Source organism: Labrys miyagiensis, from assembly GCF_030160835.1.
Taxonomy (GTDB): domain Bacteria; phylum Pseudomonadota; class Alphaproteobacteria; order Rhizobiales; family Labraceae; genus Labrys; species Labrys miyagiensis.
Genome location: NZ_BSPC01000096.1, coordinates 1 through 56340, shown reverse-complemented (window position 1 = coordinate 56340; position 56340 = coordinate 1). Strand labels below are relative to the sequence as shown.

Sequence of the window (56340 nt, the reverse complement as noted above, 5' to 3'; positions counted from 1 at the left end):
TCGGCGCCCATGGCGTTTCCCGAGGCAGCATCGGTGGAAGCGATCGCGTCGTGGTGGTCGGCGCCGGGCCGATCGGCATTGCGGGCGCTATCTTCGCCAAGGCGGTCGGCGCGCATGTCAGCGTGGTCGACCTCAACGCCCGCCGCCTCGCCTTCTGCCGGGACGAGCTCGGCGCCGATGCCGTGTTCGAAGCTTCTCCTGACATCCTCGAAAGGCTCGGCCGGGCCACCGATGGCGACTATTTCGATTGCGTGATCGATGCCACCGGCAGCCCCGCCGCCATGCAGACGGGCTTCAACCTGGTCGGTCATGGCGGGCGCTATGTGCTGCTCTCGCTGGTGCGGGCTGATATCACCTTCAACGATCCTGAATTCCACAAGCGCGAGACCACGCTCCTTGCCAGCCGCAATGCTGTGCGGGCGGATTTCGAGACGGTGCTGTCAGCCATGCGCGGCGGCAAGGTGCCGATGTAGGCGCTCGCAAGCCACAGCGGCAGCCTCGACGAAGCGCCGGCCCTGATCCCGCCCTGGTCGAAGCCGCAGGCGGGAGTCATCAAGGCGATATTGTCCGTATAGGAAGACGACACGATCGGGAGCTACGTCGCCGCGATGCGCCTCTGCATGAGATGACCGGCCAGCTTCGCCACCTGCTGGCGGATATCGGGAACGGCGACGATTTCCCAGAACACCCCGGATGTGATCGGCCCGACCGCGTAGATGCGTTGCGAGGCCGCGCCGTCTCGGTGGATGACGCCACAATCCTCGCCGACATCGAGACCGAGGCCCAGGCGATCGGGCCGCACGACGCCATCGGCCAGGAGCTGCCGCAGCGCGGGATTGTCGGTCGCCGTCACATCGGCCGCCCTGCCTCGGCATTCGAACACCGCATCGGCATGGATCTGCTGTTCCGCCGTGCCCGTGCGGGCGATATAGCGTACCAGCACGCCCTGGTCCTGCGGTTCGAAACCGGCCACGCGGCCGGCGACGATGGAGAGCTGGCCGGCTTCCCGGGCCGCCTCGAGCCGCGCCGCCGCGGCGGGCGCCATGCGGTGGCGGTGTATGTCCCACCAGGCCCGGGCATGGCGCAGGAAGCGGCGGCGGGCTTCATGCGGAAGATTGCGCCACAAGGGCTGTGTGTACGGCCGCAGACCATCGACGATGCTGCGCCAGTCCCCACCGGCGGCCTGGTGCTGGCGCGCGAGCTGCTTGAGCCAGCGGGTGAGATAGGTGATGCCGGTGCCATAGGGGATATCGGCCGCATCAAGGCGATAGGCTAGCACCGGCCGATGGCCATGCGGGCGCAGACCCCGGCGGGAGATCGCGGTGATCCGCCCCCGATGCCCGGCATGCAGCAGCGAGAGCACCCTGTCGGCCATGGTGAGGCCGGTTCCGACGATGACAACCTCGGCATCTGGCGAAAAGGAGGCCGGGCCGGCGTCGAACCAGCCGTCGAAGCGCCAGGACGCCGGCTGGAGCTTCGGCCCCTCATTGCCGGTTGCGAGAATGGCGGTGTCGGCCTGCAACGGCTCCCGTCCGGCAAAGCGGACGAGGAGTCCTTCCGGCCGTTCCTCCACGCCCGTCACCTCGTCATTGACGATGGCTAGGCGCCGGCTGCCCGCCCGCTGCACGAGATGGGGCGACAGGAGGTCGGCGAGATAATCGCGATAGAGCCTGCGCGGCGCGAAGGACTGGGCATCCGGGCAGTCGACGCTGCTGTGCTCGCCCACCCAGCGCCAGAAATGATCGGGATCGTCCGGATAGGCGCTCATATTGGCGGCGCGGACATTGAGCAGGTGGTTGGGATGGCTGGTGCCATAGGCAATGCCCGCACCAAGCTCTCTGCTTTTCTCGATGAGAGTCACTCTCAGCGAGGGGTCGTGATGGCGCAGAAGATGCGCCGTCATCAGAACGCCACTCGCCCCGCCGCCGATGACCACGATGTGCCGGGTGGATGGAAGGGGATCAGGTGAAAGCATGTCCAAGCCGGTCTAATAATCTAGTATTTTGATAGATCAAAGGCACGCAAGCAGCAACGGCTTCCGGGCGCACAAAGGCATCTGATCCGGAAACGGGCGGCGCTCAGATGTGATACATGTAAGTAAGGTCGTCGAGGTCGGCCAAGGCGCGCATCTCGGCGAGGCTGCGGTTGTCCAGCACGGTCGAGATTGCCTGGCGGACTTCCAGCATCATCAGGCGAACCGAACATTGGCTCTCGTCGGTGCAATCGTCGCAGCGCTGATAGGCCGTGCGGCTGGCGCAGGGGATCGGCGCCAGCGGGCCGTCGAGCACGCGCACGATATGGCCGACCCTGATTTCGCTGGCGGGCCGCCCCAGCACATAGCCACCGCCCTTGCCCTTCTTCGAATGCAGGAAGCCGGCATTCTTGAGCTCGCCCAGGATCGTATCAAGGAACTTCTTGGGAATGCCATTCTGCTCGGCGATATCGGAGACCAGGCAGGGCCTGCCGGGCTCCTGCCCCGCCAGATGCACCATCGCCTTGAGGCCGTATTTGCCCTTCTTCGTCAGCATGCGGCCCCCAGGAACGTGTCAGCAAAATTTCCTTTCGATATCTGGTAATAGCAAAATTGGTGATTTGCCAATCAGACGGCTTCAATAGCCTGCCAAACCTGCCGGTAATTTGCACCAGTATGGTCCGGTGGCAATCGCGCCGAACCACCGAAGAGCTTTTCGCGCAGCGTCCCCTTCCGATAGGCGGTCTTGTAGCGCCCGCGCCGCTGCAGTTCCGGCACCAGGAAATCGACGACATCGCGGAAAGTTTCGGGGCGCACCGCGAAGGCCAGGTTGAAGCCGTCGATGCCGGTTTCGTCGACCCAGGCTTCGAGTTCGTCGGCAACCGTGGCGGGAGAGCCGACGATGACGGGGCCGATGCCGCCGATCGAGACATGCTCGGCGACCTCGCGCACCGTCCAGGTCCGGTCGGGATCGGCGCGGGTGATGTTCTCGAGCGCGGACCGGCCGGCCTCGTTCTCGACATGCTGCACGATGGCATCGGGATCCAGCTTCGAGAAGTCGATGCCGGTCCAGCCCGACATCAAGGTCAGCGCGCCCTCGGGATCGGCATAGCGGCGATACTCGGCGAGCTTGGCCTGAGCCTCCGCGTCGGTCGGCGCCACGATCACCGTGAGAAGGGTGAACATCAGGATCCCTGATGGATCGCGCCCGAGCCTGGCCGCCGCCTCGCGGATGGCGGCAACGCGCGGGGCGATCACCTTGCGGCTGGGGCCGGACATGAAGATGCATTCGGCGTGGCGGGCGGCGAAATCGCGCCCGGCCGGCGAGGTCCCCGCCTGGTAGAGCACCGGCGTGCGCTGCGGCGAGGGTTCGCTCAGATGCAGGGCATCGATGCGAAAATGGGGCCCGTCATGCCGGATCCTGCGCACGCGGGAGGGATCCGTGAACACGCCGGCGCGAGCATCCGCCACCACCGCATCGTCGGCCCAGCTCTCCTCCCAGAGCTTGTATACGGCCGTCATATAATCTTCGGCGATGGCATAGCGATCATCATGCGCCGTCTGCTTCGGCTTCCCCGCGCCCTGGGCGGCGCTGTCGAGATAGCCGGTGACGATGTTCCAGCCGATGCGTCCCCCGGTCAGATGGTCCAGCGTCGACATGCGCCGGGCGAAGGCATAGGGCGGCTCATAGGAAAGATTGACGGTGACGCCGAAGCCGAGATGGCTTGTGGCCGTGGCCATGGCGGGCACCAGCAGCAGCGGATCGTTCACCGGGGTTTGCGTGCCATGGCGCAAGGCTGCCTCGGCATTGCCGCCGAAGACGTCGTAGACGCCCAAGACATCAGCCAGGAACAGTCCATCGAACAGGCCGCGCTCCAAAGTTTTTGATAGATCGATCCAATAATCGAGCTTCTTGTAATCGCGCGAACGGTCCCGCGGATGGCGCCACAATCCGGGGGACTGATGCGCCACGCAGTTCATCTCGAAGGCATTGAGGCGGATGGGCTTGGGCATGATCTCGTTCGATTGTCATCCCGGGCGCGACGCGGCACGAAGTGTCGCTTCGCAGACCCGGGACCGCAAGAGGAGATTGGCTTGAGAACGGTCCCCGGACCAAACTCTTGTTTGGTCTGACTGCACCGCGTCGTTGCATGACGCCGTGCGTGCGGGATGACGATTTCCCTACCCGGCCGCTGCCTTCCTGTGCGAGGGCGCCACGACATTGGCGATGATCTCGCCGAAGGGTCCGGCATTGCGGGCCGGGCCGAGATCGTTGCCCGTGGTCTTCTTCAAGGGCAGCCGGGGGAAGACCAGCTCGGCGAAGCGGTAACACTCCTCCAGATGCGGGTAGCCGGAGAGAATGAAGCGATCGATGCCGAGCGCCATATATTCCTTCATGCGCTCGGCCACCTCGTCGGGATTGCCGACCAGCGCCGTGCCGGCGCCGCCGCGTACCAGGCCGACACCCGCCCACAGGTTCGGGCTGACCTCGAGCTTGTCGCGCGAGCCGCCATGCAGCGCCCGCATGCGGCTCTGGCCGACGGAATCCATGCGCGCGAAGGCCTTCTGGGCGGTGGCGATGGTTTCGTCGTCGAGCCTGGAGATCAGGTTCTCCGCTGCGGCCCAGGCCTCGGCGGAGGTCTCGCGCACGATGACATGCAGGCGGATGCCGAAAGACAGCGTGCGACCATATTTGGCCGCCACGGCTTTGGCATGGGCGATCTTCTCCGCCACCTGCTGCGGCGGCTCGCCCCAGGTGAGGTAGACGTCGACATGCTTGCCCGCCACCTCGTTGCCGATGGCCGAGGAGCCGCCGAAATAGAGCGGCGGATAAGGCTTGTTTACGGGCGGATACAGGAGCGTGCCATCCTCGATGCGCAGATGCTTGCCCAGGAAATTGACCTTGCCGCCCTGAAGCAGCTCACGCCAGATGGTGAGATATTCGTCGGTAACCTCGTAGCGCTCGGTGTGATCCTGGAAGACGCCATCGCCCTTGAGTTCGACGGGATCGCCGCCGGTGACCACATTGATGAGCAGGCGGCCATCGGAGAGCCGATCGAGGGTGGCCGTCTGACGGGCCGCGAAGGCGGGCGTCGTGAGGCCGGGCCTCACAGCCACCAGGAAGCGCAGGCGCTTGGTGATCGGCACCATGGCCGAAGCGATCACCCAGCTGTCCTCGCAGGAACGGCCGGTGGGCAGCAGCACGCCGAAATAGCCGAGTTCGTCAGCCGCCCGGGCGATCTGCGAGAGATAGCCGAGCGAGACATGCCGGGCCCCCTCCTCGCTGCCGAGATAGCGGCCGTCGCCATGGGTCGGCAGGAACCAGAGGACGTCGGTCTCCTTGGCGGGCTGCGGCAGGTCGAGATCGTAGGGCATGATGCGGGTCTCTCAGTCGAATGTGGGAGGCTCGAGGCGGAGCCGCCGTCATTGCGAGCGCAGCGAAGCAATGACGGTTAGCGGATCGCCTCAATGAAAATGATCCATCTCAGATCGCGCCGTGGCGCGGCGGGTTGATGCCGTTGAGCCAGTAGTCGCCGATGGCTCGGTATTTCCAGCGCACGGGGTCGTGCACGGTGTGGGTGCGGGCATTGCGCCAGAAACGGTCGAGCCCGTACTGGGCCTGGGTGGCGCGCGAGCCGGCGAGTTCGATCAGCTTGCTGCCGGCATGCAGCGAGGCCTCGGTCGAGGCGACCTTCGCCTCGGCCACGGCGATGGAGGCGGCGGCCACCGTTTCGACGGTGGGATCGGCCACCGCGACGTCGGTAATGCGCCCTGCCCGCTCCAGCAGCACGTCGGAGGCGGAGACGCGGATCTTCACCTCGCCGATCTGGGCGATGGTATAGGGATCCTCATAACCGTGATCGAGGCCGCTGTCCTTCCAGGGCCGCGCGTGGTTGCGGACGTAATGCACCGTCTCCTTCAACGCAGCGCGAGCGATGCCGGCCTCGACCGCGGCATGCATGATCTGGGCGACCGGACCCATCGAGGTCGGCCGGTCGAATACCGCGCGTAGCGAGATCACGGCGAAGGGATGGACCTCGACATTGTCGAGCGTAGTGGTGCCGGACGCCGTGACGCGCTGGCCGAAGCCGGACCAGTCGTCGATCACCGTGAGGCCGGGCGTCTCGCGGGGCACGAAGGAGATGGTCGAACGGCCGTCGTCGTCATTGGCGACCACGGCCACCCAATGGGCGAACAGCGCGCCGGTGCAGTAGAATTTGCGTCCGTTGAGGCGCAGGACTGGGCCGTCCTTGGAAAGGCGCGTGTTGTGGTCTTGCGCCGTCTTGGTGCCGATCTCCGAGAGGGCATTGCCGATGCGCTCGCCCGACAGGATGCGGCCGTAGAAGAAACGCTTCTGCTCCTCGCTGCCTTCGAGGCGCAGGGCGTGCAGGATGAAGAAGTGGTTCTGCGGGATCTGGCCGATCGAGCCATCCGCTTCCGAGAGGATCGCGATCACCTCGGCCAGGGTGCCTGAGGAAACCTCGGCGCCGCCATAGGCTTTCGGCACGGTGATGGCGAGCAGGCCGGCATCGGAGAGCCAGTCGAGCTCCTCGAAAGGCAGGCGCCGCTCGCGATCGCGCTCGATAGCTGATACGGCGATCCTGTCGGCAAGCCGACGGGCGACGACAAGCGCCTCGGCATCGTCCTTGATGACATGGGCGTGCCTGGCGCGGAGCGGCGGCGCCCTGAAGGCGACGATGCGCTCGGGCGGGGTATCGATGGTGAGAGCGGCGGTGGACATGGGCTATTCCTGGGATCGCAGGCATCCCTGCCTGCTCTTGAACGTTGCGCTTGAAGGATAGGAAGAGGCAGGCTGGAAGCCTGCGATCCCAGGGAGGCTCAGCTCCACGCGTGCCGTGGCGGCTTGACCCCGTTCAGTGCATGGTTGCCGACATGGAAGAACTTCCAGCGCACCGGATCATGCAGCGTATGGGTGCGCGCATTGCGCCAGTGCCGGTCGAGATTGTACTGGCCGAGGGTGGAGCGCGTGCCGCCGAGCTCATGCAGCTTGTTGGTGGCAAGGATGGCGATCTCGGTGGTCAGCACCTTGGCCTCGGCGACAGCGACGGCGGCTGCCGTGGCGCCCTCCTCCGTGGTGTCGTCGAAGGCGGCATCGATCGCCCGGCCGGCGCGCTCCAGCAGCGCCTCGGCCGCATGCAGCTTGATCTTGAGATCGCCGATCTGGGCGATGGTGAAGACGTCGTCATAGCCATGCTCCTGGCCACTATCGATCCAGGGGCGGACATGGTTGCGCACGAAATGGATGGTCTCGTCGATGGCGCCGCGGGCGATGCCGGCATCCACGGCTGCCTGGATGATCTGCGAGACGGAGCCGTTGGTGGTCGGCTTCTCGCCACCGAGATAGGCCGGGATCACGCCCTCGGCCTCGACACGGACATTGTCGATCCTGACATTGCCGCTGGCCGTGGTGCGCTGGCCGAAGCTCGACCAATTGTCGATGATGGCAAGCCCGGCCGCCCAGCGCGGCACGATGGCCAGATGCACCTTGCCCTCGGGATTGACGGCGCCGACGTGGATGTAGTGGGCAAACAGCGCGCCGGTGGCATAGAACTTCTCGCCATTGATGCGATAGCCATCGCCCTCCGGCGTGAGAGTGGTCTCGAAGGCACCGACATGCTTCGATCGAGCCTCCGAGAAGGCGTTGCCGAGCCGATACCCCTGCAAGACGCGGGCGAACCACAGCCTCTTCTGCTCCTCCGACGCGGTGACGCGGATGGCGTCGAGCGCAGCCAAGTGGTTTTGCGGGATCTGGCCGATGGAGGGATCGGCGGCCGAGATCAGCTTGATGACTTCCGTCAGCGTGACCCAGGATACCCCTGCCCCGCCATAGGTCCCGGGGATGGTGATGCCCCACAGCCCGCTCTTGGAAAAACGGTCGAGTTCGGCGGCGGGCAGGCGGCGGTCGCGGTCACGCTGTGCGGCTTCGACGGCGAATTCGGCAGCCAGGGCCTTCGCCACCTCGATGGCCTCGGCATCGGAGCGGATGACATGGGCCTGCGGTTCGAGATCGAAGGCCGGCGGCTCGGTGGTGATCGGCGGAGCGACGGAGATGGTCATGACAGCAACCTGAATGGATTCCAGGAAATGCTGCACTATCGAGTCTTTAATGTCTATATATTTTATCAACTAAATAGAAAGGAGACAGACTTCGGTTGGGCGAGATGAGACGTCTTAAAACAAGGCAGGGCGATTGCACCCCCTCGCCCCGTCCTTACGGGGAGAGGATAGAGGTGAGGGGGCAGCGCGACAATAGCAGAACTATATTCCCAACTGAGATCAACGGGATGGACATCCCAGATGGGCACCCATCCCGATGCTGTGCTCTTCGAACGCCAATCCCACAGGTCTACGCAGCCCCTCACCTCTATCCTCTCCCCGCAAGAACGGGGCGAGGGGACTTCGACGGCGCGCTCCATTTTCAACGCCCCCATCTCGCCCAACCGCCGCCTTAGGCCGGATGGAATCCGCCGTAACTGCCCTGGGCATAAACTAGGGGCTTGCCGGGATTGGTGCGGATGCCGCGCACGGCGCCGATGACGATCGAATGGCTGTGCCGGTCGATGAACTCCTCGACCTCGCAATCGATGGAGGCCAGCGCGCCTTCCAGAGCCAGGGCGCCGGTAAAGAGACCGCGCCAGGAGGCGTTCTCATAGCGTGCCACGCCCTTGATGCCGCCCTTGCCGGCGAAGCGGTCGGCGACATGCTGCTGGTCATGCGCGAGGATGTTCACGCAATAATGGCCGTAGCGCCGGATGATCGGCCAGGCCGAAGCCTCGCGATTGACGCAGATGATCATCGTGGGTGGATCGACCGCCAGCGACACCGCCGAGGTCACGGTCAGGCCGGTGCGCTCGTCCCCCTCGCCCGCGGTGATGACGCTCACACCGCCAGCCACCAACCGCATCGCATCGCGCAGGGAGGGTGATCCGATCGAGGGAATCTTCACAGAGATATTCATGGTCGTATCCGTCATTCAGATCAGGCGCGGAAGCCCCGCTCCCCTTCACGGCACCAGCGGCGCAACTGCAAAGAATGGTGCAACAATAAGAAGTTAATGTCTATAGATTTTATATTCTTTTCTTTCTTCGTCCAACGGATGGAGAGCCCCGACCACTGCCGTGAAACACTGGTACCACAATGCCTTGGACGGTTGTTTCAATACGTCGTGTTGCGCCGAGATCGCGCCTTCAGGGCGATCGGAGATTCGCCCAGAAGAGTTGGTTGTGCGGCTTTCGCGTTTCAAGGGCTCCCTGCTGGAAGGCCTTGTCGTTGAGGACATCGACCCGCGGAGTACGCGCCACTTGGGTGTGCCGGTCTTCAGACCGGCACGGAAGCGGCGCCCTCGCCGGTCAGGCTGAGGTTCCATGCCGGTCTGAAGACCGGCACACCGAACCCCCGCCTTCCTGGTGTGCCGGTCTTCAGACCGGCACGGAAACGACGCCCTCGCCGGTCGAGTTGAGGTCCCATGCCGACCTGGAGGTCGGCACACCAAAGCCTCACCAAGCCGGCTGGATCGCGCCCTTGAAATTGGCGTTGATGAAGTCGGCCACATCCTGATTCTGGTAGGCGGCCACCAGCTTCTTGAACACCGGCTTGTCCTTGTCCGCCTCGCGCACCGCGATGAAATTGCCATAGGGATTGCCGGTGCGGCTCTCCTGCACCAGCGCATCCGTGCGCGGCGAGAGCCCGGCGCCGAGGGCGTAGTTGGTGTTGATCACTGCGCCATCGAGATCAGGCAGCAGATTGGGGATCTGTGCGGCGTCGATCTCCTTGAATTGCACATTCTTGGGATTGTCGGTGACATCGAGCACCGTCGGCAGCAGCCCCTTGTCCGCCTTCACCTTGATCAGGCCATTGGCCTCCAGCAACTTCAGGCCACGGCCGCCATTGGAGGGATCGTTTGGAATACCGATGGTGGCCCCTTGCGGCAGATCGGCGAAGGCTTTGACCTTCTTGGAATAGAAGGCGATGGGCGCCACCAGCGTGTAGCCGATCGCCACAATCTTGTAGCCGCGCGCCGCAATCTGGCTGTCGAGGTAGGGCTTGTGCTGGAAGGCATTGGCGTCGAGATCGCCTTTCTCAAGCGCCTCGTTGGGGATGGCATAGTCGGAGAAGGAGATGAGCTCGATATCGAGGCCGCCCTTGGCGGCGACCTTCTTGGCCACCTCCCAGATGCGCTCCTCGTCGCCACCGATGACGCCGAGCTTGATGGTCTCGGCGGCGAGCGCCCCGCCCACCGGGCCGAGGAGGAAGGCGAGCGCCAGGGCTGCGCCGGCGAAACGGCGGCGCGTCAGTTTGTAAGTCGACATGCGTAGAGTTCCTGTTGCTAGGTTGAAGGTCAGTCGTGTCGAAGGCGTTTATTGAGCCTTCTGGCGATGCGGTCTCCCGCGGACTGGACCCCCTGGACGAGAAGGATGAGGATGGCGACCACCGTGGCCATCACGTCGGGCATGAAGCGCTGGTAGCCGTAGCGCACGCCGACATCGCCAAGCCCGCCGCCGCCCACCACCCCGACCATGGCCGAGTAGCCGATCAGGCTGACGGTCGAGAGGGTAAGGCCGAGCACGATGGCCGGCAGAGCCTCGGCGAGCAGCACCTTGCGAATGATCTGGAAGGGTGTGGCGCCGAAGGCCCGCGCCGCCTCGATCAGGCCGGGATCGACCTCGCGGATGGCGCTCTCGACGATGCGCGCGATGAAGGGCGCCACCGCCAGCGTCAAAGGCACGATCGCCGCCGCCGTGCCGATGGAGGTGCCGACCAACAGTCGCGTCAGCGGGATGATCGCCACCACCAGGATGATGAAGGGCGTCGAACGCGCCGCATTGACGATGGCGCCGAGCACGCCGTTGGCGGCGGGGAGCGCCAGCAACTCGCCGCGCTTGCTCATGGCGAGGAAGATACCGACCGGTAGGCCGATCAGCGCACCGAAGAGAATGGCGATGGCGACCATCACCACGGTGTCGCGGGTGGCCTGCGCGATCACCCAGAGGATGTCAGGCGACATAGCCGATCACCTCGCCCTTGAGCTGCAGCGCCGCCAGCGCCGAGATGGTGGCGAGGCGCGTCACCTCCTCGCCGGGCACCGAGACCAGCAGCGCCCCGAACGGCTCGCCGCCGATGGAATCGATGCGCCCCGCCAGGATGTTGACGTCGATGCCGAGAATGCTGGTCAGGCGGCTGATCACCGGCGCGGTCGCATGCGAGCCGGTGAAGGTGATGCGCAGCACCGCCTGGTGACCGGGCGCGGGCTCCGGCCGCAGCCGCCGGGCGAGATCGGCCGGCAGTTCCACGCCGGTAACGTTGCGCACGAAATTCGAGGTGGTGGGATGGCGAGGCTTCGTCAGCACGTCGAAGGCACGGCCGGTCTCGATCAGCTTGCCGGCTTCTAACACCGCGACCCGGTGGCAGATCTCCTTGATCACCGGAATCTCGTGGGTGATCAGGATGATCGTGACATCCAAGTGCCGGTTGATATCGGCGAGCAAGGCCAGGATCTGGCCGGTGGTCTCGGGATCGAGGGCCGAGGTCACCTCGTCGCCGAGCAGGATCTTCGGATTGGTCGCGAGAGCACGGGCGATGCCGACGCGCTGCTTCTGACCGCCGGAGAGCTCGGAGGGATAGCGATTGCGCTTGTCTGCAAGGCCGACGAGATCGAGCAGCGGCTCGACCCGCGCCTTGATCTCCGCGGCCCGCACGCCCGCGACCTCCAGCGGCAGCGCGACATTGTCGAACACGGTGCGGGAGGAGAGCAGGTTGAAGTGCTGGAAGATCATGCCGATGGAGCGGCGCACCGGGCGCAGCTCGCGTTCGCTGAGGGCATCGATCTCGACGCCATCGACGATGATGCGGCCATTGCTGGGTCGCTCCAGCCCGTTGATCAGGCGGATCAGCGTCGACTTGCCGGCGCCGCTGCGCCCGATCACGCCGAAGATCTCGCCGCGCGGAATCTCCAGGCTGAGATCGTCGAGGGCATAGACGGCAGCATTGCCCCTACGGGCGGCGAAGGAGCGCGAGACACGCTCGAAACGCACGATCGGCTCGGCCGTCACAGGCCCTCCCAGCTGGCCCAGGCTTTCCAGTCTCACTGGCGCGTTCACGCGACCAACTCCTCGAGGAGGGCATGCAGCCGCCGCGCCACTTGACCGGAGATGAAACGCTCGGCGTCGCGCGGGCCGGAGAACGTCATGCCGTTGTAGCGGTTGAAGCGTCGGCTGGCGGCGTGGAAGGCGAAGCGCCGCGCCTCAGCCTGGCGTACGACAATGCCGACGGCCGCGCCGGAGATTTCGATGATGTAGGATTCGGAACGGAATTGGGATTCGGATTGGGACGAAAGAGACATGAGTTCAGCCGCCACAAACGTGGCGCTCCACAAGACGAAGAGGAAACGGGTTCAGGAGAGATCAGCAGCAACAGCCGCTACACATCTCGCCTTGCATTCTCTCTGGAGATCTCTTTGCCTTGGTCACACCGATCGCGATCATGGGTCATATCCTGTCTGGGAGCCCACGACATCAGCCGTGGCGCTTTAGCGTTTGATGACGCGGCGCAAGCTGCTCGCTCAAATGCCCGCGACCGACTCGCTAGCGAGCCGATGGATTGAAAATATATAGTCTATAAAATTAGTCAACTGTTTGAATCGAGGAATCTGAAAGGCTTGGCTCAAAATCGCGAAAGAGCCGACGGTCGGGCGAGAGAAGTCGGGTTGAGAAAAGGACGAGGGCACTTCGACGGCGCGTTCTATCCTTAACCGTCTTATCTCGCTCAGCCGAATAACTTGCGTCTATTCTTCTCAGGCCGAGATGTATGAATTCGACAGCCGCAAAGCGGAGAAGGCGCGGTCGCCCCTCACACATAAGCCAAAATGCGACTCGCAATCTTCGACGCCGCCCTCTCGTCGCCCTCCCGCCGAGGGCGCGGCAGGTCGATGGGCAGGTCCAGCGCTACCGCCCCGTCGCGCAGCACGATCACGCGATCAGCGAGCGCCACGGCCTCGGCGACATCGTGCGTGATCAGGATCGCGGTGAAGCCGTGCTCGCGCCAGATGCGGGAGAGGAGGCCATGCATCTCAAGGCGCGTCATGGCATCGAGGGCGCCGAAGGGTTCGTCCAGCAGCAGGATCTCCGGCCGGCTCACCAAAGCGCGTGCCAGGGCAACACGCTGCTTCTGGCCGCCCGAGAGCACGCTCGGCCAATCCCCGGCCCGGTCGCCGAGGCCGACCTCGTCGAGCGCCGCTTGGGCCAGGCTGCGCCAGTTCGGCCCGCGGGCGATGCCGACATTGCCGATCACGCGCTGCCAGGGCAACAGGCGGGCGTCCTGGAACATCAGCCGCGCCTTGGCATGGGCGTCGCGGCCCACTTTGCCCCCGATGGCGACCTCGCCGGCGGTCGGCTGTTCGAGCCCGGCCACCAGTCGCAGCAGGGTCGACTTGCCGCCACCCGAACGCCCGACCACGGCGATGAATTCGCCCGGCGCGATAGAGAGGCTGAGCCGGTCCAGCACGAGGCGATGGTCGAACGCCTTCGAAGCGGCGTCGAGATCGATAGCAAGGCCGCGGGGCCGCGTCGGCTCCCTTTCCTCCCGCAGTGGCAGGGCATGGCGTGCCAGCTCCGGCTCGAAATAGGCGTCTTCGACGATATGCATGGCGTTGCTCATGCCAGAACCTCCCGGCGCGGCTGCACATAGGAGGGATGCCATTGCAGCGCGGCCTGCTCGAAGAATTTCACCACGATGTCCGAGAGCTTGCCGAGCACGGCATAGATGATCACGCCGAGCAGGATCACATCCGTCTGCAGGAATTCGCGGGCATTCATCGTCATGTAGCCGATGCCGGAGGAAGCCGAGATGGTCTCGGCCACGATCAGGGTCAGCCACATGATGCCGAGGCCGTAGCGCAGTCCCACGAAGATGGAGGGCAGCGCCCCCGGCAGGATCACGCGCCAGAAGCGCGCCAGCGGGCCGAGGCCATAGACCCGCGCCATTTCGAGAAGCTGGGGGTCGATGGTACGGATGCCGTGATAGGTGTTGATGTAGACGGGAAAAAGCACGCCCAGCGCCACCAGGAAGATCTTGGCGCTTTCGCCAATGCCGAACCACAGGATCACCAGCGGGATGATGGCCAGATGCGGCACGTTGCGCAGCATCTGCAGGGTGGAGTCGAGCGCCAGCTCGGCCGGGCGCCAGACGCCATTGATCACGCCGAGGGCGAAGCCGAGAAGGCCGCCGATGGCGAGACCTTGCAGGGCTCGCCCGCTGCTGACGGCGACATTGTGGAGGAGCGTGCCGTCCTGCAGAGTCTGCCAGAAGGCGAGCGCCACCGCGCTCGGCGCCGAGAGCACGCGCGCCTGCAGCCAGCCAACATCCGCCGCGATCTCCCAGCCCGCCAGGATCAGCACCGGCAGCGCCCAGGGAATCAGGCGTTGCGAGATGCGGCCGAGACCGTGCTGCGCCATCACCCCCTCCCCCTACAGCGCCGCGCCGGGGCGCAGTGCATCGGCAATCTTGATGGGCTTGGGGATCAGGCCGAGCTTGTGGAAGGTGTCGGCAATCTGCTGTTGGGCGGCGACGGTCTCGGCCGTGATCGGCTGCACGTTCCAGGCCTGGCGACCTAGCGCCAGCTTCAGCACAGGCGCGGGAATGCCGACGGCGGGCGCGAGCTCATTGGCGGCTTGCTCGACATTGTCCTTGGCCCAGACGTCGATCTCGTTGATGGCAGCGAGGATGGCATCCACGGCAGCCGGATTGGCTTCGGTGAAACCCTTCTCGCCGAGATAGAACTGGCGGTTGGAGACGATGCCCTCGCCATTGGTGAGCTGGCGCGCCTCGATCGCCACCTCGGCTGCCGCCTGGAACGGATCCCAGATCGCCCAGGCGTCGATATCGCCATGCTCGAAGGCGGCACGGGCATCGGACGGCGGCAGGAAGACGGGCTCGACATCGGCATAGGCGAGGCCCGCCTTCTCCAGCGCCTTCACCAGCAAATAGTGGACGTTGGAGCCCTTGTTGAGGCCGACCTTCTTGCCCTTCAGCTCGCCGACGGATTTGAGCGGGCTGTCCTTGGGAACCAGGATCGCCTCGCTCAGCGGCGCGGCCGGCTCATTGCCAACATAGACGAGGGGAGCGCCGGCGGCTTGGGCGAAGATCGGCGGCGCCTCGCCGGTGATGCCGAAATCGAGCGCGCCGACATTGAGGGCTTCGAGGAGCTGCGGACCTCCGGGGAACTCGGTCCAGGTCACGCTAAAGCCGAGCGGCTCCAGCTTCTTCTCCAGATTGCCGCGCGCCTTGAGCAGAAGGAAGGTGCCGTATTTTTGATAGCCCACCCGCACCACCTTGGTGTCGGCGCGAGCCGGGCCGAGCGTGACGGCCATCGGCAAGGCGGAGGCGGCGGCGAGGAAGAAACGTCGGGTCCAAAGCGAGGTCATAGGCTGATCCTTGAGGGCAATTTGCCTCATGATCCTATTAGTTGATAGATTTAGTCAACATTTAATGCGCCATTCCAGGATTTGCTCCTGACATGCGGTGCGAAGGGCTTCTCCGATCGAATCCGAATTCGCTCCTATCTCGTTGCCCTGGCGCGCATTTTTTCAAAGCCCGAAGGTTAAATCCATATAGTCTATAAAATCAGTTGACTTATAAGAGTCGCCATGCTCGATTTTGAGGCCTCGCTTCAGCCGGACGATGGAATGCCATGACGACCCAAGCCACAACCCGCCAAGCCGCGACGCTCCCTCCGGAGACCCTGCCGATTCTCGACTTCCGTCGCTTCGACCAGGGTGATGCTGCGCGCATCACCTTCCTGAAGGATCTGCGCGAGGCGGCACGCGGGCCGGGCTTCTTCTACCTCACCGGCCACGGCATCCCGCAGACGCTGATCGACGAAGTGCTGCGCCTGTCCCGCCGCTTCTTCGATCTGCCGGAGGAAGACAAGCTTGCCATCGAGATGGTGAAGTCGCCCCATTTCCGCGGCTACAACCGCGCCGGCTTCGAGCACACTCGCGGCAAGCCGGACTGGCGCGAGCAGGTCGATATCGGCGCGGAGAAGCGCGCCCGCCCCGTCGATCCCTCGGCGCCGGCCTGGACACGCCTGCAGGGTCCGAACCAGTGGCCGGCGGCGCTGCCGGAGCTGCAGCTCACCATCCTGCGCTATCAGCAGGAGATCACCCAGCTCGGCATCCGCGTCCTCCAGGCTTTCGCTCAGGCCCTCGGGCAGAAGGCCGAGATCTTCGAGCCGATCTACACCCCGGAGCCGAACCAGCTCCTCAAGATCGTGCGCTATCCCGGCCGCGAAAAGAGCGAGGGCGATCAGGGCGTCGGCGCACACAAGGATTCGGGCTTCCTCACCTTGTTGCTGCAGGATGTGCAGGGCGGCCTGCAGGTCGAGGGCGAGCGCGGCTGGATCGACGCCCCGCCCATTCCCGGCACCTTCGTGGTCAATATCGGCGAAATCCTCGAACTCGCGTCCAATGGCTATCTGCGCGCCAATGTCCACCGCGTCGTCTCACCGCCGGTGGGCACCGACCGGCTCTCGGTGCCCTTCTTCCTCGGCGCCCATCTTGCCGCCGAGGTGCCGCTGCTCAAGCTCTCGCCCGACCTTGCCGCTGGCGCGCGCGGCCTGACGCAGGATCCGCTCAATCCGCTCTTCCGCGAGGTCGGCCGCAACTACCTCAAGAGCCGCCTGCGCTCCCACCCCGACGTGGCGCGCCGCCACCATCCCGATCTCGTCGACGTGTCCAAGCCGGCCTCGCCCGCTTCCGCCTACTGATCCTTCTTGCCTGGAGCTCTCCCATGACCACCGATTCACGGCATTTCGAGACCCTCGCCCTCCACGGCGGCACCTACCGCGCCGACCCTGCCACCGGCGCCGTGGCGGTGCCGATCTACCAGACCACCTCCTACCAGTTCCAGGATACCGGCCACGCTGCGCGCCTCTTCGCGCTCGAAGAGCTCGGCAACATCTATACCCGCGTGCAGAACCCAACCACGGACGCGCTGGAGCAGCGCATCGCCGCCATCGAGGGCGGCGTCGCGGCCCTCGCGGTCGCGTCTGGCCAGACGGCTTCGGCCTATTCGATCCTCAACCTCACCCAGCCCGGCGACAACATCGTCTCTTCCACCGATCTCTATGGCGGCACCTGGACGCTCTTCGCCAACACGCTCAAGCAGTTCGGCGTCGAGGTCCGTTTCGTCGACCCGGCCGATCCCGAGAATTTCCGCCGCGCCAGCGACGACAAGACCCGCGCCTATTACGCCGAGACCCTGCCGAACCCCAAGCTGCATGTGCTGCCGATCCGTGAGATCGCCGACATCGGGCGCTCACTCGGCATTCCCCTCATCGTCGACAACACGGCGGCGCCACTGATCGCTCGCCCGCTGGAACATGGCGCCGCCGTGGTGGTCTATTCCGCCACCAAATATATCGGCGGCCACGGCACCTCGATCGGTGGCCTCATCGTCGATGGCGGCAACTTCCCCTGGGAGGAGCATGCCGAACGCTTCCCCCTGCTGACGCAGCCGGACGAGGCCTATCACGGCGCCATCTGGACCGAGGCGGCCAAGCCGCTCGGACCGATTGCCTATATCCTTCGGGTGCGCGTGAAGCTGCTGCGCGATGTCGGCGCGGCGCTGTCGCCCTTCAATGCCTTCCAGCTCCTGCAGGGCCTCGAAACCCTGCCGCTGCGCCTGCGCCAGCACAACGAGAATGCCATCAAGGTGGCGGAGGTGCTTTCCAAGCACCCCTCCGTCAGCCATGTCATCTTCCCCGGCCTGCAGTCGGACGAGAACCGCCGCCGGGCAGAGACCTATCTCAAGGGTGGCTATGGCGGCCTGGTCGGCTTCGAGCTCAAGGGCGGCATCGAGGCCGGCAAGCGCTTCATCGACGCGCTGAAGCTGCTCTACCATGTCGCCAATATCGGCGATGCCCGCTCCCTCGCCATCCATCCGGCCTCGACGACGCATCAGCAGCTCAGTGCTGAGGAGCAGCTCGCGACCGGCGTCACGCCCGGCTATGTGCGCCTCTCGATCGGCATCGAGCATCCCGACGACATCATCGCGGATATCACGCAGGCGCTGGCGGCGGCGGAGGACGAGTTGAGGGAGGCCGCATAGGGCGCGACGAGCCTCCCCCACGAAGCTGGGGGAGGTGGCCCGACGAAGTCGGGTCGGAGGGGGTGTGGGCGGAGTAAGGCTCGACGGCATTGCAGGGCCTCAACTCATGCGGCACCCCACTCCGCCCACACCCCACCCCCGGCGCGCACAATTTGTGTGCGCGACCTCCACAGCTTCGTGGGGAGGGCCCGCGTCTTACTCCACCCTGTATGTGTTTGTCGCCAAAGCCGTTTTCCTCCCGGAACCCACGCCATGTCCCAGCCATCATCTCCCAATCGCCGCAAGATCCTCCAGCTCGCCGGCGCCACCGGCGCCCTCGCCTCGCTCGGTGCCGTGAGCGGCCGTATCTTCTCCCCCGCCCTCGCCGCTCCCGCCCCCAAGATCCGGCTGGCCTGGACGGAAGTCGCCGCCTGCCACTCTCCCCTCGGCTTCGGCGTCGCCAAGGGCATCTATGCCAAGCACAATCTCGACGTGGAGCTGTTTTACCAGGGCGCCAGCGGCCAGACCCTGATCCAGGCGCTGGCCACCAACAAGGCGGATGCCGGCGCCGGCCTGATCGGCGACTGGCTGAAGCCCTTGGAACAAGGCTTCGACGTCAAGCTCTTCGTTGGCTCGCATGGCGGCTGCCAGCGCCTGCTCGCCTCCAAGGCCTCGGGCATCACCGATCTTGCCGGCGTGAAGGGCAAGACCATCGCGACCTATGGCATCGGCGCCCCGCCGCAGGTGGCGTTCCAGGTGACGCTCGCCAAATCCGGCATCGACCCGGAAGCCGACGTGACCTGGAAGGCGGTGCCCTTTGAGCTGGTAGGCGATGTGGTCAACCGGGGCGAGGCCGATCTTGCCGCCCATCTCGATCCCTGGGCCTGGTCGATCGAGAAGAAGTACAATTTCACCAAGATCGCCGACACCCAGACCGGCGTCTTCGAGAACCACACCTGCTGCGTACTCGGCGCCAACGGCCCCTTCCTCCAGGCCAACAAGGACGCGCTGCGGCGCCTCGCCGAAGCGAATATCGAGGTGCATGAATACACCGCCAACCACCCCGACGAGGTGGCACAGTGGTATTACGACAACCTCAAGCCCGCCGGCCTCAGCAAGGAGGACCTCACCGAGATTCTCGGCAAGCTCGTCTACCACAACCATCCGATCGGCCAGGCGCTGGTCGACCAGATCCGTATCACCTCCGAAGATCTGAAGCTGGTCAAGGTTCTCGATCCCTCCACCGATCCGAAGGAATTCGCCGAACGGATCACGGTCAACCTGCTCGCCTGAGACCGGAACGATGAGCGATACCATTCGTGCCCTGGAGGCCAGTTCGCCCTCTTCGGCCCTGCAGGGTCTCTGGGGTCATGTGTGGAAGCACGGGCTGCTCGCGGCCCTCGCCTGGGCCGCGACCGCCGTCATCACGGTCGGCCTGCCCGACGTGGTGCCCTGGGGCAGCGCCGGCCTCTTCGCCGCCATCACCGGTGCCGGGGCCGTGCTGTTCCTGATCCTGTCCCTCAGCGTGCACCGGCTTGGCCGTTTCAGCCAGACGCTGCTGCATTACGGCCCCTGGTTCCTGGCGATCGGCATCTGGCTGGCGCTGTGGGAGCTGACCACGGCGAAAACCGGCTGGCTGCCCAAACCCTTCTTTTCGCCGCCGCACGGCTTGCTGAACGTCTATGTCGTCGAAAGCCAGCGCCTGCTGATCTGCATCGCCTATACGCTGCGCCTGTGGTCGCTCGGCTTCCTGTCGGGCATCGTGGTGGGCTATGCCGGCGGCATCGCGCTCGGCTGGTCGAAGCGCGTGAGCTATTGGGGCATGCCGCTCCTGAAGCTCATCGGGCCGGTGCCGGCGACGGCGTGGATCCCCTGCACCTTCTACTTCTTCCCCACCACCTTCGATGCCAGCGTGTTCATCGTGGCGCTCGCCTCCGGCATTCCCGTGGCCATCCTCACGGCCTCGGGCGTGGCCTCGGTCAACCGGGCCTATTACGATGTCAGTCGCATCTTCGGCGCCAGCAACTGGTACCTCATCCGCAAGGTCGCCATCCCCGCTTCTCTCCCGCACGTCTTCGTGGGCCTGTTCATGGGGCTCTATTATTCCTTCGCGGTGCTGGTGGTGGCGGAGATGCTCGGCGCCAAATATGGCCTGGGCTGGTACATCCAGTTCCAGACCGCCTATTCCGGCTATGCCAATGTCTATGCGACGCTGCTGATCATGGCGCTGATCTGCGCCGGTATCGTCAAGCTGCTCTTCGTGGTGCGGGACCGTCTCCTCAACTGGCAGAAGGGCTTCATCTGATGGCCGCCACCGCCCGCAATATCGGTGTCGACATCCAGGATGTCAGCCACCACTTCGATCTCTCAGGCAGCCAACTCCCGGTGCTCGACAGCATCGACCTCAAGGTCGAGCCCGGCGAGTTCGTCGCCCTGCTCGGCCCCTCGGGCTGCGGCAAGTCCACCTTGCTGCGCCTGATCGCCGGCCTTGAGGCGCCTGCCACAGGTACGATCCTGGCCGATGGCGAGGCGATCACCAGGCCCGACCCGTCGCGCATCCTGGTGTTCCAGGACCCGACCTTGTTTCCCTGGCTGACCGTGTGGAAGAATGTCGCCTCGAGCCTGGAGGCGCGCGGCGTGCTGCAGCGCCAGCGCCACCGTGTCGGCCAGGCCTTGTCGCTGGTCGATCTCGATGCCTTTGCCGACGCCTATCCGCACCAGCTCTCGGGCGGCATGGCGCAGCGCGCCTCTCTGGCGCGGGCGCTGGTGAACGATCCCGCCCTCCTTCTGCTCGACGAGCCGCTGGGCAAGCTCGATTCCCTCACGCGGCTGACCCTGCAGGACGAGCTGGTTTCGCTCTGGCAGCGTACGGGCTTCACGGCCCTGCTCGTCACCCATGATGTCGAGGAAGCCCTCCTGCTGGCCTCGCGCATCGTCGTCTTTTCGGACCGTCCAGCCCGCATCAAGGCGGAATTCACCGTCGACAAATCCTATCCCCGCCATCGCGACGACAGCGATCTCATCCATCTGCGCCGTGAGATCCTCACCGCGCTCGGCCTGACGATTTCCTGATATGCAAACGCTCCCCATGGCCACCCGCTTCCTCGTCGCATCGGGCGCGCTTATCGTCCTGTTCTCAGTGGGCTGGTGGTGGGTCACCTACCGGGACGTGATCGGCTATGATTACATGTCCCTCCCCGACGCGGGAGTTTGTCTTGTCAGCAACACCGACATTTGCCAGCTTGCACGCTCGCTGTGCAGCAGCGCCCATCCCCTCGCGATCATTGCCTATTGGTCGGCGAGTATCTGGATTGGCGTCGCGGCCTTGTGCGGAAGCCTGGTAACGGGCACGGCACGGAACGCCTGATTTGAAACAGACGATAAGTAATTTGCAGTTGAATCAATGAGATAAATACGTTTCCCGATCTTCAGAATCTGATTCAACTGCTTCCGGGTTGACGTTTCCGCTCTGGGTCGCGGCGTTGCCTCAATAATAAAAGGAGTACCCATATGGCACTTTCCCGCACACCCCGACCCCTGGCCTCCAGGGTCGCCTCTCTCGGAGCTGCCCTGGCCATGCTGGCGACGGCAGGCGCCGCGCAGGCCGCCGACGTCACCGTCGCCTCCAAGATCGATACCGAAGGCAATTTGCTCGGCAACATCATCGTGCAGGTGCTGGAATCGCACGGTCTCAGCGTCAACAACCGCGTCGGTCTCGGCACCACGCCGATCGTGCGCAAGGCGCTGGTGGCCGGCGATATCGACCTTTATCCCGAATATACCGGCAATGCCGCCTTCTTTTTCAACAAGGCCGACGACAGCCTCTGGAAGGACGCCGCCAAGGGATATGCCGAAGCCAAGAAGCTCGACTACGACGCCAACAAGCTGGTCTGGCTCGACCCGGCGCCCGCCAACAACACCTGGGCCATCGCCATCCGCAAGGATGTGGCCGAGCCGAACAAGCTGAAGTCGCTCGATGATTTCGGCAAGTTCGTCACGGGCGGCGGCAAGGTGAAGCTGATCGCCTCGGCGGAGTTCGTGAACAGCGCCGGCGCCCTGCCCGCCTTCCAGACCACCTACAGCTTCAAGCTCTCGTCGGACCAGCTCGTGGTGCTCTCTGGCGGCGATACCGCCTCGACCATCAAGGCCGCCGCCGAGCAGACCGATGGTGTCAACACCGCCATGGTCTATGGCACGGATGGCGGCATCGAGGCGGGTGATCTCGTCGTGCTCGATGACGACAAGTCGGTGCAGCCCGTCTATGCGCCGGCGCCGGTGATCCGCGAAGCCGTCCTCAAGGCCCATCCGGAGATTGCCGACTGGCTGAAGCCAGTCTTCGGCAGCCTGGACCTCACCACGTTGCAGTCGCTCAACGGCCGCATCCAGGTCGATGGCGAAGCTGCCAAGGATGTTGCCGCGGACTACCTGAAGAAGAAGGGCTTCGTGAAGTGATGCTGAGCGCCGGGAAGGCAAGGCTGGACACAGGTGCTTTCCCGGCGTCCTCTGCGACAATGAAAGCATTCTCCATCAGGGGCATCGACAAGCTCGGCGTGGTGATGGCGATCGTCACCCTGGCCGGTCTGTGGCTGCCCTTCGCCAATTTCCGGCCAAGCCGCATCGGCCAGGCCCGCGGCGTGCCCTTCCTCGACGCGCTGCCTGCCGGCATCGGCTGGGCGGCGCTCGCCCTCTTCGTGATCGCGCTTGCCTTGATCGTCGGGCGGACGGCACCACGTCTGCGCCTGGCAGCCGCGGTTGCCGCCCTTGTCCTGCTCGGCCTGCTCGTGGGCCTCACACCGGACACGCTGATTCCCGCCGGCAATGCCCGCCCGCGTGTGGGCCCGGCCGCCGGCTTCTGGCTGCTGACCTTTTCCTTCGCCATCATTCTCACCGACGCCCTGGTGAAGCTCTCGCTGCGGCCGGCGCAGAGGGTCATCGCCCTCCTTATCGCCTTGGCCGTCTTTGCGGCCTTCCTGCTCTCGGGGCATTGGAACGGGCTGTCGATCATGAAGGAATATGCCACCAACGGCTCCGACTTCCCGGCCAATGCCATCCGCCATATCGTGCTCGCGCTGGCATCCCTTGCCGGCGCCCTGATCGTCGGGCTGCCGCTCGGCATCCTCTGCCAGCGTTCGCCGGGGCTGCGCGGCATTATCCTGCCGGCCCTGAACATGATCCAGACCATCCCGTCACTGGCCCTGTTCGGCCTGATGATCGCGCCGCTCACCTTCCTGTCGAAAGCCTATCCCTTTCTCGGCGAGCTTGGCATTCATGGCACCGGTCCCTCACCGGCAATGATCGCGCTGTTCCTCTACGCCTTGCTGCCGGTCGTCTCGAATACGGCGATCGGCCTCGATTCCGTTCCGGCCACTGTCGTGGATGCGGCGCGTGGCATGGGCATGACGGCCCGGCAACGCCTGTTGCAGGTCGAGCTGCCGCTGGCCTTCCCCGTCATTCTCACCGGTGTGCGCATCGTGCTGGTGCAGAATATCGGCCTTGCCACCATCGCGGCCTGGATCGGCGGCGGCGGCTTCGGCGTCTATGTCCAGAACGGCATGGGGGCGACCGCGATCGACCTGGTGCTGCTCGGCGCCATTCCCACCATCGCGCTCGCCTTTTCGGCAGCCATCATTCTCGACGCCATCGTCGACACACTCAAAGGACGGCACGCATGATCGAAGTCAAGGAGGTCAGCCGCCGCTTCGGTTCCCAGCTTGCGGTCGACAATGTCTCTCTCACCATCGAGCATGGCACCATCACCGTGCTGGTCGGTACCTCGGGGAGCGGCAAGTCCACGCTGCTGCGCATCATCAACCGGCTGATCGATCCGACATCCGGCACCGTGCTGATCGACGGCCGCGATACCGCCGCCATATCCGGCGAAGAGCTGCGCCGCGGCATCGGCTATGCCATTCAGGGCCACGGCCTGTTTCCGCATTGGACGGTGGCGCGCAACATTGCCACCGTGCCGCAACTGCTCGGCTGGGACCAGGCGCGTATCGCCAGGCGGGTCGACGAACTCCTCAAGCTCTTCGACCTCGATCCCAGCCTTTATGCCGAGAAGCTGCCGCACCAGCTCTCCGGCGGCCAGCAGCAGCGCGTGGGTGTTGCCCGGGCTCTGGCGGCCGAGCCCGCCGTGCTGCTGATGGATGAGCCCTTCGGGGCGCTCGACCCGATCATCCGCGCCAAGGCGCAGGAGGACCTGCTCGCCTTGCAGCGCCGCCTTGGCATTACAGTGGTGCTGGTCACCCACGACATGGAAGAGGCGCTGCTGCTCGGCAGTCGCATCGCGGTGATGGATGGCGGCAAGCTGTTGCAATATGCGACGCCCACCGAGATCCTCACCCATCCTGCGCCGGGCTTCGTCGAGCGGCTGATCGGTGGTCCCGACCGCTCGCTGCGCCTGCTATCGCTGATCAAGGTGGCGAAGGCCATGCAGCCCGGCGAGGCCGAGGGCAAGCCCGTCGCCGAAGATGCCAGCCTGCGCGATGCCCTTTCCGAATTGCTTTGGGCCGGCCGGCAGGCCCTGCCTGTCACCGGTGCGGACGGCCAGCCCCGCGGCCGGATCACCCTGCCCGCCATTCTCGGCCTCGCCGGCAAGGATACCCATGCGGAGGCGCCGGCATGAAATGGCTCGGCTATACGGCCAGGGCGGTAGCCATCGTCCTCCTCGTCCTTCTTCTCGTGGAGACGGACCTCTTCGCCCCGATCCTCGCCCCCCTCAACGACAATGGCGCACCGGCGATCTACCACCAGGGCAGCCTGCTGTTCCTGGCGCTCAACCATCTCGGTCTCGTAGCCCTTTCGACCTTTGTCGGAGGGGCCCTGGCGCTGATCGCCGGCATTTTCGTCACCCGCCCGGCCGGCGCGGAGTTCCTGCCACTGTCGCGCGCCATCGTGAATATCGGCCAGACCTTCCCGCCCATCGCGGTGCTTGCCATCGCCGTTCCCTCGCTCGGCTTCGGGGCCGAGCCGACGTTGCTGGCGCTCACGCTCTATGGCCTGCTGCCGATCTTCGAAAACACCATGGCGGGGCTTAAAAACGTGCCGCCCACCGCCCTTGACGCGGCGCGCGGCATGGGCATGACCGGCTCGCAGCGCCTGTTCCAGGTGGAATTGCCGCTGGCGCTGCCGGTGATCTTGACCGGCATCCGCCTCTCCTTCGTCATCAATCTCGGCACGGCGACCATCGGTTCGACGGTGGGCGCCAAGAGCCTGGGCGAAGTGATCATGGCCGGCATCACCACCACCAACACCGCCTACATATTGCAGGGCGGCATCATCGTCGCCCTGCTCGCCGTACTGATCTATGATGGCCTCGGCAGTCTCGAGCGCTATCTGGCGAAGCGGACCGGCATGGCAGCGGCGCGCTAGAGCAAAATGCATTCAGGCAGGAGCGGACTTCCAGATGAACTCATTGGCACCTAATGCATTTTTCGATTCTTGGTGATTCGATCTGAAGGCAAAATCCGCTAATTTCGTAATGGAGGTTTCGACGATGAATACCTCGATCGGACGCAAGATCGCGCGCTGCCAGCGGGCCCCCGGCCAAGTTGCCGACCTGATCTGGGACCGGCTTGTCGACGAGGCTCATGAGGCCATCGCAGCGGAGCCGCAATTCGCCACGCTCCTCTATACCGCCGTGCTCGACCACGCCTCCTTCGAGGAAGCGCTGATCTATCGCCTGGCCCATCGCGTCGAGCATCCGGACATGCCGGCTTCCGCGCTGCTGCATGCTTTCCGCGAAGCGCTGGCTGCCGACGCCGGCATCGGTCCTGCCATTCGCGCCGACATCCAGGCGGTGCTGGAACGCGACCCGGCCTGCACGCGCTATCTGGAGCCGCTGCTTTACTTCAAGGGCTTCCACGCCCTCGGGCTGCACCGGTTGGCGCATTGGCTGTGGAGCGAGGGGCGGCGCGATTTTGCGCTTTATCTGCAGGGACGCGTGTCGGAGATGCTGCAGGTCGACATGCATCCGGCTGTCCGCATCGGGCGCGGGCTGTTCTTCGATCATGCCACCGGCATCGTGGTCGGCGAGACGGCGGTGATCGAGGACAATGTCTCGATCCTGCAATCGGTCACGCTGGGTGGCAGTGGCATCGACGCCATCGAACGTCATCCCAAGGTGCGCAAGGGCGTGCTGATCGGTTCTGGCTCCAAGCTGATCGGCAATATCGAGATCGGCGAAGGTGCCTGGGTTGGCGCGGGTTCGGTGGTGATCAATTCCGTGCCGTCGCACCGCACCGTCGCCGGCGTTCCCGCCCGCATCGTCGGCTTCGCCGGCAGCGCCGAGCCGGGCCGGACCATGAACCAGATTTTCTTCGACGTCGGCCTGTGAGAAGGCCTGTAAATTTTCCATATTAGTCCATAAAAATTATAGACAATGTAATTTGGAATATTCTACAACCAGACCGTGCTGATTGGATACAATTCCCAGACTGCACATGGTGTAGCGAAACGGAAGGTCTTGCTTTCCGGGCTTTGTCGCTCGATCATGTCAAACGGGGCTGAATATCCTTCCGTATAAGAGACGAGCAGGGACGTTGGCGCTGGAGCCGCCCCAAAGAGGAAGAGAAAGGAATTTCATGCTCAGGTCGTGGAAACAAACCGCCGGCATCGCGATTGCTGCGCTGGCTGCAGGCTTCATCGCCGCTGCGCCGGCCCATGCCGGTCCCACGCTCGACAAGATCAAGGAGCGTGGCGTCATCAAGGTCGGCGTCGGCAGCCAGCCCGGCTTCTTCGCGCCTGACAGCAACGGCAAGTGGCAGGGCTTCTTTGTCGATTTCGGTCGAGCTCTGGCGATCACCGTCTTCAACGACCCCGACAAGGTCGAATTCACCAATTCCTCGCCCCAGCAGCGCCTGCCGGCCCTCCAGTCCGGCCAGTTCGACATACTGCTCTCGGCGGTGACGCAAACCATCACGCGCTCCTTCAAGCTCAACTTCCATTTCGGCCCGGTGGTCTTCTATGACGGCCAGGGCATCCTGGTGAAAAAGTCACTCGGCGTGAGCAAGGCCGCTGATCTCGACGGCGCCACCATCGGCGTGCAGAGCGGCACTACCGGCGAACAGAACATCGCCGACTTCTTCAAGAAGACTGGCAAGACCTACAAGTCCGTGGTGATCGAGGACACCAACACCTTCACGCAGGCCCTGCTCTCCGGCCGTGTCGACGCGCTGACGCAGGATTCTTCCGACCTCGGCCTGCGCCGCGCCGCTCTGCCCGCTCCGGATGACTATGTGCTGCTGCCCGAGCGCCTCTCGAAGGAGCCGCTGGCTCCTGCCGTGCTCGGCGGTGACGACCGCTGGCTCGAGATCGTCAACTGGACTGTCTATGCCACGATCCAGGCCGAGGAATGGGGCATCACCAGCCAGAATGTCGACAGCTTCCTCACCAGTGACGACCCGGCCATCAAGCGCTTCCTCGGCGTCGATACCTCGCTGGGTGAAGCCACGGGCCTCGATCCGAAATTCGCCTACAACATCATCAAGAAGGTCGGCAATTACGGCGAGATCTTCGAGCGCAATCTGGGCAAGAGCACCAAGATCGGCTTCGATCGCGGCCTCAACAATCTCTGGACCAAGGGCGGCCTGATCTACTCGCCCCCGTTCCGTTGATGCTTTTTGGGAGGCGGCCTTGGGCTGCCTCCCCCTCCTTGTTCGCAGACAGGCAATATGGCTGACATCGTAGGTATCGGAGGCCCTGCCCGACCGGGCACTGCCGACAAGTTGCGCATCTGGTGGGGAGACAGGCCCTATAGCCAGGCCATTCTGATTGCGGCGCTGTTCGTCATCGCGGCCTATTTCGGCAGCAACATCCTGCACAGCATGGCCGCACGCGGCATGGAGCCGAACTTCGACTATCTGTGGGAGCGCACCGGCTTCGACATCGACGAGACCCTGATCCCCTTCACCTCGGACGACACATTCGGGCGGGCGATCCTGGTTGGCCTGCTCAACACCGTGAAGCTCGCCTTCTTCGGCTGCATCTTCGCCACCATCCTCGGTGTGACGCTTGGCGTCATCCGGCTCTCCGGCAACCTGCTGCTGTCGCGGCTCGTCCAGTCCTATGTCGAACTGATCCGCAACACGCCGCTGACCCTGCAGCTCTTCTTCTGGATCGCACTGACACAGGCCCTGCCCCAGCCGCGCCAGGCGCTGCAGCCCCTGCCCGCCACCTTCCTGTCGATCCGCGGCATCTTCCTGCCGTGGTTCACCGTCGAGACTGGCAGCCTCTGGCCGCTCATCATCGCGCTGGTGCTGCTGGCCTTCGCCGCCCACTTCGTGCTGGCCCGGCGCCAGCGCCCGCTGTCCCCCGGCGCCTTTCTCGCCTTGCTCGCCGCCTTCCCCGTCGTTGCCGTCGTCTGGATTCTGCTTGCCGGCATCTCCTTCACTCCCGATCTGCCGGCCCTGCAGGGCTTCAACATCCGCGGAGGCCTGAGCATGTCGCGTGAATTCGCGGCCATGCTGCTTGGGCTCACGCTTTACTACGCCGCCTCCATCTCCGAGAGCGTGCGCAGCGGCATCGAGTCGGTCGGCATCGGCCAATGGGAGGCCGGGCGGGCCATCGGCCTGTCGCGGGGGCGCATCATGCGCCTGGTCGTCTTCCCACAGTCGATGCGGGTGATCACGCCGCTGATGACCTCGAGCTTCCTCGACCTCACCAAGGACACCAGCCTTGGCCCGCTGATCGGCTTCTTCGAGGTGACGCAAGTCATCAAGGTCAGCGCCAACAAGGACGGCAATGCCGTGGCGACGATCATCGTGCTCGTCATCGTCTTCCTGGCGGTGAGCCTGCCGGTCTCCTATTTGATCAATCTCTACAACCGGCGTCTCGCCAAGCGCGGGATCATCGCGAAATGAGCGACCTTGCCATCCCACGCGCCCGTCCATCGGGCTGGAACGATCGCTGGCGCATCTGGCGCGCCGGCCTGTTCTCCTCACCCCTCAACACCATCGTCACGCTCCTGGTGGTTGCCACCGCGCTCTGGATCCTCAAGGGTCTGTTCTTCTGGGCCCTGGTGGATGCAACCTGGAGCGGCACGGCGGATGACTGCGCCAAGAGCAGCGGTGCCTGCTGGGCCTTCGTGCGCGCGAATTCCAAGCTGATGGTGTTCGGCACCTATCCGATCGATCTGCTCTGGCGCCCGATCCTCAGCCTCGTGCTGATGTTCGGCCTGATGATCGCCTCGATGGTGCCGCGCCTGTGGAGCAAATGGCTGGTGGTCGCCTGGATCGCCACGCCCCTCGCCGTCATCCTGCTGCTGGGCGGCTTCTTCACGGCCAGGCCCGTCTCGACCAATGACTGGGGCGGACTGCCGCTCACCTTGCTGATCTGGACCATCGCCTATGCGGCCGCCTTCGCCATCGCCATCCCGCTGGCGCTGGCGCGGCGCTCCAACATGGGGGGCATCCGCCTCGTCAGCACCGGCTTCATCGAGATCATCCGCGGCCTGCCGATGGTGGTGATCCTGCTGGTCTCCAGCCAGATCGTGCCGATGATGCTGCCGGCCTTCGACGTGAACCTGTTCTTCAGCGTCGAGGTGGCGCTCACCATCTTCATCGCCTGCTATCTCGCCGAGGTGATCCGCGCCGGCATCCAGTCCCTGCCGGCGGGCCAGACCGAAGCGGCGCGGGCGCTCGGCCTCTCCTATTGGCAGACGACGGGCCTCGTGGTGCTGCCGCAAGCCCTGCGCGCCATCATCCCGCCGCTGGTCAATCTCGGCATCGGCGTGTTCCTGTCGACGCCGCTGATCGCCTTCATCGGCATGATCGACTTCCTCAGCGCCGTGAAGATCGCCGCCAGCAATGAGCAGGTCTGGCCGGGACGCTACACCGAGGCCTATGTCTTCGCGGCGATCGTCTATTTCGCCATCTGCTTCGCCGCCTCGCGCTACAGCCTCTGGCTCGAAGGGCGGCTGAAGGCCTCGGAGAGGCAGCAGGCGGAAAAGAAGAGGTAACCTGGGAGCGCGTTCCTGGGTGCGCGGACGTCTCGTCCGCTCTTGAAACGAGGACCTGCGCGAGAGAGGCCGCAGACGGGTCCTGACCTGCCTATAGGTTTCCCCCTTCCTACAAGCGTATCGTTTCAAGAGCGGACAAGATGTCCGCGCTCCCAGGCTTGACAAACCAATACGTCCGTCCATATTGGCATTATGGCTAGAGCATCCAACCGCGAAAAGATTCTCCACGAAGGCTTGCGTGTCGTGCATGCGCACGGCTTCGCCGGCGCCAGCGTGCGCGACATCGTGCAGGCAGCAGGCGTGCCGCAGGGCTCCTTCACCAATCATTTCGCCTCGAAGGAGGCTTTCGGCCTCGAAGTCATCGACCTCTATTTCGCCAACAGTTGCGAGAGCATGCGGCAGACGCTGCTCAACGACGATCTGCCACCGCTGCAGCGCCTCGGCGACCATATCGACGCCAGCAGGAACCGCCTGATGCGCAACAACATGCGCACCGGCTGCCTGTTCGGCAATTTCACGGCCGAAGCCTCGGGCGACAATGAGGCGATTCGAGCCAAGCTGCTGGATATCTTCGCCGAGACGCAGCGCGCCTATGCCTATTGTCTGCGCGCCGCCGTGAAAGCCGGCGAACTCAGAGAAGATTTCGACTGCGAGGAAACCGCCGCCTTCATCGTCGCTTCGGTGCAGGGGGCGAACCTGATGGCCAAGGCGCAGCGAGACCCCGCGCCGGTCGAGCGTTTCAAGAAATTCCTGTTCACCACCATCCTGCGTTGAGCCATCCCTTCAACAGGACGACACAGACTTTTGCCATAAGGCAATATGGACGACCGTATTGTCTACCCGATTTTCAGAACGAATGAGGTTTCCCCCAATGCCCGATACGGCTGCCACCCTTGCTCCTGCTCCGCGGCGGGAGGCCGAGGGCCTCGATCCGAACCGATGGTCGGCCCTGGCGATCCTGCTCACCGGGGCCTTTCTTGCTCCCCTCGATTTCTTCATCGTCAACGTCGCCATGCCCTCGATCACCAAGGGGCTCGGCAGCACCGCCGCCGATGTCCAGCTGGTGATCTCCGGCTATGCCGTGGTCTACGCGGTCTTCCTGATCACGGGCGGGCGCCTCGGCGATATCTTCGGCCGCAAGTCGATCTTCATGATCGGCCTCGCCGGCTTTGCCTTTGCCTCGGCCCTGTGCGGCCTTGCCTGGTCGCCCTCGGTGCTGATCGGCGCACGCATGCTGCAGGCGCTTGCCGCTGCCGCGATGGCGCCGCAGGCCCTCGCTTCCGTCCACGCCCTCTTCCCCTCCCAGGAGCGGGGCCGGGCGCTCAGCATTTATGGCGTGGTGCTCGGCCTTTCCTCCATCGTCGGGCAGTTGCTTGGTGGTGCGTTGGTGGGCGCCGACGTCGACGGCTTTGGCTGGCGCCTGATCTTCCTGATCAACCTGCCGATCTCCCTCGTCGCCTTCATCGCCGCCATCCCGTTGCTGCGCGAGACGCGCAGCGAGCACCGCCCCCGCCTCGACCTCGGTGGCGTCGTGCTGTCCAGCCTCGCCCTCTCCAGCCTGGTGCTGCCGCTCGTCGAGGGGCGCGAGCGCGGCTGGCCGGCCTGGTCGATCGTCATGCTGGCGATGACGCCCGTCTTCGCCGAGCTTTTCCGCCGCTACGAGGTCCGTCTCGCCAGGGCCGGCGGCGATCCGCTGATCGACATGGAGGTCTTCCGCCTGCCGGGGCTCCTGCGCGGCATTGGCGCCATCCTGACGCTCTATGCCATGGCGACCTTCTTCCTCGTCTATTCGATCTATCTGCAGTCGGCGCTCGGCTATAGCGCCCTGCAGGCGGGCCTCGCCATCCTGCCCTTCTCGGCAGGCTTCCTGACCGGCTCGACCTTCAGCCCGACCATCGGGCGTTGGGCGGGCGGCAGCGCGCCCTCCCTCGGCTACGGCCTCTCGGCCTTCGGCACCATCGCCACTTCTGCCGTCATACTGGCCTTCCCAGCGGGGGTGATGCCGCCTCTCGCGCTGATGGCGCCGGCGCTGGCCCTTATCGGCCTCGGCATGGGCATGACCATGCCGACCATGATGCGCGCCATCGTCGAGCGCGTCGGGCCGCGCCATGCGGGCCTGGTCGGCGGCATGGTGAACTCCACCCTGCAGGTCAGCGCCGCCATCAGCGTCGCCGTGCTGGGTGGACTTTTCTATACGATCCTCGGCAGCCGCACGGATGCTGCCGGTATCGGCCATGCGTTCGCCCTGACCCTGCTCGCCATTGCTGCCTGCCATATCGCCGGCGCCGGTCTTGCCGCCGGCCTCGGCCAGCGCCGGGCCCGCAAGACCTGCTCAAAAGACATCGCTATCGTCGCAGAATAGGAGAAGAGATCATGAACAAGCCCGTCAAAATCCCAGGCCCGGACCACCCGATCACCATCACGCCGACCCCCTCGCGCGTCGTCGTCACCGTGGCCGGCAAGGTGGTGGCCGATTCCACCCATGCGCTCAGCCTGAAGGAGGCGAGCTATCCGACCGTGCTCTATATCCCTCGCAGCGACGTCGACATGTCGCTGCTGGCACGCACCGACCATGCGAGCTACTGCCCCTACAAGGGCGATGCCTCCTATTACAGTATCCCCGCTGGCGGCGAACGCTCGGTCAACGCAATCTGGACCTATGAGACCCCGTACGCGCCGGTTGCCGAGATCAAGGAGCATGTCGCCTTCTATCCCGATCGGGTGGATTCCATCGAGATCGGCTAAGCTACCTCACCCGTAACCCTCCCGTCCCACAGGTTCCCATGAGCGCCCTGTTCACGCCCTTCGAGCTGCGAAGCCTCACCTTGCCCAACCGCATCGTCATCTCGCCGATGTGCCAATATTCGGCCGAGGACGGTAAGGCCAGCAGCTGGCACATGATCCATCTCGGCCATCTCGCGCTCTCGGGCGCGAGCATGCTTTGCATCGAAGCGACGGCGGTGGAGGCCGATGGCCGCATCACGTCCGGCTGCCTGGGCCTTTGGAACGACGACACCGAGGCGGCGCTGGTGCCGGTGCTGGCAGCCATCCGCGCGCATTCCAGGATCGCCGTAACGATGCAACTGGCCCACGCCGGACGCAAGGCATCGAGCCAGCTGCCCTGGGAGGGCGGCCAGCAGATCCCGGTCGCGCAAGGCGGCTGGCTCACCCATGCCCCCTCCGCACTGCCCCACAAGGAAGGCGAGGCGGCGCCGATCGCGCTCGACAAAGCCGGCCTCGCCCGCATTCGCACCGCTTTCGTCGAGGCGGCCCAGCGGGCGGAACGCCTCGGCATCGACGGCCTCGAGCTCCATGCCGCTCATGGCTATCTCATGCATGAGTTCCTCTCGCCGATCGCCAACCAGCGCAGCGATGCCTATGGCGGCTCGCTGGAGAACCGCATGCGCTTCCCCCTCGAAATATTCGACGCGGTGCGTGCCGCCTTCCCGGCGGACAAGCCTGTGGGCGTCCGCATCTCGGCCTCCGATTGGGTCGAGGGCAGCGGCTGGGGCATCGAGCAGGCTCTTGTCTTCGCGGGCGAGCTCAAGAAGCGCGGCGTCGACTGGATCGACGTCTCATCAGGCGGCGTCTCGCCCCTGCAGAAGATCGCCCTTGGGCCGGGCTACCAGGTACCCTTCGCCGAAGCGGTCAAGCAGGTCACCGGCGTGAACACGATCTCCGTGGGTCTGATCACCGAGGTGCAGCAGGCCGAAGAGATCGTGGCCAGCGGCAAGGCAGATCTCGTCGCCATGGCCCGCGGCATGCTCTACGACCCGCGCTGGCCCTGGCACGCCGCCGCCAAGCTCGGCGCCAGCGTCGACGCCCCGCCGCAATATTGGCGTGCACCTCCGCATGAGCAGAAGACGCTGTTCGGCGAGACACGGTTCGGCACAAGGTAACGCTGGGAGCGCGGACGTCTCGTCCGCTCTTGGAAACGAGGCGTTCTATGCCCGAGGAAGAGCGGACGAGACGTCCGCGCTCCCGGCGCTACGCCTTCCCGTGCCAGGGCACGAGTATCTTCTCCGCCAGCCGGACAATCCACTCGAAGGCGATCGCCACCAGGGCGATCACGAAGATGCCGAGCACGACGATATCGGTCTGCAGGAAGTCCGAGGCCGTCTTGATCATGATGCCGAGGCCGCGCGAGGCGGCCACCAGTTCGGCCGCGATCAGCGTCGACCAACCGACGCCAAGGCCGATGCGCACTCCGGTGAGGATCGAGGGCAAGGCGTTCGGCAGGATGACGTGGCGAAGCACCTGCCACCGGCTGGCGCCGAGCGCCCGCGCGGCGTCGAGCCTATCGGCCGGCACGGTGGCGACACCGGCGGCGGTGGTGATCGCCACCGGTGCGAAGATGGCGATCAGGATGATCAGGATCTTGGTGGTCTCGCCGATGCCGCACCAGATCACCACCAGCGGCAGATAGGCGAGCGGCGGCACCGGGCGCAGGAACTCGATGATGGGATCGAGGATGCCGCGGGCGACCGGGCTGAGACCGATGGCGATACCCGCGGGCACGGCGGTAGCGAAAGCGATGAGCAGGGCGCCGACGATGCGCCAGAGGCTGGCATCGAAATGCTGCAGCAGGGTGGCATCGGCGTAGCCGTCCGTGGTGACGGTGTAGAGCTGGTCGAGCACGGCGCGGGGCGATGGCAGATAGAAGGCCGGCAGCCACTCGAAATAGGACGCTGTCGACCATAGCAGCAGCAGCGCCAGCACGGTCACCACGCGCACGGGTCCCGCGCCGAGCGCCGCGGGCCTGGCCCTGCCTGCCTTGGCGTCCTTGGCAGCGAGATCGTCGAGGCTGGCGGAATTGACGAGGTCGCTCATGCATCGGCCTCCTTGAGGACGGCGGCCAGGACCTGCTCGCGTAGGGCGATGAAGGCGGGGTCCGACTTAATGGCGCGGCTGCCTTCACCAGCGAGGACGCGGCGCGAGAAATCGGCGCGGAATTCGCGGGTGATGCGGCCCGGCCGGGGCGACAGCACCACGATGCGCGTGGCGAGAAAGATCGCCTCCTCCACGCTGTGGGTGATCAGGAAGACGCTGCGCCCGGTCTTGTCCCAAAGGCGGATCAGCAATTCCTGCATCTTCTCGCGGGTGAGCGCGTCGAGGGCGCCGAGCGGCTCGTCCATCAGCAGGATGGAAGGCTCGTTGGCGAGCGCCCGAGCCATGCCGACGCGCTGGCGCATGCCCCCCGAGAGCTCCCAGACGCGGTGATCGGCAAAATCCGCGAGGCCGACGAGGTCGATGATGCGCCCACAGCGCTCCCTGCGCTCGGCAACGCCGAGGCCGGCCATTTTCGGCCCGAACTCGATATTGCCGCGCACCGACAGCCAAGGGAACAGCGCATCGTCCTGGAAGACCACGCCGCGATCGCCGCCTGGTCCTTCCACGGGCTTGCCGCCCAGGGTGATCGAGCCGGAGCTCGGTGCCTGGAAGCCGGCGAAGAGCTTCAGCAAGGTGGTCTTGCCGCAGCCCGACGCGCCGACCGCGACGACGAATTCGCCGGATTCGATGGTGAGGGAGACATTGCTGAGGGCATGGACCGAACGGCCGCCCCGCCCGGCATAGCGCACATCGACATCGCGTGCGGAGAGTGTGGACAAGGGGGTGATTCCTGCTGTGCCGGTCTTCTCAGACACATTGACTTTCGGTCGATGTGGCGGCACCGGCATTTCTCGTCAAACTGTGCCGGTCTGAAGACCGGCACACCGAAAAAGGCCTCGCCTCGGGAAGAGGGTGTTCCCGAGGCGAGGCGGCCCTGCGAAATTCTATTGGGAGGAGAGCTTCGTCAGGGCTTGTGCGGCATAGGTCTTGTTCACATAGGCCGAGTAGTCGGGCAGCACGGCCGGGATCTTCTTCTGCTCGGCGAGGAAGGCCGCCGTATCGGCAATGGCCTTGACCGAGGCGCCGCCCAGCAGCTCGGGCGAGGACTGTTCGGCCAGGAGCGGCCAGACGTTGGACTTCAACAGGCCGGGCACGTCCTCCGGCTTGGATCCGGTGAGGCGGGCGATGGCCTTGGCCTGATCCGAGGTCGCGGTCCAGGCATCGGGATTGTCGCGATAGGCCTTGTAGGACTGGCCGGTAACCTTGACGAAGGCTGTCACCACATCGGGATGGGCCTTGGCGAAATCGGTGCTGGCGATCCAGGCGTCGAAGGTCGGCGCGCCCCACTTGGCGACATCGGCCGAGGAGACCAGCACCTTGCCCTTCTCCTTCAGCTTGCCGAGCGCGGGATCCCAGACATAACCGCCGTCGATATCGCCACGCTCGAAGGCCGCTGCCAGTTCGGGCGGTCGCAGGTTCAGGACCTGCACGGATTTCGGATCAATGTCCCAATGCTTGAGTGCCGCCAGCAGGCTGTAATGCGAGGTGGAGACGAAGGGCGTGCCGATCTTCTTGCCGACGAGATCCTTGGGATCCTTGATGCCGTCGCGCACCACCAGCTCCTCGGAGTCTCCCAGGAGGGCGGCGACGAAGATGGTCTCGATCGGCAGCTGGCGGCTGGCGGCGGCGGCCAGCGGGCTGGAGCCGACATAGCCGATCTGCACGTCGCCCGAGGCAATGGCGGTGATCACATCGGCACCGGAATCGAATTTGCGCCACTCGATCGTCCAGCCGGTGGCCTTCTCATAGTCCCCGGCAGCCTGAGCGACCTTGGCAGGGTCGACACCGGTCTGGAAGCCGATGGTGACCTTGTTGTCGGCGGCGAAGGCGGGCGAAGCGAGAGCCGTACCGAGCGCGAGGCCGGCGGCCAGGAGGAGACGGCGATTGATGGCAGACATGATGGATCCTTGGAGACGACAGCCAGCCCTGCCGCAAACGCTTCAGCGCGCGGTCGAAAGGCTGACGGAAAGGGAAGATCGGGAGGGAATGGCCGCTGGCATACGGCCTGAAAGCCAGGCTCAGCAGCAACAGGTCGTCATGGCTGTTCCCCTCTCCGCAGGACGGGTGGAGGCCTCCGAACAGGCCGATCGCCACCCCATGCAGGAAACTTGCGTCGGCAAAACACCGGTGTCAATTAATTTCTATAGATTTAGTAGAAAATAAATCGAACAAAAGGCAGCCTTCGGAGGCCGCCTTGATCATTGCTCGTTGAGGGGGCTACCTGCGAGGCGTTCCTGGGACCGCAGGCGTCTCGCCTGCTCTTTTGGAAGCGGTGCGGTTCAAGATGCAGGCGAGACGCCTGCGGTCCCAGGAACGTCCCGAAAGTCGAGCCTTAAGGTGCCGACCTGGAGGTCGGCACACCAATTATCTTTTACCCGACGATCTCGTTGCCGGAGAAGAACTGGCCGATCTCGATCTTGGCGTTGTCGAGCGAGTCCGAACCATGCACGGAGTTCTCGCCGACCGAGAGGGCATAGAGCTTGCGCACGGTGCCTTCGGCGGCATTGGCCGGGTTGGTGGCGCCCATTACTTCGCGATGCTTGGCGACGGCGTTCTCGCCTTCCAGCACCTGCACCACGACCGGGGCGGAGATCATGAACTCGACGAGCTCACCGAAGAAGGGGCGCTCCCTGTGCACGCCGTAGAAAGTCTCGGCCTGCTCGCGGGTCATGCGGACGCGCTTCTGGGCGACGACACGCAGGCCGGCCTTCTCGAACACGGCATTAACGGCGCCGGTAAGGTTGCGGTTGGTCGCGTCGGGCTTGATGATCGAAAAGGTACGCTCGATGGCCATGGTCGTCCTGGTTGCTTTCGGGTTGAGGTGAGCGGCTTATAGCCAGCCCCCTGCCCGGCTTCAACCCCCGGGAGCGCGGACTTGTCTTTCCTGAAACAAAAGCGCCGACCGGATTGCCGGTCGCCGCTCTCCTGTCATCCTGTCGCTTGACCTTAGGCCTCTTCCGGCTCCAGCAGCACCTTCCAGATCAGGCCGCCGATCACCGCACCCACCAGCGGGGCGACCCAGAACAGCCAGAGCTGGCTGACCGCGCCGGTCTGCGCGAAGAAGGCGACCGCGGTCGAGCGGGCCGGATTGACCGAGGTGTTGGTGACGGGGATCGAGATCAGGTGGATCAGGGTGAGGCCAAGGCCGATGGCGATCGGCGCAAAGCCGGCCGGAGCGACCTTCGAGGTCGAGCCGAGAATGATGATCAGGAACGCCGCCGTGAGCACGATCTCGGCGATCAAGCAGGCCAGCAGGCTGTACTTGCCAGGCGAGAGGTCGCCATAGCCGTTGGAGGCAAAGCCACCGACCTCGAAGCCCGGCTTGCCGGTGGCGATGGCATAAAGCACGGTCGCCCCCGCGAGACCACCGATGACCTGTGCGATCCAGTAGGGAATGAGCTCGGCCCAGCTGAAGCGGCCACCCACGGCCAGGCCCAGTGAGACCGCCGGATTGAAATGACCACCGGAAATGCCGCCGACCGCGAAGGCCATGGTCAGGACCGTGAGACCGAAGGCCAAGGCGACGCCAGCAAATCCGATGCCAAGTTGTGGGAAAGCCGCCGCAAGTACAGCACTACCGCAGCCGCCGAATACCAACCAAAATGTTCCGAGGAACTCTGCTGCTAATTTTTTAATCATGTCTAATCCATGTGGGCTTGTTTATCGAGCTATTGCTAGATTCAGACCGTAACTAATCCATCTCGATGGAACTAATTTAAACTTCGCCCGGATTCGTAGCATAGGGTCGCAGGTGGGTGTAAAGTTATACCTCTTTGTCCGCGACAAGCAGTGGGAATATCATGATTCCTGAACAAGACCATGAACAAATGAATGCCTTGTGACAAAAATGCTTAATACACGGACGAGGCACCTTTCAGGGAGCCGTTGACGTCAGGTCAATTAAAATGAATATATGACGCAACGTAATGATGTGAATAGACTTCCACACTGGCCGACGAAGGCCTCGGCAGGCTGTTTTGGGGCCAGGGCCATTGCCCCGCCGCCGCGCTCATGCCAAAAGCCCGCCATGCTGCATGTCAACGGCCTCACCTACCGCCTGGGACCGCGCGTCCTATTCGACAACGCCACCGTGGCGCTGCCGCCGGATGCGCGCGTGGGCTTCCTCGGTCGCAACGGCACCGGCAAGACCACCTTGTTCCGCATGATCATGGGCGAGGTCGCCCCCGATCTCGGCACCGTCTCCGTGCCCCGCGGCACGCGGATCGGCCGCGTTGCCCAGGAAGCGCCGGGCGGCCCGGAGAGCCTGATCGAGGTGGTGCTGGCGGCGGACGAGGAACGTACCGCCCTGCTCGCCGAGGCCGAGATCGCCACCGATCCCCATCGCATCGCCGAGATCCAGATGCGGCTTGCCGACAAGGGCGCACACGCTGCCCCCGCCCGCGCGGCCACCATCCTGGCAGGTCTGGGCTTCGACCACGCGGCGCAGAGCCGGGCCTGCTCCGAATTTTCTGGTGGCTGGCGCATGCGCGTGGCGCTTGCCGCCCTACTCTTCACCGAGCCGGATCTCTTGCTGCTCGACGAGCCGACCAACTATCTCGATCTTGAAGGCACGCTCTGGCTGCAGGACTATCTTGCGGCCTATCCCCACACGGTGGTGGTAATCAGCCATGATCGCGACCTCCTGAACGCCTCGGTCGACTACATCCTGCATCTGAGCGAGGGCAGGCTCGAGCTCTATCGCGGCGGCTATGACGGTTTCGAGAAGCAGCGTCGTGAGAAGCAGGCCCTCAGCCTGAAGCTGAGGAAAAAGCAGGAAGATCAACGCCGTCACATCCAGTCCTTCATCGACCGATTCAAGGCCAAGGCATCCAAGGCCGTGCAGGCCCAGTCGCGCATGAAGATGCTGGCCCGCATGGAGCCGGTGGCTGCCCTGGTGGACGACGAAGTCAAACCCTTCGACTTTCCGCCTCCTGCCAAGCCGCTCTCCCCGCCCATCATCGCCATGGAAGGCGCGAGCGCCGGCTATGGCGAGCGCACGGTGCTCTCGCGGCTCGATCTTTCCATCGACAATGAAGACCGCATCGGCCTGCTCGGCTCCAACGGCAATGGCAAGTCGACCTTCGCCAAGCTGCTTGGCGGGCGGCTGGAGACCATGAGCGGCCGGGCTAGGCGGGCCTCGAGCCTCAAGGTCGCCTATTTCGCCCAGCATCAGCTCGACGAACTCAACCCGCGCGCCACTGCCCGCGACCATGTCGCCGAATTGATGAGGGAGGCGACCGAAGCGCAGATCCGCTCCCGCACCGCGCAAATCGGCTTCGGCGCCGACAAAGCCGATACGCCGGTTGAAAATCTTTCCGGGGGCGAGAAGGCCCGTCTCCTGATGGGTCTCGCCACCTTCGGCGGTCCGCATCTGCTCATCCTCGACGAGCCGACCAACCATCTCGACATCGACAGCCGCCAGGCGCTGGTGCAGGCGCTCAACGACTATCCCGGGGCGGTCATCCTCATCAGCCATGACCGCTATCTTCTGGAAGCCTGTGTCGACCGGCTCTGGCTGGTGGGCAATGGCACGGTGAAGCCCTTTGAGGGCGACATGGAGGATTACCGTCGGTTGGTGCTGGCCAAACCCGCGACGGAGAAGAGCGAGCGCACGAACGAACCCAGCCAGCGCCAGAGCAATGCCGCCCGCCGCGCCCAGACGGCCTCCAGCCGTGAAAAGGTAAAGCAGATCGAGGCGGCGATGGACAAGCTCCACGCCATCATCGCCGATCTCGACGAGAAGCTTTCACGTCCCGGCCTGTTCGAGAAATCGCCCGACAGGGCCGCGGAGATGGCCAAGGCCCGCGCCACGGCAGCCGAGCGTCTCGTGCTGGCGGAGGAAGCCTGGCTGGAAGCCAGCGCTGCATTGGAAGAGGCCAACGCCTGAGCTGGCCCTTGACGGCCGGAGTTCGCCGGCATTCCATGCATCATGCGCACTGACCCCGACATTTCATCCTCATCCCGCCGGATGTATCGCAGGGCCGGCATCGGCGATATCGCCCATGTCGTACAACATTCTCGTCTCCTGTGCCGGCGCTTCGCCCCGCTCGGGCCGGGCATCGTGCTGGTGCAGAGCGGGCGAAAGATCGTGCGTCATCGCGGCGAGGAGATCACGATCGGCGCAGGTGGTCTCCTGCTCATCCCCGATGGGGTCGATTTCGACCTCATCAACGAGCCCGCGCCGGACGCGCCCTACCGTGCCTTCGCTCTGAATTTCGACAGCGACCTCATCACCCGGGCCAGTATCGCTGAGGGAAGGCCCATCCGGGAAATCCGAGCGATCGAAAACACCCTGCCAGATGTCGAGGAAGCGTGCCGGAGAGCGATGGCCGCCATCGCCGCCGGGAACGATCTGCCCGACGCCATCGCCGCGGCTCGCGTCAGCGAGGTGTTGCTCTGGCTCGCCTCCTACGGTCATCGCTTCGTCCCTCCTGCCCGATCCGAGCGGGACGACAGGATGGCGCGCCTGCGCAAGGCCATCGCCGCGGATCCGGCATGTGCCTGGCGCGCCGCCGACGCGGCTTCTCTCCTGTGCACAAGCGAACCCAGCCTGCGCCGGCACCTTGCAGCGGCCGGCACCAGCTTCCGCGCCCTGCTCGTCGATGTCCGCATGAGCATTGCGCTCGCCCTGCTGCAGTCGACCGATAAGCCCGTGACCGTGATCGCCCTTGATGTTGGTTACGACTCGCCGTCGCGTTTCTCGGCGCGGTTTCGCGCTCGTTTCGATTTTCCACCGAGCGCGATACGGGGCCATCGACACGAGTTTGATCGAAACGGCATAAAGTCTGATCGGGCCAGCGCTGCCGCGATGGCCGCTGAATGAAACAATGACCTCCATCCGGCGCCCCCGCGGGGTGCCTGCAATGGAGGACATCATGAAAGCGATTTTCCCGGCCGTGGCGACTGCCTGTTTGCTGGCCGCCCCCGCCTTCGGCTTCGAGCTGACGAGCCCCGACCTCGGCGACGGAGCTACCCTGAAGGCTGCCCAGGTCTCGAATGTCTTCGGCTGCAGCGGCGGCAACCGGTCGCCGGCCCTCGCCTGGAAGAATGCGCCGGCCGGGACGAAAAGCTTTGTTGTCACGCTCTACGATCCCGACGCGCCGACAGGCTCGGGCTGGTGGCACTGGACGGTTTTCGACATTCCAGCCACCGTCACGAGCCTGCCGGGCGGCGCCGGCGGTCCGGGCGGCGAAGGCCTGCCAAAGGGTGCCTTGCAGGGTGCCAATGACGCGGGCATGCCAGCCTTCATGGGCGCCTGTCCGCCACCTGGTCCGGCCCACCGCTATGTGGTGACGGTGACGGCCCTCAAGGTCGACAGGCTGGGCCTCGACAGCAAGGCGAGCGGCGCCATGATCGGCTTCCTCACCCATGTCAACGCCCTCGCCTCGGCGAGCATCACGGCGACCTATGGTCGGTGACGGACCGCCGGAATCCGCGAGAGGGCGCATCCGCACGGGCAGAGTCTTATTTGGGCTGGCCCGTGCGCCTCGATTTTAATAGATCTACATAGGTTTCCGCCACACAGGCTCACCTGCATAGGCCCTGAAGGAAGGATTTCGAACCCAGATCTTTGCAACCCGACATCCATAGCAAGCCAATATCATAACAATCACGGAGGAACGCCATGCCTGAGATCGAAAAACGCACCATGGACAAAGTCACCTGGCGCCTCGTTCCCTTTTTGATACTTTGCTATTTCATAGCCTATCTAGACCGCGTGAATATCGGTTTCGCCGGCGCTTCGATGCGGACCGACCTCAACCTGTCGGCGGCCGCGTTCGGCGGGGCCGCCGGTATCTTCTTCATCGCCTATTTCTTCTTCGAGGTGCCGAGCAATCTGGCGCTCGACCGCTACGGGGCGCGGCTGTGGATCGCCCGCATCATGCTGACCTGGGGGCTGGTCGCCGGCGCGCAGGCCTTCGTGGTGGGACAGACGAGCCTCTATGTCATCCGCCTCCTGCTGGGCGTGGCCGAAGCAGGGTTCTTCCCCGGCGTGATCTTCTTCCTCACCCTCTGGTTCCCGGCGGCCTACCGTGCCCGGATCATCGGCTGGTTCATGTTCGCCATCCCGATCTCGACGGTGATCGGCTCCCCGATCTCAGGCTTCATCCTCAACCTCGACGGCACCTGGGGGCTGCATGGCTGGCAATGGATGTTCCTGATCGAGGCAGTGCCTGCCATCCTCATGACGCTCGCCGTGCTCTACTACCTGACGGACCGCCCTCGCGACGCGCAGTGGCTTGAGCCGCAGGAGGCGCAATGGCTGCAGGAGCGCCTCGACGCGGAGCGGGCCAACCGCGAGCGCCACGGCCACATGTCCTGGCTGAGTTCGATGCTCGATCCCCGCGTGCTCGCGCTCGGCGTGGTCTATATGGGCTGCAATATCCCGCAATACGGTCTCAGCTTCTTCCTGCCACAGATCGTCGGCAGCTTCGGACAGCTCAGCAATGTCGAAATCGGCTTTATCAACGCACTTCCTTATGCCGTCGGTGCGATCGGCATGATCCTGTGGAGCCGCCATTCCGACCGGGTGGCGGAACGCAAATGGCATACCGTCATCGCGTTGGGCGCCATCGTTGTCGGGCTGGCGCTCGCTGCGGTAGCGCCGACGCCGACGCTGAAGATGGCCAGTCTGTGCATCGCCGGTTTCGGCTTTTTCGCCGTGCTGCCGGTATTCTGGACCCTGCCCACCACCTTCCTCTCGGGGACCGGAGCGGCAGCTGGCATCGCCGCCGTGAATTCCATCGGCAATCTCGGCGGTTATTTCGGCCCGCAGGCCTTCGGCTGGCTCAGGGACACCACCCACAGCGACTCGGCCGGCCTGTTGTTCCTCGCTTGTTGTGCCATCGTCGGTGCGGTGATCGTGCTTGTGCTCGGGCATGATCCGGCGTTGGAACGGCCGCAAACCGCGAGTTGAGCGTCCTCTCGGCTTGGCGAGCCTTATCGCCCCGAGCATGAGACTTGAATTCGCTATCCCCGCACACGTAAGCGTGCGGGGAAGGTTGCGAGTTTCAAGCGCCGTCGAGCGTCATGCGTCATCGGTATCTCGTCATCCCAGTGTGACCGCATGCTGGTGCAATGGCCGTTCGGCATAGGAGAGGAAGGCCATGGATCACGCACGCAGGCAGATCATCATCGGCGGAGCGCTGCTGGCGAGCGGCGTAGCGGCGACAAAGGTGCACGCCGCCTCCGGCACTGTCGCCGATGAATTCGCGGCTCGGCTGAGCACCCATGACATCGAAGGCTTCGCGGCACTCTTTGCCGATGATTACGTCAACCATCAGCGCAGTGCGGCAGCGCCGCCGCCGGGCAATGTCACGCCGAAGCAGGGCACGATCGCCTTCTTCAAGGCCCGTCTAATCGGCCTGCCGGATCTCAAGGTCGCCATCGAGACCCAGGTGACCGGTGACGACAAGATCGCGGCGAGCTTCGTCTACACCGGCACCCATCAGGGTCCCTATTTCAGCGTCGCACCGACAGGCAAGACGCTGCGTTTCACCTCCTGCGACATCTTCAGGGTCGAAGGCGGCAGGATCGCCGAACATTGGGGCATGGGCGATATCGCCGGCGTGCTGGCGCAGTTGAAGGGGTAGCCCACAGGCAACGCTAGGGCGTAATGGCGTTAGGTTAGATCGCTGAGGTCGTCATTCCGGCTGGAGCGTATCCTCACAAGCTTTGCTTGTGAGTGGGAAAGCCGGAATCCATGACCACCAACCTCAAAGGACAGTGTTCATGGATTCCGGATCTCCCTTCGGTCGTCCGGAATGACGCCCATACCTTCGCGGGCCGATTCAGACAGAAGATGCTTCGCGCTAGGCCTTTTTCTCCCAGCGGCCCTCGTCGCTCTGCTGCCAATAGGTGGCGCTGAAGCCCAACGTCTTGGCTTGCTTCCAATGCTCGCGGGCGTCCTGCACGGCGTCGGCGTCATTGCCGTCGAACAAAAGCACGATGCGCTCATAGCCAGCCGCGTCCGGCGGCAGCGGTGCTCCATCGATCAGGAAGCGGATGGCCGAGGCATTGGGATTGCCCTCATGGCTCACCAACACGATCGGCTGGTTCGGACCGTCGTCATTCTCCAGCCCATGCGGCAGGAAGGTCTCGTCGCCATACGTCCAGAGCGTGTCGTCGAGCGCGCGTAGGCGCTCGGGCGAACCCTGCACGGCGCAACGCCAGCCGCGCTGGAGCGACTTTTCGAGCAGGCCCGGCAGCACCTTGTCGAGCGGAGCGCGCTGCAGGTGGTAGAAGAGCAATTCGGTCATCCCACCCTCCTCAATAGAGGCTCTCGTCCGAACGTGTGGCAATCATGAGCGGCCCTTCCCGAATCTCGTTCCACCACGCCCTCAACGCCGGAACCTGGTCGATCAGCCCGGCGCCGGGAATGACGCTGTCCGTCATGGCAAGCACGGCGGCAAGATAACACCAGCCGAGCGTGGGCGGCGAAGCTCGAAACGCTGGCGTCATCAGCGCCTCCAAGGCGAGCAGCACATGCAGGCCGGCGGCCAGCGCTTCCGGACCCGGTTCTCTGCCTTCGCGCCACCATTGCGGCACATAGATATCCCAAACCAGGGCGCGATAGGCATAGGCATCGACCACCCGCATGATCTGGCGCATGCGCGCGGCCTCCAGCGGATCGGATGGGATCAGGGCAGGATGGGGGAAGACCGCGTCGAGATAATGAGCGATGGCGTCCGTCTCGTAAAGGCTGACGCCATCGATCTCGATGCTCGGGATGCGCCGGAAGGGATGCCTTGCCGGATAATCCGCCGGCAGCCCGCGATCCTCGAAAACATCGGCCATGACAAAGACATGGTCGAGCTTCTTGATCTTGAGAATCAGTTTGATGATCCGGACATAGACGCTCTCCGGCGTACCGAACAGCGTGATGCTCACCCCTCGTAATGCTCCCCGACGAGGCGGTCGAGCAGGCGCACGCCCCAGCCCGAGCCCCAGCTGCGATTGGTCTCGGTGGACGGTGCGCTCATGGCCGTGCCGGCGATGTCGAGATGTGCCCAGGGCGTATCGTTGACGAAGCGCTGCAGGAACTGAGCCGCCGTGATCGAGCCGCCGTTGCGTCCGCCGGTGTTCTTCATGTCGGCGAACCGCGAATCGATCAGCTTGTCATATTCGGCTCCGAGCGGCATGCGCCAGACGCGTTCGCCCGTCGCCTGGCCGGCACCGTGGAGGCGCGTAGCCAGCTCGTCATTGTTGGAGAAAAGGCCGGCATGTTCCTGGCCGAGCGCCACCATGATGGCGCCGGTAAGCGTGGCCAGATTCACCATGAATTGCGGCTTGTACTTGTCTTGCACATACCAGAGCACGTCGGCCAGCACGAGCCGGCCTTCGGCGTCGGTGTTGATGATCTCGATTGTCTGGCCGGACATCGAGGTCACGATATCGCCGGGGCGCTGGGCATTGCCATCCGGCATGTTCTCGACGATGCCGATGGCGCCGATGGCGTTGACCTTGGCCTTGCGGGTAGCCAAAGCATGCATGAGGCCGACGACACAGGCCGCTCCGCCCATGTCGCCCTTCATGTCTTCCATGCTCGCAGCCGGCTTGATCGAGATGCCGCCCGTGTCGAAGGTTACGCCCTTTCCGACGAAGGCGATAGGCTTGGCATCGGCATCCTTGGCCCCGTTCCAGCGCATGACGACGAGGCGGCTCTCATGTCTCGACCCCTGGCCGACGCCAAGCAGCGCTCCCATGCCGAGCTTCTTCATCGCCTTCTCGTCGAGCACCTCGATTTCGATCCCGAGTTCCGACAAACCGGAGGCACGCTTGGCGAATTCCTCCGGAAAGAGCACGTTCGGCGGCTCGTTGACGAGATCGCGGGCGAGATTGACGCCCTCGGCGATCGCATCGCGCGCCTTGCCGGCTTTTTTTGCATGGCCGTCATGCCCACAGAAGATGGTGAGGGCAAGGCTCTTGGCTGCCTTGTCGTCCTTCTTCTTGGTCTTGTAGCGCTCGAAACCATAGGCCCGCAGCCGTGCCCCGAGCGAGAAATCCGCGGCCTGGTCGGCAGTGATGGAGGTGCCTGGCGGATCCAGCACCACCGTGGCCGATTTGGCCGAAGTCGGCAGTTTGCCGAGCACGCTGCCGCCCGTCTTCACCCAGTCCGTCGTGGCGATCTCCTCCACCTTGCCAAGGGAAACCACGATGAGGCGAGTCACCGGCAGATCGGTCGGAGCGAGAATGTCGAGCGAAGCGAGTACGCCCCCCTTGAAATTGTCAGCGGCAGCCGCACGTTTGACCACGCTCTCAACACCCGGTAGAGCAGCCTCCGTCTCGGCAGAGACAGCCAGATCGGCATTGGTGAAGATGACGGCGATACCGTCGGCAATCTTTTCAAATTTCGAAAACGACAGTTTCAATTCGGAAACCATATTCCATGCCTATGTCAAAAAGGTGCCGTCGGATTGACGGGTTGTTGGAACTTTTGCATGTCAATCCGTAACCATGTCTACAACAATCAGTTCGCAACGGCGGCCTCGCCACACAAACGTCTCGCGTGCGTCCTAGCACGAGGCTACAAAACCCGGTCAGGAGTCCCGAGGGGTCTATGAATCTCGTCAGCCGATATATCGCCAGGCAGTTCGGCTTTGCCTTTCTGGTCTGCCTCGTCGTGTTGACGCTCCTGGCCTGGATGGTCGGCGCACTGCGCGAGTTCAATGTCATGACAGCCCAGGGCCAGTCCGTGCTGGTCTTCCTGGCGATCAGCTCGCTCGCCTTGCCCGCGCTGGTGGTGGTGGTCGCCCCCCTTGCCGTGTTCGTTGCGGCGATCTGGCTGCTTCAGCGCCTGAATGCGGGTTCGGAGTTGGTCGTGCTCAATGCCGCCGGCTATTCGCCGGCCCGCCTGATCACGCCGTTTGCCGCCATTGCGGCGCTGGCCGCCGCCGGCATCGCGGCGATCACGCTCTACGGGCAGCCAGCCAGCCAGCACGAGCTGACGAATTGGCGCGTGGCGGCCGCCGCCGACGTGGTGCAGCACTTCCTCAAGGAAGGCCAGTTCACCACCCTGCGTGGCTACACCTTCCACATCCGCGAGCGCCAGTCCGACGGTACGCTGCTCGGCATCTTCGTGCAGGATGCGCGCGACAAGAACAAGACGACGACCTATATCGCCGAGACCGGCAAGGTGGTCGATTCCCCCTCCGGCCTGATCCTCGTTCTCAACAACGGCTCGCTCCAGCAACACGAAGGCGGCAACGCCTCCAACGCCTCGATCGTAACCTTCGATCAATATCAGTTCGATCTGTCGCAGCTTGCCAATGACGACAACGACACCGTCAATTTCAAGCCGCGCGATCGGTACACGGATGAACTCTGGAACACCAAGCTCTCCGATGTGAAGAGCGCGGTCGAGATGGGCCGCATCCGCGGCGAACTCGTCGACCGCTTTACGGCGCCACTCTATCCGATCGCTTTCATGTTCATTGCCCTTGCCGCTCTCGGACAGGCCCGCACTACGCGCCAGAGCCGCGCCAGCGCGAGCGCCTTTGCCATTCTCGGCGTGCTGGTGGTGCGCATCATCGGCTTCATCGCCACCCAAAGCCTCAGCGTCCATTCGGCGAGCGGTGTCTATATCGCCTTCGGCGTGCCGATCCTGGCTTCTGTCTTCTGCCTCTGCGTCGTCCTGGGCTGGATTCGCCTCGCGCTACCGCGCGGCCTGACGGACTGGTTCAGTGACATCACCAGCCGTCTCACCAGCCGGGCGGCGCGCGCATGATCTTGACCTCGACTCTCGGGCGCTATCTGTCGAGGCGCTTCCTGGCCGCGATCTTCGGCGTGCTCGCCTTCCTGTTCGTGATGATCTTCCTGCTGGACTTCGCCGACACCACGCGACGAGCCGGCGACATGCCGCATGTGGCAATCACCTCTATCGCCGCGATCTCGTTGCTGCGCACCCCCTCCGTCATCGAGCAGACGCTGCCCTTCGTCTTCCTGTTCGGCGCCATCATCTGCTTCGTCAATCTGAGCCTGCGCCTCGAACTGGTGGTGATGCGCGCCGCCGGCCTGTCGGTCTGGCAATTCCTGCTGCCCCCGCTCGTGTGCGCGATCATGCTTGGCGTCCTTGCAGCCATCGGTTTCAATCCGATCTCGGCGACTCTCAAGGCGCGCAGCGACCTCCTCGACGCCAAGGTGTTCGGCGCGCGCCAGGAGGGCGACTCCGACAAGGTCTTCTGGATCCGCCAGCGCTCGGCGGATGGCCAGGCGGTGATCCATGCCCTGGCCGAGAACGCCGATGATGGCACCCTGTCAGGGGTGACGATCTATGCTTTCGATCTTGACAATCGATTTACCAAACGCTTGGAAGCCGATACGGCGAAACTTGACAAGCGTGTCTGGCATTTGTCGAATGTGCGGGAATTCGTTCCCAATCAAGAGCCCCAATCCATGGAAACTCTTGATTTTCCTACACTTTTGACCAAGGCCCAGGTGGACCAGAATTTTGCGGTAGCAGCGGACAGCGTGTCTTTCTGGAGACTCCCGTCAGCAATTGCACAGCAGGGCGCCGCAGGGCTTGAAGCAAATGACTACCGGTTGCAATATCAGGTACTTCTGGCTCGCCCCATGCTGCTCGTGGCGATGGTGCTGATTGCAGCTACCGTTTCGCTGCGATTTGCCCGCCTGGGCGGTATTGGCGTTATGGTGTTGAGTGGTATCGGGGCTGGGTTCGTGTTGTATGTGGTAACTAAAATGGCAAGGGATCTGGGAGTAGCGGGGCTGGTCAACCCGGCCGCTGCTGCCTGGACTCCGGCTGTTGTTGGCGTTCTGATCGGATTTACTGTGTTGCTTAACCAGGAGGATGGCTGATGCGCGTATCAGCTCGCCACTTCCTTACGAATGTGCTGTGTACCACTGTCGCCGTGGCAGCGCTCTCGTTTGCGCTTGCCTCCTCGCCTGCTCGGGCCCAGAACCTGCTCAGTGGTATCAGCCCGACCACCGAAGACAACAATGGCCAGAAGCCCAATATGGTCCTCAAGGCCAAGGAGATGCAGTACGACCAGGACAAGGACGTCGTCACGGCCGTAGGTTCGGTACAGATCTATTACAATGGCCGCGCCTTGCAGGCCGACCGCGTGGTCTATGACCGCAAGTCCAAGCGCGTGCACGCTTATGGCAATGTCGTCATCACCGAGGCCGACGGCACCATCACCCATGCCGATGATTTCGACCTGACGGATGACTTCAAGGACGGCTTCGTCAATTCGCTGCGGGTGCTGACCACGGATGAAACGCGTATCGCCGCCAACCGCGCCGAGCGTACCGATGGCAATGTCACCGTGTTCCAGAACGGCGTCTATACCGCCTGCGAACCCTGCAAGGACAATCCGGCCAGGCCCCCCTTGTGGCAGGTTAAGGCCATGAAGGTGATCCACAACGAGCAGGAGAAGATGCTGTATTTCGAAGACGCCTACTTCGAAGTCTACGGCCTTCCGATCGCCTATCTGCCTTACATGTCGAGCCCCGATCCCACGGTGACGCGCAAGACTGGCTTCGTGTCGCCGCGTTATTTCCACACCTCCGATCTCGGCTATGGCTTCGAGGCGCCCTATTTCATCGACCTCGCTCCCAACTACGACCTGACTCTGACACCGGGCTTCACAACTTCCCAGGGTCCGACGGGACAGATCGAATGGCGCCATCGCCTGCTCAACGGCAGCTACTCGATCCTGGCCTCTGGCGCCTTCCTGGCCAATCCGGACAAGTTCGCCAATGAGGATATCGGCACTCCCAATTTCCGCGGGTCGGTCTCGAGCAAGGGCGAGTTTTGGCTGAACGACAAATGGCGCTTCGGCTGGGACGTGAATGCGCTCAGCGACAAATTTTACTGGCGCGACTACAAGTTCGACAATTTGCGCGGGCAGGTTACGGCAACATCGACCCTCTATCTGACGGGTTCCGGCGACAAGTCCTGGTTCGATCTGCGCGGCTACTATTTCCAGGGCCTGACGTCCGTCGACGTCCAGAAGCAGTTGCCCACCGTGCTGCCGGTACTGGACTACGACTATGTGGTCAATCATCCGGTCCTGGGCGGCGAGGTCGGCTGGAACTTCAATTTCACCAACCTGACGCGCCAGCAGTCGGCCTATGACAATATCGTCGGCCAGATCTGCAATGCGACCACCCCGATAACCCGGAGCAACTGCCTGCTGCGCGGCATCGATGGCAATTATGCCCGCGGCTCGCTGAACCTCTACTGGAAGAAGACCATCACGGACAGTTGGGGCGAGCAATGGACGCCCTTCACCTATGTCCGCGGTGATCTCGGCTTCACGCGCCTCGATGATCCTAACAACCAGCAATTCGTCGGCAACAGCAACGACACGGCTGCCCGCGTCCTCCCGGCCATCGGCCTCGACTACCGCTACCCCTTCATCTCGCAGTCGGACTGGGGAACGCAGATCTTCGAGCCGATCGCTCAGGTAATCCTGCGGCCCAAGGCAGCCCAGACAGGCTCGTTCCCCAACGAGGATGCCCAGAGCCTGATCTTCGACGATTCCAATCTCTTCGCCTGGGACAAGTACTCCGGCTATGACCGTGTCGAGGATGGTTCGCGCATCAATGCCGGCTTCCAATATTCGCTGACGACCAATGGCGGCGGCTATTACAATGCCTTGTTCGGGCAGTCCTATTCCTTCGGCGGCACCAATCCCTACAAGGATCCGGACATGGCCAACACCGGCCTTCAATCAGGCCTGGACACCAATACGTCTGACTATGTCGGCCGCATTTACCTGCAGCCGGTCAATAATTTCGCAATCCTGACCGATGCCCGCTTCAACGAGAAGACCTGGAACATGAAGGCCTTCGAGGTCGGCGCTATCGGCACGATCGGCAATTTGAAGACCGACATCACCTATGCCAGCTACGAGGCCCAGCCCCTGCTCGGCCTCGAAAAGCGCGAGGGTGTCAACGGCACGGCGGCCTGGAAGGTCGCGGAGAATTGGGTCGCTAGCGCCGGCGCCCAATACGACATGAGGACGAAGCGCTTCTCGACCAGCTTTGTCGGATTGACCTATGTCGACGCTTGTATCGCTTTCGGCATGAGCCTGCAGCGCGACTATGACACCACCTCGTTCAAATATGACACCACGGTACAGGTTCAGCTCCAGCTGCGCGGCCTTGGCGTCAGCGGCAATCCGAAGGAATTCGCCGACAAGGTGTGGAACGACGGCTTCAACAATGCCAATGTCACCAAGCCGAGCGTCTTCACAGATACGGACGGAAATTTGACCGGAGGTAGCACTGCGGCCAATTGAGGACGCTGTCGCCCCTCACAAGTGCAGACAATGCCCGAGGCAAGCCTCGGGCATCTGCTTTTTGTGTGCACGGATGGGACGATATCGCCAAGACACGCCGGGTGAGACAGGCTACTGCATCTCTTTGAACGCCTTCGCCAATGGATCCTTGCCGTGCCACATGACAGTCAGAACCTGCTCCCGATCGCCCTCACCATGGGGGAGCCGGCCGGCATTGGCCCCGAACTGATCCTGTTGGCCGCCGCCGGCCGCACACAGGCTGCTCCTTTCTTTGCTTATGCCGACCCCGCCTTGCTCGCTGCGCGGGCGCACCGGATCGGCCTCGACATGGCCATCGTGGAAACGGACGAAGCGGGCGCAGGTCATGCCTTTGAAAAGGGCCTGCCGGTCGTGCCGCTTCGCAACAAGGCGCCGGACAGGCCGGGCGAGCCCGATGTCGACGGCGCTGCTGCCGTGATCGAAGCCATCGAACGCGCGGCGGGGGCGATCCGGCTGGGCCGGGCACGCGCCATGGTCACGGCGCCGATCATGAAGGACGTACTCTATCGCGCCGGCTTCAAGCATCCGGGTCACACCGAGTTCCTTGGCGAGCTCGGCCAGCGCTTCTGGGACCAGCCAGCCGAACCGGTGATGATGATCTGGTCGGAGACGGTCGCCGTGGTGCCGGTGACCATCCATATCCCGCTGGCCGAGGTGCCGGCGGCGCTGACGGAAGACCTGATCTTTGCCACCGGCCTCGTCGTCGCCAGCGACCTCAAGGCCCGTTTCGGCCTCGCCGCCCCGCGCCTGGCCGTGGCGGGGCTCAATCCCCACGCCGGAGAGAACGGCGCGCTCGGCAGCGAGGATCGCGATGTGGTGGCGCCGGCCATCATCAGGCTTAGGGACGAGGGGATCGATGCCTGGGGGCCTCTGCCCGCTGACACCATGTTCCATGCCCGCGCGCGCCAGAGCTACGACGTGGCGCTCTGCATGTATCATGACCAGGCGCTGGCCCCGGCCAAGGCGCTGGCCTTCGACGAGGCTGTCAATGTCACGCTGGGGCTGCCCTTCGTGCGCACCTCGCCCGACCATGGCACCGCCTTCGACATCGCAGGCACAGGCAAGGCCAATCCCTCCAGCTTCCTCGCCAGCCTCAGGCTGGCCGACCGCCTTTCACGCTGAACGCCATGGCCCAGATCGATACGCTTTCACCGCTGCGTGACGTCATCCGCCAGCATGAGCTGATGGCCAAGAAATCGCTTGGCCAGAACTTCCTGCTCGACCTCAACCTTACAGCCAAGATCGCCCGCGCCGGCGGCTCGCTTGAGGGCGTCAACGTCGTCGAGATCGGCCCCGGACCCGGCGGCTTGACACGCGCGCTGCTGGCGAGCGGGGCGAAGCATGTCGTGGCGGTCGAGCGCGACGAGCGTTGCCTTGCGGCGCTTGCCGAGATCGCCGCCCATTACCCCGGACGCTTGACCGTCCATGCCGGCGATGCGCTGGAGGCCAACTGGCCAGACCTCATCGGGAAGCTGGAAGGCCCCATCCGCATCGCCGCCAACCTGCCCTACAATATCGCCACGCCCCTGCTGATCGGCTGGCTCAAGACCGAGCCCTGGCCACCCTGGTTCGATGCGATGATCCTGATGTTCCAGAAGGAGGTGGCCGAGCGCATCGTCGCCACCGAGGCCGACGACGCCTATGGCCGGCTTGGCGTGCTGGCCGGCTGGCGGACGCAGGCCCAGATCGTGTTCGACGTGCCGCCCAGCGCCTTCGTGCCGCCGCCGAAGGTGACCTCCTCCGTGGTGCATCTGCGCCCACGTCCCGAGCCGCTGCCCTGCACATCATCAGCGCTCGAGCGCGTGACGCAGGCTGCCTTCGGCCAGCGCCGCAAGATGCTGCGCCAGAGCCTCAAAAGCCTCGGCGGTGATCTGTCGGCCGCCCTGGAAGCCGCTGGCCTTCGTCCCGACATGCGGGCGGAGGAAGTACCGGTCGAAGGCTTCGTCACGCTTGCCAACACGCTGGCAAAATAGATCTACGCGGCTGCGGCAGGACCTGCGCCGTCGTCCCTACCCGCCTTCAGCTCAGCACGATGCCGCCGGCCACTACTTCCGCGTCAGGGCGTCGAGATCCGCCTTCAGCGTGTCCACCAGATGCGAAACCTGCGACTTGTCCGAGCGCTTCATGCGCTCGACATCGAGGATTTCCTTCAGTTTGGCGTAGGTGGTCTGCAGGTCGGTATTCACAAGCACATAGTCATATTTCGTCCAGTGGCTGATCTCGACACGCGCGTTCTGCAGCCTCTGCATGATGATCTCGGCCGAATCCTCGGCCCGGCGCTCCAGGCGGGCCTTCAGTTCCGCGAGCGAGGGCGGCAACACGAAGACCGAGACGATATCTGGCCGCATCTTGTTGTAGATCTGCATGGTGCCCTGCCAGTCGATGTCGAACAGGACATCACGGCCGGCGGCAAGCGCCTCCTCCACGGGACCGGCGGGGGTGCCGTAGTAATTCCCGTGCACCTTGGCCGATTCGAGAAGCTCTCCGCGCTCGCGCATATTCTCGAAAGTACCACCATCGACGAAGCGATAATGCACGCCGTCGATCTCGCTGGGTCGACGCTGGCGGGTGGTTACGGAAATCGACAGATGCATCCCCTTGTCTTCCGCCAGCAGCAGGCGCGTCAGCGTGGTCTTGCCTGCCCCAGAGGGCGAAGAGACGATCAGGAGAAGGCCCCGGCGCTGGGGAGCGGACGCAGTCATACTCATTCGATATTCTGAACCTGTTCGCGGAATTGCTCGACCACTGCTTTGAGAGAAAGCCCTGTCGCGGTCAAGCTGACGTCATTGGCCTTCGAACAAAGCGTGTTGACTTCACGGTTGAACTCCTGGGCCAGGAAGTCGAGCCGGCGGCCGACCGCCCCGCCCTTGCCGAGAAGATCGCGCGCGGCGGCAATGTGGGCGTGCAGGCGATCGAGTTCCTCGCGTATGTCGGCCTTCGCAGCGAGCAGGATGGCTTCCTGGTGGAGCCGATCAGGGTCGAGGCTCCTGGAAGCGTCCAGCAACGCGGCAACCTGCGTCGCCAGTTTCTCGCGCACCGCTGCGGGATGACGGGCCGGATTGATCTCGGCCTCGTTGGTGAGCGCCTCGATCTCGTCGATCCGGCCCAGCAGCACGCGGGCAAGCGCCATACCCTCGCGCTGGCGCATCTCGGCGCACTCTTTCACCGCCTTGGTGAAGCCTTCCAGCAAGGCGGACTGCAACGCCGCACGGCCTTCCTCGTCCTCCTCCTGCTCCTCGACCTCCAGCACGCCCTTGATGGCGAAGAGGCCGTCGAGGCGCGGTGCGGCCGCATCCACCCGTTGCGACGCTTCGGACATGGCCGCCACGATGGCGTCGAGCACGGGTTGGTTGATGCGCACCACCGGCGCTACCGCTTCGCGCTTCAGCGACAGGCCGATCTGGCAGGAGCCGCGGGCAAAGGCGCTTCCAAGCGTGGCCCGCGCGTCCGCCTCCACCGCATCCACACCGGGTGGCAGGCGGAAGCGTACATCCAAGCTCTTGGAATTGACGGTCTTGATTTCCCACGCCCAGCGATTCGCGCCGGTGTGCCCTTCCACCCGGGCAAAGCCGGTCATGCTGGTCACGGACATATGCTGCATCCTGCCCGGCTGCGGTCACCGGCACTGAGATCTGTGGGACCCCGCCCGCGCGAGGCAGAACCAGCCGGGACGATAGAGCCCCGGCGGGCAGCACTCAAGCCGGGGCTTGCGGCCTTACTGCACGCTCTGTGGAGAGTTCAGGTCGAAGGTCTTGTCGAGCAGCGGATCATGCGAGGTATTGGCCACCGGATCGTCAAAAGCACCCTTCTTGTGCTGGGCCTGCTGGTCGGGTGTCGTGGCCGGCGTGCCCGAAGCTGCGTCGGGCGCAGCCGGAACGGGAGCATTGGCCGTGGGCGCAGGGACGGGTGCGGCCGGCGCCCCAGCAGGCGGCGCAACCGGCACGGCAGCCTCCGGAGCTGGCGCTGGAGCGGCCTCAGGCGCAGCCGCGGGCGGCTGCTGGGTTGCCTGCTGCTTGCACTTCTTATTGCCCTTCTTGCAGGGCTTGGCGGGCGGAGCCGCCGGTGAGGCCGCGGCATTCTGGGCGGGCGCGGCAGGAGTGGGCGCGGCAGGAGCGGTG

General features: G+C 64.3%; 54 protein-coding genes and 1 pseudogene (1 of these 55 only partly in view). 30 read left to right on the top strand and 25 right to left on the bottom strand.

Features of this window, described 5'->3' with window-relative positions; all coding sequences use genetic code 11:
* Positions 1-473: the 3' portion of a zinc-binding alcohol dehydrogenase family protein gene (locus tag QQL24_RS35470; RefSeq protein ID WP_348536520.1), read on the top strand. Its footprint begins 436 nt before the window's first position; only the last 473 of its 909 coding nucleotides appear in the window; its start codon lies beyond the left edge, outside the window; the stop codon is at positions 471-473.
* 122 nt (positions 474-595) lie between these two features.
* Here the strand turns inward: QQL24_RS35470 and QQL24_RS35465 are convergent, their stop codons facing one another.
* The 14 genes from QQL24_RS35465 to QQL24_RS35400 all read right to left on the bottom strand — a co-directional run bounded on the left by QQL24_RS35465 (position 596) and on the right by QQL24_RS35400 (position 15411).
* The gene (locus QQL24_RS35465) at positions 596-1975 is read right to left on the bottom strand and encodes an FAD/NAD(P)-binding protein (RefSeq protein WP_284317040.1); all 1380 of its coding nucleotides are present in this window, start codon (positions 1973-1975) and stop codon (positions 596-598) included.
* Positions 1976-2078: 103 nt separating this feature from the next.
* Positions 2079-2528: an RrF2 family transcriptional regulator gene (locus QQL24_RS35460; RefSeq protein ID WP_284317039.1), complete on the bottom strand. Its 450-nt coding sequence runs from the start codon at positions 2526-2528 to the stop codon at positions 2079-2081.
* Positions 2529-2599: 71 nt separating this feature from the next.
* Entirely contained in the window at positions 2600-3985 is a 1386-nt protein-coding gene (locus QQL24_RS35455) for an LLM class flavin-dependent oxidoreductase (RefSeq protein WP_284317038.1), read from the bottom strand.
* A 168-nt stretch (positions 3986-4153) separates the two neighbouring features.
* Positions 4154-5347, bottom strand: a complete 1194-nt coding sequence (gene ssuD / locus QQL24_RS35450; RefSeq protein ID WP_284317037.1) for an FMNH2-dependent alkanesulfonate monooxygenase — start codon at positions 5345-5347, stop codon at positions 4154-4156.
* Between the two features lie 109 nt (positions 5348-5456).
* On the bottom strand, positions 5457-6713 hold the full coding sequence (locus QQL24_RS35445; RefSeq protein ID WP_284317036.1) for an SfnB family sulfur acquisition oxidoreductase: 1257 nt from the start codon (positions 6711-6713) through the stop codon (positions 5457-5459).
* Positions 6714-6811: 98 nt separating this feature from the next.
* Complete coding sequence (locus QQL24_RS35440) at positions 6812-8050, bottom strand: SfnB family sulfur acquisition oxidoreductase (protein ID WP_284317035.1); 1239 nt, start codon at positions 8048-8050, stop codon at positions 6812-6814.
* Between the two features lie 391 nt (positions 8051-8441).
* Positions 8442-8951: a flavin reductase family protein gene (locus tag QQL24_RS35435; RefSeq protein WP_284317034.1), complete on the bottom strand. Its 510-nt coding sequence runs from the start codon at positions 8949-8951 to the stop codon at positions 8442-8444.
* Between the two features lie 538 nt (positions 8952-9489).
* On the bottom strand, positions 9490-10302 hold the full coding sequence (locus QQL24_RS35430) for a MetQ/NlpA family ABC transporter substrate-binding protein (protein ID WP_284317033.1): 813 nt from the start codon (positions 10300-10302) through the stop codon (positions 9490-9492).
* Positions 10303-10331: 29 nt separating this feature from the next.
* Complete coding sequence (locus QQL24_RS35425) at positions 10332-10997, bottom strand: methionine ABC transporter permease (protein WP_284317032.1); 666 nt, start codon at positions 10995-10997, stop codon at positions 10332-10334.
* Positions 10987-12090, bottom strand: a complete 1104-nt coding sequence (locus QQL24_RS35420; protein ID WP_284317031.1) for a methionine ABC transporter ATP-binding protein — start codon at positions 12088-12090, stop codon at positions 10987-10989. The genes QQL24_RS35425 and QQL24_RS35420 overlap by 11 nt, the downstream gene beginning before the upstream one ends.
* Positions 12087-12332: a hypothetical protein gene (locus tag QQL24_RS35415; RefSeq protein ID WP_284317030.1), complete on the bottom strand. Its 246-nt coding sequence runs from the start codon at positions 12330-12332 to the stop codon at positions 12087-12089. The genes QQL24_RS35420 and QQL24_RS35415 overlap by 4 nt, the downstream gene beginning before the upstream one ends.
* Before the next feature lie 506 nt (positions 12333-12838).
* Positions 12839-13645, bottom strand: coding sequence for an ATP-binding cassette domain-containing protein (locus QQL24_RS35410; protein WP_284317029.1), 807 nt, complete (start codon positions 13643-13645; stop codon positions 12839-12841).
* Complete coding sequence (gene ssuC, locus QQL24_RS35405) at positions 13642-14442, bottom strand: aliphatic sulfonate ABC transporter permease SsuC (RefSeq protein WP_284317028.1); 801 nt, start codon at positions 14440-14442, stop codon at positions 13642-13644. Before ssuC ends, QQL24_RS35410 begins: the two co-directional genes overlap by 4 nt.
* Before the next feature lie 12 nt (positions 14443-14454).
* The gene (locus QQL24_RS35400) at positions 14455-15411 is read right to left on the bottom strand and encodes a sulfonate ABC transporter substrate-binding protein (protein WP_284317027.1); all 957 of its coding nucleotides are present in this window, start codon (positions 15409-15411) and stop codon (positions 14455-14457) included.
* Between the two features lie 266 nt (positions 15412-15677).
* Here QQL24_RS35400 and QQL24_RS35395 point away from each other — a divergent pair, with 266 nt between their 5' ends.
* The 18 genes from QQL24_RS35395 to QQL24_RS35310 all read left to right on the top strand — a co-directional run bounded on the left by QQL24_RS35395 (position 15678) and on the right by QQL24_RS35310 (position 33928).
* Complete coding sequence (locus QQL24_RS35395; protein ID WP_284317026.1) at positions 15678-16751, top strand: isopenicillin N synthase family dioxygenase; 1074 nt, start codon at positions 15678-15680, stop codon at positions 16749-16751.
* Between the two features lie 23 nt (positions 16752-16774).
* A complete protein-coding gene (locus QQL24_RS35390; protein ID WP_284317025.1) occupies positions 16775-18094 on the top strand; it encodes an O-acetylhomoserine aminocarboxypropyltransferase/cysteine synthase family protein in 1320 nt (439 codons plus the stop codon).
* 252 nt (positions 18095-18346) lie between these two features.
* Complete coding sequence (locus QQL24_RS35385; protein WP_284317024.1) at positions 18347-19366, top strand: ABC transporter substrate-binding protein; 1020 nt, start codon at positions 18347-18349, stop codon at positions 19364-19366.
* Between the two features lie 10 nt (positions 19367-19376).
* Positions 19377-20378 (top strand): ABC transporter permease, encoded by a 1002-nt coding sequence (locus QQL24_RS35380; RefSeq protein ID WP_284317023.1) that lies wholly within the window; start codon positions 19377-19379, stop codon positions 20376-20378.
* Complete coding sequence (locus tag QQL24_RS35375) at positions 20378-21145, top strand: ABC transporter ATP-binding protein (RefSeq protein WP_284317022.1); 768 nt, start codon at positions 20378-20380, stop codon at positions 21143-21145. The genes QQL24_RS35380 and QQL24_RS35375 overlap by 1 nt, the downstream gene beginning before the upstream one ends.
* Before the next feature lie 16 nt (positions 21146-21161).
* Positions 21162-21440 (top strand): hypothetical protein, encoded by a 279-nt coding sequence (locus tag QQL24_RS35370; RefSeq protein WP_284317021.1) that lies wholly within the window; start codon positions 21162-21164, stop codon positions 21438-21440.
* A 143-nt stretch (positions 21441-21583) separates the two neighbouring features.
* Positions 21584-22525: a glycine betaine ABC transporter substrate-binding protein OsmF gene (gene osmF, locus QQL24_RS35365; protein WP_431310813.1), complete on the top strand. Its 942-nt coding sequence runs from the start codon at positions 21584-21586 to the stop codon at positions 22523-22525.
* Positions 22526-22584: 59 nt separating this feature from the next.
* On the top strand, positions 22585-23745 hold the full coding sequence (locus tag QQL24_RS35360) for an ABC transporter permease (RefSeq protein WP_284317020.1): 1161 nt from the start codon (positions 22585-22587) through the stop codon (positions 23743-23745).
* Positions 23742-24698 (top strand): ABC transporter ATP-binding protein, encoded by a 957-nt coding sequence (locus QQL24_RS35355; protein WP_284317019.1) that lies wholly within the window; start codon positions 23742-23744, stop codon positions 24696-24698. Before QQL24_RS35360 ends, QQL24_RS35355 begins: the two co-directional genes overlap by 4 nt.
* The gene (locus QQL24_RS35350) at positions 24695-25444 is read left to right on the top strand and encodes an ABC transporter permease (protein ID WP_284317018.1); all 750 of its coding nucleotides are present in this window, start codon (positions 24695-24697) and stop codon (positions 25442-25444) included. The genes QQL24_RS35355 and QQL24_RS35350 overlap by 4 nt, the downstream gene beginning before the upstream one ends.
* Positions 25445-25568: 124 nt before the next feature.
* Positions 25569-26408, top strand: coding sequence for a serine O-acetyltransferase (cysE, locus tag QQL24_RS35345; protein WP_284317017.1), 840 nt, complete (start codon positions 25569-25571; stop codon positions 26406-26408).
* Positions 26409-26655: 247 nt separating this feature from the next.
* The gene (locus tag QQL24_RS35340; RefSeq protein ID WP_284317016.1) at positions 26656-27687 is read left to right on the top strand and encodes an amino acid ABC transporter substrate-binding protein; all 1032 of its coding nucleotides are present in this window, start codon (positions 26656-26658) and stop codon (positions 27685-27687) included.
* A 57-nt stretch (positions 27688-27744) separates the two neighbouring features.
* On the top strand, positions 27745-28932 hold the full coding sequence (locus QQL24_RS35335; RefSeq protein ID WP_284317015.1) for an amino acid ABC transporter permease: 1188 nt from the start codon (positions 27745-27747) through the stop codon (positions 28930-28932).
* The gene (locus QQL24_RS35330; RefSeq protein WP_284317014.1) at positions 28929-30029 is read left to right on the top strand and encodes an amino acid ABC transporter permease; all 1101 of its coding nucleotides are present in this window, start codon (positions 28929-28931) and stop codon (positions 30027-30029) included. The genes QQL24_RS35335 and QQL24_RS35330 overlap by 4 nt, the downstream gene beginning before the upstream one ends.
* Positions 30030-30221: 192 nt before the next feature.
* The gene (locus tag QQL24_RS35325; RefSeq protein ID WP_284317013.1) at positions 30222-30803 is read left to right on the top strand and encodes a TetR/AcrR family transcriptional regulator; all 582 of its coding nucleotides are present in this window, start codon (positions 30222-30224) and stop codon (positions 30801-30803) included.
* A gap of 97 nt (positions 30804-30900) precedes the next feature.
* Entirely contained in the window at positions 30901-32391 is a 1491-nt protein-coding gene (locus QQL24_RS35320; RefSeq protein WP_284317012.1) for an MFS transporter, read from the top strand.
* An 11-nt stretch (positions 32392-32402) separates the two neighbouring features.
* Positions 32403-32774, top strand: coding sequence for a DUF427 domain-containing protein (locus tag QQL24_RS35315; RefSeq protein ID WP_431310812.1), 372 nt, complete (start codon positions 32403-32405; stop codon positions 32772-32774).
* Positions 32775-32812: 38 nt separating this feature from the next.
* Positions 32813-33928, top strand: a complete 1116-nt coding sequence (locus tag QQL24_RS35310) for an NADH:flavin oxidoreductase/NADH oxidase (protein ID WP_284317011.1) — start codon at positions 32813-32815, stop codon at positions 33926-33928.
* 88 nt (positions 33929-34016) lie between these two features.
* Here the strand turns inward: QQL24_RS35310 and QQL24_RS35305 are convergent, their stop codons facing one another.
* From QQL24_RS35305 to tauA, 3 genes are all read right to left on the bottom strand, one after another.
* Positions 34017-34859 (bottom strand): ABC transporter permease subunit, encoded by an 843-nt coding sequence (locus QQL24_RS35305; protein WP_284317010.1) that lies wholly within the window; start codon positions 34857-34859, stop codon positions 34017-34019.
* Positions 34856-35638, bottom strand: a complete 783-nt coding sequence (locus QQL24_RS35300; protein WP_284317009.1) for a taurine ABC transporter ATP-binding protein — start codon at positions 35636-35638, stop codon at positions 34856-34858. Before QQL24_RS35300 ends, QQL24_RS35305 begins: the two co-directional genes overlap by 4 nt.
* A 165-nt stretch (positions 35639-35803) precedes the next feature.
* Positions 35804-36817, bottom strand: coding sequence for a taurine ABC transporter substrate-binding protein (gene tauA, locus QQL24_RS35295; RefSeq protein ID WP_284317008.1), 1014 nt, complete (start codon positions 36815-36817; stop codon positions 35804-35806).
* Between tauA and QQL24_RS35290 the strand changes: the two genes are divergently transcribed.
* Positions 36807-37082, top strand: a complete 276-nt coding sequence (locus QQL24_RS35290; protein WP_284317007.1) for a hypothetical protein — start codon at positions 36807-36809, stop codon at positions 37080-37082. The genes tauA and QQL24_RS35290 overlap by 11 nt on opposite strands.
* A 208-nt stretch (positions 37083-37290) precedes the next feature.
* Here QQL24_RS35290 and ndk read toward each other — a convergent pair whose 3' ends face one another.
* Both ndk and aqpZ read right to left on the bottom strand, forming a co-directional pair.
* Positions 37291-37713, bottom strand: coding sequence for a nucleoside-diphosphate kinase (gene ndk / locus QQL24_RS35285; RefSeq protein ID WP_284317006.1), 423 nt, complete (start codon positions 37711-37713; stop codon positions 37291-37293).
* A gap of 152 nt (positions 37714-37865) precedes the next feature.
* Positions 37866-38558, bottom strand: a complete 693-nt coding sequence (gene aqpZ / locus QQL24_RS35280; protein ID WP_284317005.1) for an aquaporin Z — start codon at positions 38556-38558, stop codon at positions 37866-37868.
* A 388-nt stretch (positions 38559-38946) separates the two neighbouring features.
* Here aqpZ and QQL24_RS35275 point away from each other — a divergent pair, with 388 nt between their 5' ends.
* The 5 genes from QQL24_RS35275 to QQL24_RS35255 all read left to right on the top strand — a co-directional run bounded on the left by QQL24_RS35275 (position 38947) and on the right by QQL24_RS35255 (position 44512).
* Entirely contained in the window at positions 38947-40806 is a 1860-nt protein-coding gene (locus tag QQL24_RS35275; protein ID WP_284317004.1) for an ABC-F family ATP-binding cassette domain-containing protein, read from the top strand.
* Positions 40807-40848: 42 nt separating this feature from the next.
* The gene (locus QQL24_RS35270; protein ID WP_284317003.1) at positions 40849-41742 is read left to right on the top strand and encodes an AraC family transcriptional regulator; all 894 of its coding nucleotides are present in this window, start codon (positions 40849-40851) and stop codon (positions 41740-41742) included.
* 52 nt (positions 41743-41794) lie between these two features.
* Positions 41795-42337 carry a YbhB/YbcL family Raf kinase inhibitor-like protein gene (locus QQL24_RS35265; RefSeq protein ID WP_284317002.1) on the top strand — a complete coding sequence of 181 codons (543 nt, stop codon included), beginning with the start codon at positions 41795-41797 and terminating at the stop codon, positions 42335-42337.
* 206 nt (positions 42338-42543) lie between these two features.
* Positions 42544-43836, top strand: coding sequence for an MFS transporter (locus tag QQL24_RS35260; RefSeq protein ID WP_284317001.1), 1293 nt, complete (start codon positions 42544-42546; stop codon positions 43834-43836).
* 190 nt (positions 43837-44026) lie between these two features.
* The gene (locus QQL24_RS35255; protein ID WP_284317000.1) at positions 44027-44512 is read left to right on the top strand and encodes an ester cyclase; all 486 of its coding nucleotides are present in this window, start codon (positions 44027-44029) and stop codon (positions 44510-44512) included.
* 219 nt (positions 44513-44731) lie between these two features.
* Here the strand turns inward: QQL24_RS35255 and QQL24_RS35250 are convergent, their stop codons facing one another.
* From QQL24_RS35250 to QQL24_RS35240, 3 genes are read right to left on the bottom strand one after another with little or no spacing between them, the layout of a single operon-like run.
* Positions 44732-45178, bottom strand: coding sequence for a DNA polymerase III subunit chi (locus QQL24_RS35250; protein ID WP_284316999.1), 447 nt, complete (start codon positions 45176-45178; stop codon positions 44732-44734).
* A 10-nt stretch (positions 45179-45188) separates the two neighbouring features.
* Complete coding sequence (locus QQL24_RS35245) at positions 45189-45809, bottom strand: glutathione S-transferase family protein (RefSeq protein ID WP_284316998.1); 621 nt, start codon at positions 45807-45809, stop codon at positions 45189-45191.
* Complete coding sequence (locus QQL24_RS35240; RefSeq protein ID WP_284316997.1) at positions 45806-47302, bottom strand: leucyl aminopeptidase; 1497 nt, start codon at positions 47300-47302, stop codon at positions 45806-45808. Before QQL24_RS35240 ends, QQL24_RS35245 begins: the two co-directional genes overlap by 4 nt.
* 176 nt (positions 47303-47478) lie before the next feature.
* Between QQL24_RS35240 and lptF the strand changes: the two genes are divergently transcribed.
* The 5 genes from lptF (at position 47479) to rsmA (ending at position 54195) form a co-directional block, all read left to right on the top strand.
* A complete protein-coding gene (lptF, locus tag QQL24_RS35235; RefSeq protein ID WP_284316996.1) occupies positions 47479-48645 on the top strand; it encodes an LPS export ABC transporter permease LptF in 1167 nt (388 codons plus the stop codon).
* The gene (lptG, locus tag QQL24_RS35230) at positions 48642-49733 is read left to right on the top strand and encodes an LPS export ABC transporter permease LptG (protein WP_284316995.1); all 1092 of its coding nucleotides are present in this window, start codon (positions 48642-48644) and stop codon (positions 49731-49733) included. Before lptF ends, lptG begins: the two co-directional genes overlap by 4 nt.
* Positions 49733-52183: an LPS-assembly protein LptD gene (locus QQL24_RS35225; protein WP_284316994.1), complete on the top strand. Its 2451-nt coding sequence runs from the start codon at positions 49733-49735 to the stop codon at positions 52181-52183. The genes lptG and QQL24_RS35225 overlap by 1 nt, the downstream gene beginning before the upstream one ends.
* 153 nt (positions 52184-52336) lie before the next feature.
* Positions 52337-53344 carry a 4-hydroxythreonine-4-phosphate dehydrogenase PdxA gene (gene pdxA / locus QQL24_RS35220; protein WP_284316993.1) on the top strand — a complete coding sequence of 336 codons (1008 nt, stop codon included), beginning with the start codon at positions 52337-52339 and terminating at the stop codon, positions 53342-53344.
* Positions 53345-53349: 5 nt separating this feature from the next.
* Positions 53350-54195: a 16S rRNA (adenine(1518)-N(6)/adenine(1519)-N(6))-dimethyltransferase RsmA gene (rsmA, locus tag QQL24_RS35215; RefSeq protein WP_284316992.1), complete on the top strand. Its 846-nt coding sequence runs from the start codon at positions 53350-53352 to the stop codon at positions 54193-54195.
* Between the two features lie 72 nt (positions 54196-54267).
* Here the strand turns inward: rsmA and gmk are convergent, their stop codons facing one another.
* From gmk to QQL24_RS35200, 3 genes and pseudogenes are all read right to left on the bottom strand, one after another.
* A complete protein-coding gene (gmk, locus tag QQL24_RS35210; protein WP_284316991.1) occupies positions 54268-54930 on the bottom strand; it encodes a guanylate kinase in 663 nt (220 codons plus the stop codon).
* The gene (locus QQL24_RS35205) at positions 54927-55814 is read right to left on the bottom strand and encodes a YicC/YloC family endoribonuclease (RefSeq protein ID WP_284316990.1); all 888 of its coding nucleotides are present in this window, start codon (positions 55812-55814) and stop codon (positions 54927-54929) included. The genes gmk and QQL24_RS35205 overlap by 4 nt, the downstream gene beginning before the upstream one ends.
* A 123-nt stretch (positions 55815-55937) precedes the next feature.
* Positions 55938-56340, bottom strand: a pseudogene (locus QQL24_RS35200) (hypothetical protein); the annotation flags it as partial.

Bases quoted from the DNA above. Each gene is read 5' to 3' on its own strand.
- QQL24_RS35465 (WP_284317040.1), bottom strand. From the start codon at position 1,975: ATGCTTTCACCTGATCCCCTTCCATCCACCCGGCACATCGTGGTCATC.
- QQL24_RS35460 (WP_284317039.1), bottom strand. From the start codon at position 2,528: ATGCTGACGAAGAAGGGCAAATACGGCCTCAAGGCGATGGTGCATCTG.
- QQL24_RS35455 (WP_284317038.1), bottom strand. From the start codon at position 3,985: ATGCCCAAGCCCATCCGCCTCAATGCCTTCGAGATGAACTGCGTGGCG.
- ssuD (WP_284317037.1), bottom strand. From the start codon at position 5,347: ATGCCCTACGATCTCGACCTGCCGCAGCCCGCCAAGGAGACCGACGTC.
- QQL24_RS35445 (WP_284317036.1), bottom strand. From the start codon at position 6,713: ATGTCCACCGCCGCTCTCACCATCGATACCCCGCCCGAGCGCATCGTC.
- QQL24_RS35440 (WP_284317035.1), bottom strand. From the start codon at position 8,050: ATGACCATCTCCGTCGCTCCGCCGATCACCACCGAGCCGCCGGCCTTC.
- QQL24_RS35435 (WP_284317034.1), bottom strand. From the start codon at position 8,951: ATGAATATCTCTGTGAAGATTCCCTCGATCGGATCACCCTCCCTGCGC.
- QQL24_RS35430 (WP_284317033.1), bottom strand. From the start codon at position 10,302: ATGTCGACTTACAAACTGACGCGCCGCCGTTTCGCCGGCGCAGCCCTG.
- QQL24_RS35425 (WP_284317032.1), bottom strand. From the start codon at position 10,997: ATGTCGCCTGACATCCTCTGGGTGATCGCGCAGGCCACCCGCGACACC.
- QQL24_RS35415 (WP_284317030.1), bottom strand. From the start codon at position 12,332: ATGTCTCTTTCGTCCCAATCCGAATCCCAATTCCGTTCCGAATCCTAC.
- QQL24_RS35410 (WP_284317029.1), bottom strand. From the start codon at position 13,645: ATGAGCAACGCCATGCATATCGTCGAAGACGCCTATTTCGAGCCGGAG.
- ssuC (WP_284317028.1), bottom strand. From the start codon at position 14,442: ATGGCGCAGCACGGTCTCGGCCGCATCTCGCAACGCCTGATTCCCTGG.
- QQL24_RS35400 (WP_284317027.1), bottom strand. From the start codon at position 15,411: ATGACCTCGCTTTGGACCCGACGTTTCTTCCTCGCCGCCGCCTCCGCC.
- QQL24_RS35395 (WP_284317026.1), top strand. From the start codon at position 15,678: ATGACGACCCAAGCCACAACCCGCCAAGCCGCGACGCTCCCTCCGGAG.
- QQL24_RS35390 (WP_284317025.1), top strand. From the start codon at position 16,775: ATGACCACCGATTCACGGCATTTCGAGACCCTCGCCCTCCACGGCGGC.
- QQL24_RS35385 (WP_284317024.1), top strand. From the start codon at position 18,347: ATGTCCCAGCCATCATCTCCCAATCGCCGCAAGATCCTCCAGCTCGCC.
- QQL24_RS35380 (WP_284317023.1), top strand. From the start codon at position 19,377: ATGAGCGATACCATTCGTGCCCTGGAGGCCAGTTCGCCCTCTTCGGCC.
- QQL24_RS35375 (WP_284317022.1), top strand. From the start codon at position 20,378: ATGGCCGCCACCGCCCGCAATATCGGTGTCGACATCCAGGATGTCAGC.
- QQL24_RS35370 (WP_284317021.1), top strand. From the start codon at position 21,162: ATGGCCACCCGCTTCCTCGTCGCATCGGGCGCGCTTATCGTCCTGTTC.
- osmF (WP_431310813.1), top strand. From the start codon at position 21,584: ATGGCACTTTCCCGCACACCCCGACCCCTGGCCTCCAGGGTCGCCTCT.
- QQL24_RS35360 (WP_284317020.1), top strand. From the start codon at position 22,585: ATGAAAGCATTCTCCATCAGGGGCATCGACAAGCTCGGCGTGGTGATG.
- QQL24_RS35355 (WP_284317019.1), top strand. From the start codon at position 23,742: ATGATCGAAGTCAAGGAGGTCAGCCGCCGCTTCGGTTCCCAGCTTGCG.
- QQL24_RS35350 (WP_284317018.1), top strand. From the start codon at position 24,695: ATGAAATGGCTCGGCTATACGGCCAGGGCGGTAGCCATCGTCCTCCTC.
- cysE (WP_284317017.1), top strand. From the start codon at position 25,569: ATGAATACCTCGATCGGACGCAAGATCGCGCGCTGCCAGCGGGCCCCC.
- QQL24_RS35340 (WP_284317016.1), top strand. From the start codon at position 26,656: ATGCTCAGGTCGTGGAAACAAACCGCCGGCATCGCGATTGCTGCGCTG.
- QQL24_RS35335 (WP_284317015.1), top strand. From the start codon at position 27,745: ATGGCTGACATCGTAGGTATCGGAGGCCCTGCCCGACCGGGCACTGCC.
- QQL24_RS35330 (WP_284317014.1), top strand. From the start codon at position 28,929: ATGAGCGACCTTGCCATCCCACGCGCCCGTCCATCGGGCTGGAACGAT.
- QQL24_RS35325 (WP_284317013.1), top strand. From the start codon at position 30,222: ATGGCTAGAGCATCCAACCGCGAAAAGATTCTCCACGAAGGCTTGCGT.
- QQL24_RS35320 (WP_284317012.1), top strand. From the start codon at position 30,901: ATGCCCGATACGGCTGCCACCCTTGCTCCTGCTCCGCGGCGGGAGGCC.
- QQL24_RS35315 (WP_431310812.1), top strand. From the start codon at position 32,403: ATGAACAAGCCCGTCAAAATCCCAGGCCCGGACCACCCGATCACCATC.
- QQL24_RS35310 (WP_284317011.1), top strand. From the start codon at position 32,813: ATGAGCGCCCTGTTCACGCCCTTCGAGCTGCGAAGCCTCACCTTGCCC.
- QQL24_RS35305 (WP_284317010.1), bottom strand. From the start codon at position 34,859: ATGAGCGACCTCGTCAATTCCGCCAGCCTCGACGATCTCGCTGCCAAG.
- QQL24_RS35290 (WP_284317007.1), top strand. From the start codon at position 36,807: ATGGCAGACATGATGGATCCTTGGAGACGACAGCCAGCCCTGCCGCAA.
- tauA (WP_284317008.1), bottom strand. From the start codon at position 36,817: ATGTCTGCCATCAATCGCCGTCTCCTCCTGGCCGCCGGCCTCGCGCTC.
- ndk (WP_284317006.1), bottom strand. From the start codon at position 37,713: ATGGCCATCGAGCGTACCTTTTCGATCATCAAGCCCGACGCGACCAAC.
- aqpZ (WP_284317005.1), bottom strand. From the start codon at position 38,558: ATGATTAAAAAATTAGCAGCAGAGTTCCTCGGAACATTTTGGTTGGTA.
- QQL24_RS35275 (WP_284317004.1), top strand. From the start codon at position 38,947: ATGCTGCATGTCAACGGCCTCACCTACCGCCTGGGACCGCGCGTCCTA.
- QQL24_RS35270 (WP_284317003.1), top strand. From the start codon at position 40,849: ATGCGCACTGACCCCGACATTTCATCCTCATCCCGCCGGATGTATCGC.
- QQL24_RS35265 (WP_284317002.1), top strand. From the start codon at position 41,795: ATGAAAGCGATTTTCCCGGCCGTGGCGACTGCCTGTTTGCTGGCCGCC.
- QQL24_RS35260 (WP_284317001.1), top strand. From the start codon at position 42,544: ATGCCTGAGATCGAAAAACGCACCATGGACAAAGTCACCTGGCGCCTC.
- QQL24_RS35255 (WP_284317000.1), top strand. From the start codon at position 44,027: ATGGATCACGCACGCAGGCAGATCATCATCGGCGGAGCGCTGCTGGCG.
- QQL24_RS35250 (WP_284316999.1), bottom strand. From the start codon at position 45,178: ATGACCGAATTGCTCTTCTACCACCTGCAGCGCGCTCCGCTCGACAAG.
- QQL24_RS35240 (WP_284316997.1), bottom strand. From the start codon at position 47,302: ATGGTTTCCGAATTGAAACTGTCGTTTTCGAAATTTGAAAAGATTGCC.
- lptF (WP_284316996.1), top strand. From the start codon at position 47,479: ATGAATCTCGTCAGCCGATATATCGCCAGGCAGTTCGGCTTTGCCTTT.
- lptG (WP_284316995.1), top strand. From the start codon at position 48,642: ATGATCTTGACCTCGACTCTCGGGCGCTATCTGTCGAGGCGCTTCCTG.
- QQL24_RS35225 (WP_284316994.1), top strand. From the start codon at position 49,733: ATGCGCGTATCAGCTCGCCACTTCCTTACGAATGTGCTGTGTACCACT.
- rsmA (WP_284316992.1), top strand. From the start codon at position 53,350: ATGGCCCAGATCGATACGCTTTCACCGCTGCGTGACGTCATCCGCCAG.
- gmk (WP_284316991.1), bottom strand. From the start codon at position 54,930: ATGAGTATGACTGCGTCCGCTCCCCAGCGCCGGGGCCTTCTCCTGATC.
- QQL24_RS35205 (WP_284316990.1), bottom strand. From the start codon at position 55,814: ATGTCCGTGACCAGCATGACCGGCTTTGCCCGGGTGGAAGGGCACACC.